We start from the raw sequence: 56,425 nt of genomic DNA, 5'->3' as shown, positions 1-56,425 counted from the left end.
GCACGATGTAGGCGCCGAGCTGGATGGTGGCGAGTGCCAGCTCTATGTACTCCCGGCCGTTGTGCACCAGGATGGCGACCATGTCTTCCTTGCCCACGCCGAGCGCTCGGAGGCCGTGGGAGATGCGGTTGACCTGGGCTCCCAGCTCACCGAAGGTGGTCTCTTCGCCCTGCGGGCCGATGAAGGCCACTCGCTGGGGGTCCTGGAGCGCCAGCGCGTAGAAACCGGGATTCTCGGACGTCGTGTCAGGGTTGGTAGCCGGCATTCGTTCCTCCAGACCTTCCGCCTTGCGGCGATCGCCCAAGGACGCACGACCCTGATTTCAGACACCAATTGTCCGAAATTGGTCAGGGGATTGGTGTGCGACTTCGTACCGTGAAATTCAGACGAAATGCGTCCGCAACACAGAAGCTAAGACCGGGCCCCGTCGGTGTCAAGGGCGGCTTCGGCGGGGCGGTAGCCGATGGAGGAGAGCACGAAATCGACGACCCGCTCGGCGTACTGGGGGGCGTCCTCCAGGAGGGCGGGCATCCTGTCGATCGGCGTGGAGAGCACGTGGTTGACGATGATGCCGTTCACCGCGTCCAGCACCAGGGCCGGCGAGGTGCCCTGGGGGATCTCGCCCCGGTCGATGGCGAGCAGCACGAGCCGCCTGGACAGGGTCCGCCACTGCTTCCCGAGGTCCTCCATGGCCTGGCCGAACAGCTCGGGATAGAACTTGGCCTCGATCTGCGCCCGCAGCCCGACCAGGCCGTCGCGGCTCTGCTGCGCCTTCAGCGTGCGGACGCACATGGCCAGGAGGTCCTCGCGTAGCGAGCCGGTGGTCTCGGCCATGACGGGCATGGTGATCGAGGCCAGGGCCTCGACGATCAGCTTCTCCTTGCTCTCCCAGCGGCGGTAGAGGGCGGCCTTGCCCACGCGTGCCCGGCGCGCGACGGCGTCCATGGTGAACCCGGCCCAGCCGACCTCCGCGTAGATCTGCAGCGTCGCGTCGAGGACTCGGGGCTCGATGCCGGGGTCGGGTGGTCGTCCGGGGCGGGAGGTGGTCGAAGCGGTTTTCATATTTTCTCAGTCTGCCAGGTCTCGGGAGGTTCGCCACCGGTTCCGCGGTATTTACAGACGAACTTTGTCCGGATTATGGTGCTGGCAGGACCCTTACGGAAGGAGTGCTCCCTTGGCGCTGAATCTGGACCTGGTGGGCAAGGAGTGGGAGGGCGGGGGCCGGCGATGGACCTCGGCCGACGCCATCCTCTACGCGCTGGGCGTCGGGGCGGGGGCCGAGGATCCGCTGACGGAGCTGCCGTTCACGACGGAGAACTCGCACGACGTCGCCCAGCAGGTGCTGCCCACCTTCGCGGTCATGATCGGCGGCATCGGAGGGTCGATGCCCCCGCTGGGTGACTTCCACCTCGCCCAGGTGCTGCACGCCGAGCAGTCGGTCACGCTGCACGGCGCGCTGCCTCCCGAGGGCTCCACCGTGACCAGGAGCCGCGTGGCCGCCTTCTACGACAAGGGGCCGAACGCCATCGCCGTCCTGGACTCCACGGTCATGGACGCGGACTCGGGCAAGGTGCTCGCGGAGTCCAGCACCGGCACCTTCATCAGGGGCGAGGGCGGTTTCGGCGGCGAGCGAGGCTCCGCCGCGCCGTGGGAACGACCGGAGAGCGCGCCCGACCACGTGGTGACCTACCGGACGCGGCCCGACCAGGCCTTGCTCTACCGGCTGAGCGGCGACCGCAACCCGCTGCACTCCGACCCGTGGCTCGCCGGGAAGGCCGGGTTCGACCGCCCGATCCTGCACGGCCTGTGCACCTTCGGGTTCACCGGAAGGGCGCTGCTGCACACCGCGTGCGGCTCGGACCCGGAGCTGTTCGGCACCATGTCGGCGCGCTTCGCCTCCCCGGTCTTCCCTGGGCAGGAACTGGCGGTGGCCCTGTGGGACGACGGCGAGACCTGGCGCTTCCAGACCACGGTGGCCGGTCGGGTCGTGCTGGATCGCGGCACGTTCAGCCGGAGGAACGGGTGATCGAGGACTTCATGCCCAAGCCGACGCCCGAGACCGCACCGTACTGGGACGCCGCGAAGGCGGGCGAGCTGCGCGTCCAGCAGTGCGGCGCGTGCGGCCGGCACTACTTCTACCCGCGGCCGTTCTGCCGCTACTGCGCCTCGCCTGACGTCGCCTGGGTGAAGGTGTCCGGCCGTGCGCGGCTCGTCTCGTACGTGATCAACAGACGGCCGATGCCCGGCTTCGAGTCCGTCTCGCCGGTGATCGCGCTGGTGGAGCTCGACGAGGGCCCGCGGCTCATGACGAACGTGGTCGGCGTCGAGCCGGCGCCCGAGAACCTGCCCCTGGACCTGCTGGGCTCGGGCGAGGCCACCGAGAGCGCGATGGTGTCCCAGATGGAGGATCCGGGGTCGTTCCAGGCGTTCCGCCGTTCCAGCGCCGAGGCGTTCCGCACGGCCGGGCTCGGGCACGGCGACGTCGGCCATCTGATGATCTACGACGCGTTCGCGCACCTGCCGCTCTACGGGCTGGAGGATCTCGGGTTCGTCGGCAGGGGAGAGTCAGGGGCGTTCATCGCGGACGGTCACACGATTCCGGGCGGCAGCCTCCCGGTGAACACCAACGGCGGCGGGCTCGCGTACACGCACACCGGCATGTACGGGATGTTCGCGATCCTGGAGTCCGTCCGGCAGTTGCGGGGCGAGGCCGCCGCGCAGGTGCCCGACGTGGAGGTCAGCTTCGTGCAGGGGGTGGGCATCTTCTTCGCGGCGTCTGGCAGCCTTGTCCTGTCCAACCGCGGATCTTGATCGAACGGAGCTCGGTGGCGATGCCTCGCACCCCCGGAAAGTCGAGCGGCGTCGTCATCGCCGCCCTGGCCTTCAGCGGCATGGTCGTGTCGATGATGTTCACCCTGGTGGTGCCTATCATCCCCGACCTGCCGAGGCTGGTGTCGGCCTCCGCGGAGGACGCGTCCTGGGTGATCACCTCCACGCTGCTGTCGTCGGCGGTGTTCACGCCCGTGAGCGGGCGGCTCGGAGACATGTACGGCAAGCGCCGGATGATCGTGATCAGCCTCTCGCTGATGATCCTCGGATCGGCGATCTGTGTCTTCACCAGCGCGCTGCCCCTCGTGGTGATCGGCCGTACGCTGCAGGGCTGCGCGGTCGGCGTGATCCCGCTCGGCATCAGCATCATGCGGGACCTGCTGCCGCCCGGCCGGCTGGGCTCGGCCATGGCGCTGATGAGCGCCACGCTGGGCGCCGGCGGCGCCATCGGGCTGCCGCTGGGCGCGGTCGTCGCCCAGTACGCCAACTGGCACGTGCTCTTCCTGGTCGCCGCCGCGATGGGGGCGGCGGGCCTGGTCCTGACCATCACGCTCGTGCCGGTCTCGCCGCTGCGGACAGGCGGGCGCTTCGACTTCCTCGGCGTGGCCGGGCTGTCGGCCGGGCTGGTCTGCTTCCTGCTGCCCATCAGCAAGGGCGGCAGCTGGGGCTGGACGAGCCCGCTGACCCTGGGCCTGTTCGCCGCGGCGGTGGTGATCTTCGCGCTCTGGGGATGGGCGGAGCTGCGGATGCGCAATCCGCTGGTCGACCTGCGGACCACCACCCGGCGTGAGGTGCTGCTCACCAACCTGGCGTCCATCGCCTTCGGGTTCGCCATGTTCGGCACCCAGCTGGTCTTCCCCCAGGTGCTGCAGGCGCCGGCCGCGTCCGGTTACGGGCTGGGGCTCACGTTGTTCGAGGCCGGGCTGTGCATGGCGGTGGGCGGCGGCATGATGATCGTGCTCTCGCCCGTCTCGGCCCGTGTCACCGGAGCCTACGGCCCCAAGGTGACGCTCATGCTCGGCGCCCTGCTCTCCATCGCGGGCTACGTCACCGCGCTGTTCCTGATGACGGAGGTCTGGCACGTCGCGCTGGCCGCGACGATCGTCTCGGCCGGGGCCGGTCTCGGGTACGCCGCCATGCCCGCCTCGATCATGGGAGCGGTGCCCACCTCGGAGACCGGCGCGGCCAACGGCTTCAACTCGCTGATGCGCTCCATCGGCACGTCGACGGCCAGCGCGGTGATCGGGGCGGTGCTGGCCTCGCAGACCGTCCAGCTGGGAGCCGTGACGTTGCCCTCGCGCGACGGCCTCCAGATCGCGCTGGTCATCTCGGCGGTCGCGGCGGCCGCCGGGATGGTCATCTCGGCTTTCCTGCCCAGGCGCGGGTCGGCCCGCAGGGGCGCCCTCCCCGAGCCGCCTCAGGGACGTCCCGGCACGCGGCTCCCCGGGAAGGCCGGGGAGCCGCTCGTCGACGACGTCGCGGGCGACGCGCGGTCGCGGAGCGCCGACTAGCCGCCGGATCTAGCGGGGGAGGACGAGCAGGGCGTCGCCGACGGCGCGCTCCCCGCCGTCGGACGGCTGGTTGACGACCTTGCCCTTCACGACCATCGCCGTCGACCCGCCGCCGTCCAGGTTGATCGCCTGGGTGGCGCCGAGCCAGCGCATGAACTGGGCCGCCTCGACGAAGTTCGCGCCCACGGTGATGCCCGGCTTGCGGCCGTCGATCGTGGCCACGATCAGGCTCCCGTTGCGGGTGGTGCCGACCAGGGTGCGCGGGTGGCGGCGGAGGATCATGTTGACCGAGTCGTGGCCGTCGCGCCTGGCGGTGATCGCGGTGCGCCCGTTGCGGACCAGGCCCACGCCGCCCGACACGACGTGCAGGTCGGGGGTGAGCTGGAGGTTCCTCTTCTTGCGCAGGTCGCGCACCTTGGTGTCGACCTTGACGGTCCAGCCTTCCCAGAGGTGCTCGTTGAGCCACATGGCCGCCTCGCCGCCGCCGTGGAGCACCCGCTTGCCCTTCGGCACCGCGGCGCCGGGGGTGCGGACCGCCTCCACCCGGCCGTCGGCGTCGATGACCACGTCGGTGCCGTCGACGGCGGGGGTCTTGGCGCCGTACTCCTCGGTGTAGAGGACGAGCTCGTCGGCGGCCGCCGCGCGGTTGACGCCGGCGATCGGGTGCTTGGCGCCGTCCTGGGAGACGGCCGTGATCGTGGTCGTCAGCTCGGTGATGCGGGCGGTACGGCCGCGCAGCACGATCGCGGAGCGGCCCGGGACCGCCTCGCTGAGCAGCCTGCCCGCGACCACGGAGGCGCCCACCGGCTCGCCGCGCAGCTGCTTGGCGGTGTGGATGTTGAAGAAGCCGCCGTTGACGGCCGCGACCGCGCCGCCCCGCTTGGCCATCGACGAGACCGTCTCGCGCTTGGCCACGCTGGTGCCGAGCGAGGCCGCGTACGAGCCGCGGAAGGTGCGGGCGTCGACCGTGAGCACCTTGACGTGCCACGGGCCGGTGGTCTTGAGTCCGTCGTCGCCCAGGTAGTCGACCTTGACCTTCAGGCCGGCCTTCTTGAGCTTCGCGGCCGCCTTGTCGGCCTTGGCCCGCTGCTTGAACGACCACAGGCCCACGCGCACCATGAAGAGCTCCTGCGCGGGGGCGTCGGCGACCTGCGGGCGCTCCAGCCGCTGGATGCCGGCGACCTCGCCGGCCGCCTCGACCGCGGCCAGCGTGGTCTCGGCGGCCTCGCGGGTGCCGGCGTCGCGGCCGTTCGGCAGGAGCACGGTCACCGTGTAGCCGTCGGTGGACGAGCCCGCCTTCACGTCGTACAGGTCGATGCCCGAGGTCACGCTGGTCATGGTCTTGGTCGGTGCGGACCGCGCGCCGAGCGGGAAGTTGGATGACGGGAACTTCACCGTCGCCTGCTCGGCTGCGGCGCCGGGCACGGTGAGGCCCGTGATCGTCGTGGCCATGGCCAGGCCGACGACGAGAGTGCGTCGAGACATGCGAACTCCAGGAGGGTGGAACGGGACCGCCCCATCCTGACGTGATCAAGCTGATCGGGTCTGGAGAACACGCCAAACGGTTGAAAGAGGTTACGCGATCGACATACGCCCGGACTGGTGAGTTCGACCTTCGCCTAGAATGGGTGCGTGAAGCGCATCGGCATGTGGTGGTGGCCGCGAGACGGCCTCTGACCTTCGCATGCGCAAGGGCCGTCCCCAGGGCGGCCCCGGGCGCAGGGCATCCCTCCGGACGGCGTCGACCGATCGAGGAGGGACCATGCGACACACCGTGCTCACCGGAGACCGCCCCACCGGGCCGCTCCATCTCGGCCACTACTTCGGCTCCCTGGCCAACCGCGTCCGCCTGCAGGACCGGTTCCCGATGTACGTGCTGGTGGCCGACTACCAGGTGATCACCGACCGGGATCTGCCGGGGGAGATCCAGCGCAACATCACCGAGTTGCTGCTCGACTACCTCGCGGTGGGGCTCGACCCGGCCAAGGTGACGATCTTCCAGCACAGCGCCGTGCCCGAGCTCAACCAGCTCATGCTGCCGTTCCTGAGCCTGGTGACGGTGTCGGAGCTGAGCCGCAACCCCACCGTCAAGGACGAGATCGCGCACAGCAGCCAGAAGGCGGTCAGCGGGCTCATGTTCACCTATCCGGTGCACCAGGCGGCCGACATCCTGTTCTGCAAGGGCACGCTGGTGCCGGTGGGCAAGGACCAGTTGCCGCATCTCGAGGTGACCCGGACGATCGCGCGGCGCTTCAACGAGCGCTACGGCCGCGTCTTCCCCGTGCCCGAGGCCATGCTCGGCGAGCGGCCGCTGCTCCAGGGGCTCGACGGCGGCAAGATGAGCAAGAGCAGGGGCAACGCGATCGCGTTGTCGGCCACCGAGGACGAGACGGCCGCGCTCATCCGCAAGGCACGCACCGACTCCGAGCGGCTGATCACCTTCGACGAGGAGAACCGCCCCCAGGTGGCCAACCTCCTCATGATCGCGTCGCTCTGCCTCGGCCGGCCGCCCGCGGAGCTCGCCGCCGAGATCGGGTACGGGGGAGCGGCCGCGCTGAAGCGGTTGACCACGGACGCGGTCAACGACTTCCTGCGGCCGATCAGGAAGCGCAGGAACGAGCACGGCGAGGCCGAGGTGCGGGAGATCCTGGCCGAGGGCAACCGGCGCGCCCGCGAGCGGGCCGTGGTCACCCTCGACGAGGTGCGCGCGGCGATGGGTTTCTAGCGCGGGTGGTAGCTGAGCGTCCTGAAGGGCCAGTGCGCGGACAGCCAGGCCGTCACGGCTTCGTACAGGGGCACGTCCAGGTCGGCCCGGTCGGCCCGGACCCAGGAGGACACGTCGGCGTCGTGGGCGTCGCCCGTGGAAGGGTAGATGTAGACGCATCCGATCACGTCGCCGTCCGTGTCCAGGACGGTGTAGGTGAAGCCGCGGCGCCTGGCGAAGTCGTCCGCGTGGCGCCGCAGGTCGGTGAGGTTGGCCTCCAGGGACATGCCGTCCAGGGGAGGCCACTTCCCGTCCGGGAAGCCCGGGGTCGCGCGGATGTGCTCGATGCTGCTGGTCCAGGCGGCGTGGTCGGCGGCGTTGTGCTGGGGGCCCAGGGGTTCCAGACGGAACCGCGGGGTGACCGGAGGCGCGGGGACGACGAAGTGGTCGGGGACGAAGGCGCGGTCGTTCATGGGGCCGAGGCTACGAGGCCGGGCTCCTGGGGCGCATCCGGATTGATCGCGGGCTAGCGCTGGCGGTCGCGGCGGAACGACTCCAGCGCCAGCAGCGCGACGTGCAGCGACAGGCAGGACTCGACGTCGTCGAGATCGGTGTCGAGGATGCGCTCCAGGCGGCGCAGCCGGTCGTAGAAGGCGGGCCTCGACAGGTGGGCCTTCTGCGCGGCGACCGCCTTGTTGCGGCCCGCGTCGAGGTAGATGCGCAGGATGCGGGCCAGGTCGCCGCCCCGCTGGGCGTCGTGCGCGAGCAGCGCGCCCAGCTCGCGCTCGGCGAACGTCTGCAGCCTGGCGTCGTCGCGCAGCAGGTGGAGCAGCCCGCGCAGGCGCAGGTCGGGCAGCCGGTAGAAGGGCCGGGCGTCGGGCTGCCGGACCGCCACGTCGGCCACCTGCTCGGCCTCCAGGAAGCTGCGCCGCACGTCGCGGATGGACTCGACCACCGAGCCGGCGGCGAGCACGAACGCGGATCCGTGCTTCCACAGCTCGCGCAGGCGCTCGGAGAGCGTCGTCAGCGCGGGCTCGGCCTGCGTGCGCGGCGGGAGCGGCAGCAGGACGCCCACCCGGTCCTGGTCGAGCGCGCCCACCAGGGCGGGCAGGCGGGCGTCGCGGCAGGCGGCGGCCGTCGCCTCGGCCAGCTCGCCCAGCTCGGCCTGCCCGTCGAGCGCCTGGTCGGCCGGGTCTGTCGGGCGGATGACCACGCTCACCAGCCTGCGGCCGGTGAGCGGCACGCCGACCGCGCGGGCGCGGGCCGCGGCCTCGTCGGGGTCGGAGTAGGCGTGGGTGAGGATGCCGGTGATGATCGTGCCGTGGGCCTGGCGCTCCAGCGACTCCTGGTGGCGCTCCAGCAGGCGGCCCAGGGCGAGCGTGGTGGCGGCGCGCTCGGCCAGCACCAGGTCGCGCGGCGACGGCTTGCGGTCGCACAGCAGGATCAGCCGTCCCCAGTCCTGCCCGCGCGCGCCGACGGTGGTGACGAGCCAGCCCGACGCGGAGTCGTACGCGGTGCGGTCGGCGGGGGCGACGGCCCTGGACCTGCTCTCCCAGCCGGCCAGCAGCGCGCCGGTGTCGCGACCGGCCGACTCGCAGGCCAGCACCTGGTGGGCGAGGTTCTCCAGCAGGACCGGGCGGCCCGACAGCCTGGCCACCTGGGCCAGCACCTCCGCGGGGGACGCGCCCTCGACCGACAGCTCGGTGAACACCTCGTGCAGCTGCTCGGAGGCGCGCAGCTCCTCCAGCTGGTTGTCGATGATGCGGGCGTGGACGGCCTCGGTGATCTGCACGAACGGGGTCTCGCGGGCGAGCACGATGACCGGCAGGCCGTGCTCCTCGGCGGACTTGATCACGGCCGGGGGCAGCTCGCGGACGAACCGGCGGCCAAGCTCGACGACCAGGCCGGAGGCGCCGACGGAGGACAGCCCGGCGATGTAGCCGGTGAGCTCGGCGGAGTCGTCGGGCAGCGCCACGCCCGTGGTGAGCACCAGCTCGCCGCCGCGCAGCAGCTGGGCGATGTCGGCGATCTCGCCGACGTGCACCCAGCGCACCTTGGTGTCGAGCCGGTCGGCGCCCGCCACGACCTGTGGGCTGCCGCGGCGGACCGTCTCCAGCTCCAGGATGTCGGCGATGGTGGGCAGCACGACGCCGAGCCTATCCGATCAGCCTGTAATCCTGGGCGGGCCATGGTTGACAGACTGCCAGGAAGATCAGCGGATCAGGTCCTCCTCGCGGAACTCCCGCGCCGGGCTCTGCTCGCGCAGCTCCACCCGGCGGATCTTGCCCGAGATCGTCTTGGGCAGCTCGGCGAACTCCAGCCTGCGCACCCGCTTGAACGGGGCCAGCTCGCGCCGGCAGTGCTCGAAGATCGACCGGGCCGTCTCCTCGTCGGGCTCGGCCCCGGGCGCGAGCGTCACGTACGCCTTGGGGACGGCCAGGCGCACCGGGTCGGGGGCGGGCACCACGGCCGCCTCCGCGACGGCGGGATGCTCCAGCAGCACGCTCTCCAGCTCGAACGGCGAGATGCGGTAGTCGGAGGCCTTGAACACGTCGTCGGTCCTGCCCACGTAGGTGATGTAGCCGTCGGAGTCCCGGGAGGCCATGTCACCCGTGTGATAGTGCCCATCGCGCATCGCTTCACTGGATCCGGCGACATATCCGGACATGAGGCCGAGGGGGCGGTTCTCCAGCGGGATGCAGATCTCCCCGTCGTCCCCCGGTTCCCCGGTCTCCGGATCGAGCAGCACGATCTCGTACCCCGGCAGCGGCCGCCCCATCGAGCCCGGCCTGACCGGCTCACCCGGGACGTTGCCGATCTGCGCGGTCGTCTCCGTCTGTCCGTAGCCGTCCCTGATCGTGAGGCCCCACGCCTTGGCCACCTGGTCGATGATCTCCGGGTTGAGCGGCTCGCCGGCGGCCACGGCGGTGCGCAGCGGCAGCCGCCACGCCGCCAGGTCCTCCTGGATCAGCATCCGCCACACGGTCGGCGGCGCGCAGAAGGTGTCGACGCCCTCGTCGCGCAGCACCCGCAGCAGCTCGGCCGCCGAGAAGCGCTGGTAGTCGTGGACGAGCACGGTCGCGCCCGCGTTCCACGGCGCGAACACGTTGCTCCAGGCGTGCTTGGCCCAGCCGGGCGAGGACACGTTGAGATGCACGTCGCCGGGCCGGATGCCGATCCAGTACATGGTCGACAGGTGGCCGGCCGGATAGGAGGCGTGGGTGTGCTCGACCAGCTTGGGCTGCGAGGTCGTGCCGGAGGTGAAGTAGAGCAGCAGGGTGTCGCCCGCGTGCGTCGGCCCGTCGGGCGTGAACCTCTCGGCCGCCTGGGAGGACTCGTGGTAGGGCAGCCAGCCGTACGCGTCGCCGACCGCGATCCTGGTGTAGGGGCCGCCGCCGAACTTGCCCGCGTCCTCGGCGTTGGCGATCACGTGGGACACCCCGCCGCGCTCGATCCGCTCGGTCACGTCCTTGCGGGTCAGCAGCGTGGTGGCCGGGATGACGACCGCGCCCAGCTTCATCGCGGCCAGCAGCGACTCCCACAGCTCGGGCTGGTTGCCGAGCATGAGCAGGATCCGGTCGCCTCGCCGCACGCCCTGCTCGTGCAGCCAGTTGGCCACCCGGCTGGAGCGCACGGACAGCTCGGCGAAGGTGTACGAGACCCTGCCGGTGATCTTGAGGGCGATCCGGTCGGGGGTCTCGGCGGCCAGCACGCCGTCGAACCAGTCGAGCGCCCAGTTGAACTCGCCCAGCTCCGGCCACCGGAACTCCCGGCGGGCGGTGGGGTAGTCGGCCTGGAGCAGGAAGTCGCGCGCGGCTCGGAAATCGCTCATGCTCCGGATCCTGCTACGCCGTCAGCCTCGCCTCAAGGCCATCGAGCACCGCCGCGAGTCCGAAGGTGAACATCATCTCGCGCGACTCCCTCAGGTCGGCCGGCTTGCTCTCGCGCATCCTCTCCAGCAGGTCGGGGTGGGCGGCGGCGGCCCGCTCGACGGCCTCGCGCATGCTGTCCTCGTCGAGGGGGTCCCTGGCCATCGCCTCGTTGTAGGCCACTTCGGGGATCGTGGTGCCGAACACGAAGGCGGTCAGGGTGGACGCGGCGTAGTCGATCTCCAGCCCCCGGAACCCGGCGTCCTTGAAGGCCCGGGTGAGCCGGCTGGTGACCTCCAGCGCGTTGGGCCCGAGTGCGGGCGTGCGCCCGATGAGCCCGGCGGACCAGGGATGGCGCAGTATCACCCGGCGCATGCTGTGGGCGAAGGCGCCGGCCGTCTGGCGCCACCACTTCGTCTCCTCCGGCGGCGGCACCGTCATCTCGCCCCAGATCTCGTCGTAGACCAGCTCCAGCAGCTCGCGCTTGTTGGCCACGTACCAGTAGAGGCTGGTCGCGCCCGCGTCGAGCTTCGCGCCGAGCTTGCGCATGCTCAGCCCGTCGAGCCCTTCGGCGTCGAGCAGCTCCACCGCGGCGCGCACGATCTCCTCGCGGCTGCGGCCCGGGCTCTTGGCGGGCCGGGGGTCGCGCGCCCACACCGAGGAGAACTGCTTGCCGGTCATGCTTCCAGATTAAATCCTCTCGCACACTGTACGGGTTTCCTCGTACAGTGTGCGAGTGGAATCGAACGCTGTGCGAGATCCCCGTCGCTGGTGGGTGCTCGCCGTCCTCTGTCTCTCGCTGATGGTGCTGTCGGTCGACGGCACGATCCTCAACCTGGCCATCCCCTCGCTGATCGAGGAGCTCGGGGCCACTCCCTCCGACATCCAGTGGATCCTGGACGTCTACGTGCTGGCGTTCGCGGGGCTCCTGCTGACGGCGGGCAGCCTGTCGGACCGGTTCGGCCGCCGCAGGTTCCTGATCATCGGGCTCGCCCTGTTCGGCGGGGCGTCGCTGGCGGCCGTCTTCGCGGCCGAGCCGTGGCAGCTCGTCGCCGCCCGCGCGCTCATGGGCGTCGGCGGGGCCATCCTGATGCCGTCGACGCTCTCCATCCTGATGACCGTCTTCGACGCCGAGGAGCGCCGCACCGCCATGGCCGTCTGGGGCGGGGTGGCCATGGTCAGCGTGATCATCGGCCCCACGCTCGGCGGCTTCCTGCTGCAGAGCTACTGGTGGGGCTCGGTCTTCCTGATGAACATCCCGATCGCCGCGCTGGCCATCGTGGCCGCGCTGGTCCTGATGCGGGAGACGCGGGGGCCGGCGCGCAAGCTCGACCCGGTCGGCGTGGTGCTGTCCAGCGTCGGGCTGACGGCCGCCGTGTACGTCATCATCGAGCGCGAGCTCGACTGGGGGATCATCGCGGTGGCGGTCGTCTCGCTGGTCGCCTTCGTGGTGTGGGAGCGGCGGCGCGAGGAGCCGATGCTGCCGCTGTTCCTGTTCGGCAACCGCAACTTCAGCGGCGCGTCGATGTCCATCCTGCTGATGTCCTTCGGGGCGGGCGCCGTGATGTTCATGCTCACCCAGTACCTGCAGTTCGTGCTCGGGTACGAGGAGGTGGTCGCGGGGCTGGCCATGCTGCCGTACGCGGTGGCGGCGGCCGTCTTCAACGGGATCGGCGCCGGGCTCGGGAAGAAGGTGAGCAACCGGGCGCTGGTGAGCGGCGGGCTCCTGATCATGGCAGGGGGGTTCGCCGTCATGGCGACCACCACCGGCTACCTGCCCCTGCTCGTCGCGCTGCTGGTCATGGGCGTGGGCGGCGGGCTGGCGGGCCCGTCCGCGTACACCTCGCTGATGAACGCGATCCCGCTGGAGCGGGCCGGGGTCGGCTCGGCCATGAACGACACCGTCCAGCAGGTCGGGCTGGCGCTGAGCATCGCCGTGCTGGGCAGCGTGCTGGCCGAGGTCTACACCGGTCAGATGCCCGTCTCCGCGCCCGAGGCGGCCAGGGAGTCCATCGGGGTGGCGATCCAGGCGCCCGCCCTGGCGGACCAGGCCGGTGCGGCCTTCACCACCGCCATGCACGTCGGGTCGTGGGTGGGCGCCGCGTTCTGCGTCGCCGCGGCGGTGGTCGCCGCCGTCCTGCTGCGCCCGCTCGCGCCCACCGAGAGCCCCGAGCCGGTGACCGTCTAGATCGCATCCCCCACAGGGCGGAACCCCGCGCCGGGCCGGCCGGCGCGGGGCTCCGTGAGTGCGCCTGACCTTACGGGCGCTGCGGGCGGTTGGTCATGTGCTCGGCGGTGCCGACATGCTGCTTCTGCTTGCGCATGCCGGCCAGGCCCAGCAGCCCCAGCAGGCCGAGCAGGCCCCACAGGCCGGCGTTGCCGCCGCCCTGGTCCTGCTGCTGAGGTGCGGGCGACGGGTTGACCTGGCTCTGCGCGACGGGAGCGGCGGGAGCCTCCGCCGTCGCGGCCGCGGCCGGGGCGAGCGTCAGAAAGAAGGCCAGCCCCAGGCCCGTGAGAGTCTTGCGCATTGGGTTCCCCCGATCCGGCGGTCCCTCGACCTTCGAAGACCGCCTGTCGCGTCTCCCGGCCTTGTTCCCGGAAGGCTTCCCCCTGATGGGGCGGATCTTCGTATTCCCTGCTAGACGTAGCCATACCATCTCGCTCCATGATGAAACCTCTGCTCCCGGCGGCCGACACCTTGTAAGAGGATTCCGGCGTACGGCGACACCTTGCATTTGGGGACCTGTGGGGATTGCGGCGATACTCAAGACATGTCCGAGCTTCTCGCGCGCCACAGGGCCGTCATCCCCACCTGGGTCGGCCTCTACTACAACGACCCCATCGAGATCGTCAGCGGCAAGGGCAACCGCGTCGTCGACGCCGACGGCAAGAGTTATCTCGACTTCTTCGCCGGAATCCTGACCAACATGATCGGGTACGACGTCCCCGAGGTGCGCGAAGCCGTCGAACGCCAGCTCGCCACCGGCGTCGTCCACACCAGCACCGTCTACCTGCTGCGCGGGCAGATCGAGCTGGCCGAGAAGATCGCCCGCCTGTCCGGCATCCCGGACGCCAAGGTCTTCTTCACCAACTCGGGCACCGAGGCCAACGAGACCGCCCTGCTGCTCGCCACGTACGCGCGCAAGAGCGACCAGGTGCTGGCCATGCGGCAGAGCTACCACGGCCGCAGCTTCGGCGCCGTCAGCGTCACCTCCAACAGGTCCTGGAAGAACAACTCCCTGTCGCCGCTCAACGTGCACTTCCTGCACGGCGCCGACCAGCATCTCGCCCAGTTCAGGGGCATGTCCGACGCCGACTACATCGCGGCGTGCGTGGACGACCTGCGGCACGTGCTGTCGACCGCCGTCTCGAACGACGTGGCCGCCCTCATCGCCGAGCCCATCCAGGGCGTCGGCGGCTTCACCATGCCCCCGGACGGGCTGTTCGCCGCCTACAAGGAGGTGCTGGACGAGCAGGGCATCCTGTTCATCTCCGACGAGGTGCAGACCGGGTGGGGCCGCACCGGCAGCGCGTTCTTCGGCATCCAGAACCACGGCGTGACCCCCGACATGATGACCTTCGCCAAGGGCCTGGGCAACGGCTTCGCCGTCGGCGGCGTCGTCGCCCGGGGCGACCTGCTGGACGCGCTGCACGCCGCCGGCGTGGCCACGTTCGGCGGCAACCCCGTCTCCATGGCGGCCGCCAACGCGACCCTCGACTACGTGCTCGACCACGACCTGCAGGCCAACGCCGCGAGGACCGGCAAGATCATCATCGACGGCCTGCGCGCCGCCGCCCAGCGGCTCCCCGTCGTCAAGGACGTGCGCGGCAAGGGCCTGATGTTCGCCGTCGAGCTCGACACCCCGGCCCAGGCCGCGAGGTTCATGGAGGAGACCAAGAAGGCCGGCCTGCTCGCCGGCAAGGGCGGCCTGCGCGGCACCGCCATCCGCATGGCCCCGCCGCTCACGATCTCGGTCGACGAGGCCACCGAGGGGCTCGGCATCATCGTCAACGCACTCGAAGTCATCAACGCGGAGGCAGCGCAGCAGTGAAGGCAGTCAAGCACTGGATCGACGGAGCTCTCACCGACGGCGACCCCCGCACGTCGGAGATCTTCAACCCCGCCACCGGCGAGGTCAGCGGCACCGTCGCGCTGGCGTCCGTGGCGGACGTGGACGCGGCCGTCGCCGCCGCCGCGGCGGCCTTCCCCGGCTGGCGCGACACCTCCCTGGTCAAGCGGGCGCAGGTGCTGTTCAAGTTCCGCGAGCTGATGTACGCGCACCGCGACGAGATGGCGGCGCTGATCTCCGCCGAGCACGGCAAGGTGCACGGCGACGCGCTCGGCGAGGTGGCCCGCGGCCTGGAGGTCGTGGAGTTCGCCTGCGGCATCCCGCACCTGCTCAAGGGCGGCTTCTCCGAGGGCGTCTCGACCCGGGTCGACTCCTACTCGATCCGCCAGCCGCTCGGCGTCGTGGCCGGCATCACGCCGTTCAACTTCCCGGCCATGGTGCCGATGTGGATGTACCCGATCGCGATCGCCTGCGGCAACGCGTTCATCCTCAAGCCGTCGGAGAAAGACCCCTCGGCCTCGCTGCTCATGGCGCGGCTCTGGAAGGAGGCCGGGCTGCCCGACGGCGTGTTCAACGTCGTGCAGGGCGACAAGGTCGCCGTGGACCGGCTGCTGGAGCACCCCGACGTGCGCGGCGTCTCCTTCGTCGGCTCCACCCCGATCGCCAGGTACGTCTACGAGACCGGGACCGCCCACGGCAAGCGGGTGCAGGCGCTCGGCGGCGCCAAGAACCACATGCTCGTGCTCCCCGACGCCGACCTCGACCTGGTGGCCGACTCGGCCGTCTCGGCGGGCTTCGGCTCGGCCGGCGAGCGCTGCATGGCCATCTCGGTCGTGCTGGCCGTCGACCCGGTCGGCGACGAGCTGGTGCAGAAGATCGTCGAGCGGGTCGAGCGGCTCACCGTGGGCCCCGGCGACGACCCCGCCTCGGAGATGGGCCCGCTGGTGACCGGGCCGCACCGCGACAAGGTCGCCTCCTACCTCGACCTGGCCGTCGAGGAGGGCGCCAAGGTGGTCGTGGACGGCCGCGAGACCGCGGTCAAGGGCGGCGGCAAGGCGTCCGAGACGCCCGGCTTCTGGCTCGGCCCGACCGTGCTCGACCAGGTGAAGCCCGGGACGCGGGTGCACACCGAGGAGATCTTCGGCCCCGTCCTGTCGATCGTCCGCGTCTCCTCGTACGAGGAAGGCCTGGAGATCATCAACGGCGGCGAGTTCGGCAACGGCACGGCCGTCTTCACCAACGACGGCGGCGCCGCCCGGCGCTTCCAGAACGAGGTGGAGGTCGGCATGATCGGCGTGAACGTGCCGATCCCCGTGCCGATGGCGTTCTACAGCTTCGGCGGCTGGAAGGCCTCGCTCTTCGGCGACACGCACGTGCACGGCACCGAGGGCGTCCACTTCTACACCCGTGGCAAGGTCATCACCTCTCGCTGGCTGGACCCGTCGCACGGCGGGGTGAACCTCGGATTCCCCACCAACAAGTAAGGCGCCGGGGCGGGCGGCGACGATCACCGCCCGCCCCCGGTAGGCTCCAGGGCGTGATCCGCAGCCGTCTGCCCGCGCTGGCCCTCGCCCTGACGGCGCTGGGCTGCACGGGCGCGGCCCAGCCCGCCCAGCTCACCCCCAGCCCGACGGCGAGCCCCACGACGAGCCCCACGACGAGCCCCACGCCCGAGGCGAGCCCCACGCAGAGCGACGGCACGCTGCAGATCCTCGCCTACCGCGGCTACGCCGAATACGGCGGCATCAGCCCGCAGGCCAACTGGACCGGCACGTTCGAGAAGGCCACCGGCTGCCGGCTGGCCCGCATCGACACCGTGCAGACTCCCGAGGAGATGTCCGCCAGGCTTCGCACACGCGCCTACGACCTGGTCGCCGCCGGGCCCGTGGTGGCGGCCGAGATGATCGAGGCCGGGCAGGTCCAGGCCATCGACACCGACCGGGTCGAGGGCTACGACGACATCCCCGAGCGGCTGCGCGACCTGCTCACCGTCGGCGACACGGTCTACGGGGTGCCGTTCCTGTGGGGCTACCACGAGTTCCTGTACGACACGCGCCGGACCACGGGCGGCGATCTGGCCGACGTGTTCGGCTCCGACCGGGTCATGCTGCGCGACAGCCCGCTCACGCTCGCCGACGCGGCGCTCGCGGGCGGCGCCGCAGATCCGTTCGAGCTCGACGCCGAGCAGTTGGAAGAGGCGGCCGGGCGCCTGGCGGCCCCGGAGGAGCGCACGCTCTGGGCCAACCAGCTCGACCTGGTCAAGGGCTTCGCCACCGGCTCCGTCGACTACGGCCAGGCCACCCCTCACCTGCGCGAGCTGCTGGTGAAGGCGCGCCTGCCGGTCAAGGCCGTGTCCGCGCGCAAGGTCACCGGCTGGGCCGACTCGTGGCTGCTCGGCGCCGGGGTCACCGCCACCGACTGCGCCTACCGCTGGCTCGGCCGGATGATCGAGCCCGGCACCCAGCGCGACGCCGCCGCGTGGAACGGACTGGCGCCCGCCAATACCAAGGCGTGCAAAGGCCGTGCCAGAAGCGTCTGCGAGGCGTACGGTGCCACCAGGTCCCATCGGCTGGACCGCGTGGTGTTCGCCACGCGCCCTCCGGGGGACTGCCTGCCGCCGAAGGGGGAGTGCACCGACTACGCCGCCTGGTCGCAGCGGTGGCGCGAGCTCATCGAGTAGCGGGGCCGGCTTCCGCCGCCCCGCGTGACCATGCCGCGGGCGCGCCCAACCCCCGCTGGGCGCGACCTGCTGAGACGCCCCGGGCCTTCCCCCCGTCCCGGGGCGTCTCGCCGTCCGCGGGCCTTCAGCGGGTGGGGAAGGCCACCACCGTGGCCAGAGGGGCGGGGACCAGCGCCTCGGCGCAGTCGGCGCACGCCATCGCCGTCGTGTCGTCGGGGAAGCGGCCCACGCGCACCCTCGGGCGCGGCCATCTCTTGTAGCAGACCACGCAGGCCTCGCCGTCGCGCTGGGCGCTCGTCATGCCCTCAGGGTCGAACGTCAGCATGTCCGGTGCCGTTCTGGTGGGACCCCAGTTCATCGCGCTCCCCGCAGAGGTCGCCCGTCCTCGTGTCGGATCCGTTATAACCCCGGTCGGATCCGTGATCGTCTAGTTCCGTGTCAAGTAAGGGTGAATTCTCTACCCAAGACGCCTGCTTTACACCACAAAATCGGGCATCCAGCTACAAGCCGGATGCCCGATTCATGGGTATATCAGAGGGCGGCGACCGCCTTTTCGAGGATCCCCAGGCCCTCCTCCAGCAGGTGCTCGGGGATGACCAGGGGCGGCAGGAACCGCAGCACGTTGCCGTGCGTGCCCGCGGTCAGCACCAGCAGGCCCTCGGCGTGGCAGCGCTTGACGATCTCCTGGACCGCCGCCGGGTTCGGCTCCTTGGTGCCCGGCACCACCAGCTCGACCGCGATCATGGCGCCGCGCCCCCGCACGTCGCCGATCACGTCGAACCGCTCCTTCATGGCGTGCAGCCGGGGCAGCATGATCTCGCCGATCCTGCGGGCCCTGGCGACCAGGTCCTCCTCGGCGATCGTCTCCAGCACCGCCAGCGCGGCCTCGCAGGCCAGCGGGTTGCCGCCGTACGTGCCGCCGAGGCCGCCCACGTGCACCTTGTCCATCAGCTCCGCCCGGCCCGTCACCGCGGCCAGCGGCAGGCCGCCCGCGATGCCCTTGGCGGTGGTGATGATGTCGGGCACGATGCCCTCGTCCTCGCAGGCGAACAGGGTGCCGGTGCGGGCGAAGCCGGTCTGCACCTCGTCGGCCACGAACACGATGCCGTTCTCGCGGCAGAACTCCGCGATCCGCGGCAGGAATCCCTTGGCCGGCTCGATGAAGCCGCCCTCGCCGGCGATCGGCTCGATCACCACGGCCGCCACGTTCTCCGCGCCGACCTGCTTGTTGATCATGTCGATCGCCTCGGCCGCGGCCTCCTCGGCGCAGTTCTCGGGCCCCGTCGGCCAGCGGAACGGGTAGGCCAGCGGCACCCGGTACACCTCAGGGGCGAACGGGCCGAACCGGTGCTTGTACGGCATGTTCTTGGCCGTGAGCGTCATCGTGAGCAGCGTGCGGCCGTGGTAGCCGTGGTCGAACACGACGACCGCCTGGCGGCCGGTCGCGTGCCTGGCGATCTTGACCGCGTTCTCCACCGCCTCGGCGCCGCTGTTCACGAGGAACGTGCGCTTGTCGTGGTCGCCCGGGGTGAGCTCGTTCAGCTTCTCGCAGACGGTCACGTACGACTCGTACGGGGTGACCATGAAACAGGTGTGGGTGAAGTCGGCGACCTGCTTGCTGACCCGCTCCACCACCTTCGGCGCGGCGTTGCCGACGTTCGTCACGGCGATGCCGGCGCCGAAGTCGATCAGCGAGTTCCCGTCGGCGTCCTGCAGCACGCCGCCGCCGGCGCGGGTGACGAAGACCGGCAGGGTGGTGCCGATGCCGGGCGGGACGGCGGCCTGCTTGCGGGCCAGCAGCTCCTGCGATTTCGGGCCGGGGATCGCGGTGACGACGCGCCGCTCCTGGGGAATGCTCATGCCTCCGACGGTACGGTGACCGCCGACCACTCCCGATACGTCGATATGTCACACTGAAGGTGCTTGTCTCGCCTGAATGGATAAAATTCGGATGGCACCATCGTTGCAGGTCGTGGCCCGTCGGACCGGGCTCCGCCTGCTCGCCGGACCGCCCGACCGCGACGTGCGCTGGGTCGCCGTCAGCGAGTTGGAGGATCCCACGCCGTTCCTGGAGGGCGGCGAGCTGGTGCTCACCACCGGGATGCGGCTGACCCACGACTTCGCCCGATATGTCGGGCGGCTGATGGCGCGCGGGGTGGCCGGGCTGGGCGTCGCGGTCGGGCTCACCCACGACGAGGTGCCGCCGGCTCTGGTCGAGGCGGCCGGCGCGGCGGGGCTGCCGCTGCTGGAGGTGCCCAGGGAGACGCCGTTCATCGCGGTCACCAAGGTGGTCAGCGAACTGCTGGCGGCCGAGCAGTACGAGGAGGTCACCCGCGCCTTCGCCGCCCAGGGCCGGCTGACCCGCGCCGCCCTCCACCCCGACGGCACCCACGCGGTCATCGACCGGCTGGCCAAGGAGCTGGGCGGGTGGGCGGCGCTGTTCGACGACGCCGGCGAGCCGCTGCACGCCACGCGGGGCGCCAAGGTCCGCACGGTGGCGGCCGAGATCAGGCGGCTGCGCGGCGGCCGGGGGCCCGCGGCGGCCCGCAAGGACGGGGAGGCGGAGCGGGCGCCCGCCACGCTGGCGCTGGCGTGGCCCGGCGAGAACGTCGTGGTGCAGCCGGTGGGCGGCGGGCCGCGGCCCCGCGGGTTCTTCGCCGTCGGGACCGCGCGGGCCTTCACCCCCGTCTCCCACACCGTCGTCAACGCCGCCGGGTCGCTGCTCACGCTGGCCCTGGAGCAGGGGCGGGCCCACCTCGAAGGCGAGCGCCGGGTCCGGGACGCGGTGCTGCGGCTGCTGCTGTCCGAGCGGCCGTCGGCCTTGCCGGAAGCCCGTACGGTCCTCGGTCCCCTCGGTCCGGCTCTCCCCGGCGAGCCCTTCGTGGTCCTGGCCGTCGGCGAGGACTCCCTGGAACCCCTGGAACCCCTCGCCTTCACCGCCCGCCTCCTCACCCCGGACGATCGGCGCGGCACCTCAAAAGGCGACGGGCCGGGCCGTGCTCCGGCGGGGGGCCTGCGGGTTCCGGATGAGGGGCAGGGTGTTGCTTCCGGGCCAGACGATCGGCGCGGCACCTCACAGGGTGAGCGGCCGGTTGTGGGGGAGAGCGGTGGACGGGATGCTGCCGCGTCCGGGCGGCGTGATGTGCCCGGGGTGCGGGCGTCCGTGGGGGAGAGGGCCGCAGGGGCCGGTCGGCACTCCGGCTCGGGTGAGGGGCGGCGTGATGTATCAGGGGCGCGTTCTCTCCCGACCGAAGAGATGCGCGACGCCTCCGTGCGGGGTGGGGGTGAAAGGGCGGCGGTCTCCGGGCGGGGGAGTGGGGGAGGTGTCGTGGTGGTGCTTGTGGACGAAGGGTCGGAGGGGGAGGTCGTCCGGGCGGCCGGTGGGGGTGTCGGGATCGGGGGGCCGTGTTCGTACCGGGAGGTGCGGGCGGGGGTGGAGCAGGCGCGGCGGGCCTACGAGCACGCCGGGGGGCAGGTGCTCAGGTTCGGCGAGCTGGCCGGGCAGGGGCTGATGGCGCTGGTCGAGCCGGAGGCGGCGGGGGCGTTCGCCGCCGCGCTGCTGGCGCCGCTCGCCGCGTACGGGTCGCGGGCCGATCTGGTGGAGTCGCTGCGCGCGTACCTGGAGAGCAACGGTCACTGGGACGCGGCCGCCCAGCGGCTGGGCGTGCACCGGCACACGCTGCGCTACCGGATGCGGCGCGTCGCCGAGCTGCTCGGGCGCGACCTGGACGACCCGGGGGTGCGGGCCGAGCTCTGGTTCGCGCTGCAGGCGGCCGGCGGCAGGTCCTCGAACGGCGCGGCGCACCCCTGAGGAGCTGTCAGTCCTTGTCGGCCGCGTAGTAGGCGATCGTCGCCTGGGTGACGGCTTCGTAGCTGGTCGCGTCGCGGAGGTGACCCGAGCGCTCCAGGCTGATCGCGCCCTGGGCGGCCGCCCACAGGGCGTCGGCGATCTTGCGTGGCTGGGTGGGGCCGAGGTAGCCGGCGGAGATGCAGTCGGAGATCACTCGGTCGAGGATGTTGAGCGCCGCCCTGGCGAGGGTCCTGGCGCGCTCGCTGGGCTCGAAGCCGGGGATCGCCCGTTCGAACATGAGGCTGTAGTAGCCGGGCTCCGCCAGGCACGCCTGGCGGTAGGCGGGGACGAGCGCGTTCAGGTACTCGAAGGGGTCGCGGCGCTGCGGCACCCGCTCCAGCAGGCGGCGGAAGCGCTCGAATCCTTCGAGGTAGAGCGCCTCGGCCAGGCCTTCACGGTTGCCGAACATCGTGTAGACGACGGTGGTCGTGCAGGCGGCCTCGGTGGCGATCCGGCGGATCGTCAGGCTGTCGGGCCCGTCGGCCACCAGGACGTTGACCGCGACGTCGAGCAGCCTGGAACGGAGCTCGTCATGGTTGGCCCGCTCGCCCTGCAAGTAGGCGCCCTGAAGCCCAAGCGGCGCCGAGGAGGTCATGGGCCCACGCCTTTCTGCCGAGGGCCCGCCGCTCTGGGAGACCCGCATCGATGACTTAGCCATGGCGGAGATCGTTCAAACCGCTTCGCATGCTAAACATCCCGAATTAGGCCTACTTCTGTTACAAGCCGGGTATACCACCAGGTTGTACATGACGGCAGAAGCCGCCCGGCGGTCTTGTGCACCCTGGTGCAATTCCCCCGCGCGGGGCTTGGCATAACGTCGGAGGCATGGACGTGCGTACCTTCTGGCTCGCAGGCCGCCCCGCCACAGGCGACGCCGAGCTCACCGTGACCAATCCCGACGACGGTCGCGAGGTCGGCCGGGTCTCCGTGCCGACAGATGCCCAGGTGGAGGAGGCCGTCGCCGCCGCCAAGGCGGTCGCGCGCGAAGCCGCCGCGCTGCCGATCCACGTGCGCGCGGAGGCGCTCGCCCACGTCTCCCGGCGACTGGCCGAAAGGTCCGACGAGATCGCCCACCTGATCACGGCCGAGAACGGCAAGCCTATTTTCTGGGCGCGCGGCGAGGTGAGCCGCGCCGTCTCCACCTTCCGCTTCGCCGCCGAGGAGACCCGGCGCTGGTCGGGCGAGGTGCAGCGGCTCGACACCGAGCCCGCCGCCGCCGGCCGGATGGCCTACGTGTCCCGCGTCCCGTACGGTCCGGTGCTGGCGATCACGCCGTTCAACTTCCCGCTCAACCTGGTCGCGCACAAGGTCGCCCCGGCCATCGCCGTCGGCGCCCCCGTGGTGGTCAAGCCCGCCCCGGCCACGCCGCTGTCGTCGCTGGTGCTGGGCGAGATCCTGGCCGAGACCGAGCTGCCCGCGGGCATGTTCTCGGTGCTGCCGGTCGCCAACGAGCGGGCCTCCGGCCTGGTGCTGGACCCGAGGCTGCCGGTGGTGTCGTTCACCGGCTCCGCCCCCGTCGGCTACGCCATCGCCGACCAGGTGCCGCGCAAGCACGTCACTCTGGAGCTGGGCGGCAACGCCGCCGCCGTGGTGCTGGCCGACGCCGACCTCGACTGGGCGGCCCGGCGCGTCGCGCTGTTCTCCAACTACCAGGCCGGTCAGAGCTGCATCGCCGTGCAGCGGGTGATCGTCGAGCGGCCGGTGTACGACGACTTCGTGGCGAGGCTGCTCCCCGCCGTCGCCGGGCTCGTCGTCGGCGACCCGGCCGACGAGAAGACCCAGGTGGGGCCGCTGGTCTCCGAGGCCGCCGCGGAGCGGGTCGAGGAGTGGGTGCGCGAGGCCGTCGAGGGCGGCGCCCGCGTGCTGGCGGGCGGCACCCGTGTGGGCGCCACGTTCGCGCCCACGGTGCTCGCCGACGTCCCCGCCGACGCCAAGGTCTGCCGCGAGGAGGTGTTCGGCCCCGTCATGGTGCTGCAGCCGGTCGACTCGGTGGACGAGGCCTTCGCCGCGGTCAACGACTCGGCGTACGGGCTGCAGGCCGGGGTGTTCACCAGGTCGCTCGACACGGCGTTCCGGGCCAACCGCGAGCTTGAGGTCGGCGGCGTGATCATCGGCGACGTGCCGTCCTACCGGGCCGACCAGATGCCGTACGGCGGGGTGAAGGACTCCGGCGTCGGGCGCGAGGGCCTGCGCGCGGCCATGGAGGATCTCACGTACGAGAAGGTCATGGTGCTGACGGGGCTCAGCCTCTGAGAGACGGGCGCGGGCCCGGCCTTCAGGCGCGCTCCGCGGTGTGGAAGAGCTTCCTGGCGGGCTCGCCCAGGATGGGGCCGTACATGGTGCGGCGGTCGTCGCTGTACTTGAAGCTGCTCACGGACGTGATCGTGCCCCTGCCGGTGGACGTGTCGAAGCGCGTCAGCCACGGGCCGCCGCTGGAGCCCGCCGTCATGTCGCAGCCGAGCCCCTGGTCGTGGGTGTCTCCGTAGGGGTCGTCACGCAGGCGGCCGGCGCAGTAGACCAGGTGCCGGCCGTCGTAGGGCGGGTCGGCCGGGTAGCCGAAGCCGATCGCGTGGCCGCCGCGCGGGGCGTTGAAGGCGATGTCCTGGACGCCTACCACGTCGGCCACGTGCCGGCCGCGTGAGGGGGCCAGCGCCACCATGCCCACGTCGTAGCTGTCGTCGGAGCCCCGCGACCAGGGCCCGGCCACGAACATGCGGCGCGCGGTCCACTGCCCGTACGGCTTGGCGCCGTTCGTGCCGTAACCGGGGACGAACGTCCAGTTCTTGGCCCAGGCGCCGGAGCCGTCCTTGACGCAGTGGCCGGCGGTGACCACGACGTCGCGGTTGCGGCTGCGCACGGTGCTGGCCGAGCAGACGAAGTCGACGCCGTTCATGGTGAGGAAGACGCGGCCGGTGGTCCTGGCCACCGCGCCCCCGACCGCCCAGCGGGAGCCGGAGGTCTGGGCCAGCGGGCGGGCCGACTGGTGGCGGGCCTCGGCCCGCGTGCCGCGCCGGGGCGGGACCAGGCGGACGTCGCCGCCGGTGACCCCGGGGGCGACGCCGAGGCCGGTGCCGCCGGTGAGGCCGCTCAGCAGGCCGCCCTCGGTGACCAGACCGGGCAGGTCGATGGGCAGGGCGTTGTCCATGCGGTCGGGGGTCCAGTAGGAGAGCACGCGCAGGTGGTCGGCCGCGCCGCGGGCCGCGATGTGCTCGACGACGTCGGCGGGCGCCGGGGCCTCGGGCAGGCGGGTGGCCGCCGCGGGCGGCGGCGGGACGACGCTCGAGTGTCGCTCGGGAGTCGCCCCGACGAGGGCGGGGCCCAGCAGGCCCGCGACGAGGGGCGCCGCCGCGAGCAAGGGGGTGCTCAGGGTCATGCCCACCGAGTGTGCACCACGAGATGTGTCCTTGCGGCTACTTTCCGTGAAATTCCTCATGGCGGGTCGCGGGTTCTGTGCGCGGGCACGTGCGGTGTCGGGGGACAATGGACGGGTGCGCGCACCGACCCTCCGCTCCGTCACCGTCCTCGGATCCACCGGCTCCGTCGGCACCCAGGCCCTCGACGTGATCGCCGCCAACCCCGACCGGTTCAGGGTCGCCGGCCTCGCCGCCGGGGGCGGCAGGGCTGACCTGCTCGCCCGCCAGGCGGCCGAGTCCGGGGCCGAGGTCGTCGCCGTCGCCGATCCCGCCGCGGTGCCCGCGCTGCGCGAGGCGCTGGCCGCGCACGGGGCGAGCCCCGAGGTGCTCGCCGGCGCCGACGGGGTCGCCGAGGTGGCTGGCCGGCCGTGCGACACCGTGCTCAACGCCATCACCGGCGCGCTCGGCCTGACCTCCACGCTGGTGGCCCTGGAGGCCGGGCGGATGCTCGCGCTGGCCAACAAGGAGTCCCTGATCGTCGGCGGGCCGCTGGTCAAGCGGCTGGCCAGGCCGGGTCAGCTCGTGCCGGTCGACTCCGAGCACTCGGCGCTGCAGCAGTGCCTGTGGGCGTCGGGGCCGCGGGGCCACGATCCCGGCGCCGTCAAGCGGCTGGTCGTCACCGCCAGCGGCGGCCCGTTCCGCGGCCGCACCCGCGCCGAGATGACCGGCGTGACGCCCGAGATGGCCCTGGCCCACCCCACCTGGTCCATGGGCCCGGTGATCACCATCAACTCGGCCACCCTGGTCAACAAGGGCCTGGAGGTGATCGAGGCCCACCTGCTGTTCGACCTCGGCTTCGACCGGATCGAGGTCGTGGTCCACCCGCAGTCGATCATCCACTCGATGGTCGAGTACATCGACGGCTCGACCATCGCCCAGGCGAGCCCGCCCGACATGCGGCTGCCCATCGCCCTGGCGCTCGGCCACCCCGAGCGCGTCCCCGCGGCCACCCCGCCGGTCGACTGGACCAGGGCCCACACCTGGACCTTCGAGCCGCTCGACGACGCCGCCTTCCCGGCGGTCGCGCTGGCCCGCCACGTCGGCTCGGCGGGCGGCACCGCCCCGGCCGTCTACAACGCGGCCAACGAGGTGTGCGTGGAGGCGTTCGTCAAGGGCGGGCTGCCGTTCCTCGGCATCGTCGACACGGTCGCCAAGGTCGTCGAAGAACATCAGGTCACCCCGGCCGGCTCCGTCGAGGAGGTGCTCGCCGCCGACGCGTGGGCCCGCGCCCGTGCGGCGGAGCTCACAGCCGGGCAGTCCCGCTAGCTCCCTAGACTGGGAAGCGTCGTCGACACACAAGGGTTGAAATGTCTCCTGTAGCACTCGGCATCCCCACGGTCCGTCCCAAGCCGCTCGCCGAACGCCGACACTCCCGCCAGATCATGGTCGGCGGCGTGCCCGTGGGCGGTGACGCGCCCGTCTCCGTGCAGTCGATGACCACCACCGTCACCGCCGACGTCAACGCCACCCTCCAGCAGATCGCCGAGCTCACCGCGTCCGGCTGCCAGATCGTCCGGGTGGCCGTGCCGTCCCAGGACGACGCGGAGGCGCTGCCGATCATCGCGAAGAAGTCGCAGATCCCGGTCATCGCCGACATCCACTTCCAGCCGAAGTACGTCTTCGCCGCCATCGAGGCGGGCTGCGCGGCGGTGCGCGTCAACCCGGGCAACATCAAGAAGTTCGACGACAAGGTGGGCGAGATCGCCAGGGCCGCCGCCGAGCACGGCGTGCCGATCCGCATCGGGGTCAACGCCGGGTCGCTCGATCCGCGGCTGCTGCAGAAGTACGGCAAGGCCACGCCCGAGGCGCTGGTCGAGTCGGCGCTGTGGGAGTGCTCGCTCTTCGAGGAGCACGGGTTCCGCGACATCAAGATCTCGGTCAAGCACAACGACCCGGTCGTCATGATCAATGCCTACCGGCTGCTCGCGGCCCAGTGCGACTACCCGCTCCACCTCGGCGTCACCGAGGCGGGCCCGGCCTTCCAGGGCACCGTCAAGTCGGCGGTGGCGTTCGGCGCGCTGCTGGCCGAGGGGATCGGCGACACCATCCGGGTGTCGCTGTCGGCGCCTCCGGTGGAGGAGGTCAAGGTCGGCACCGCCATCCTGGAGTCGCTCGGGCTGCGCGAGCGGGGGCTGGAGATCGTGTCCTGCCCGTCGTGCGGGCGCGCCCAGGTCGACGTCTACACGCTGGCCGACCAGGTCCAGGCCGGGCTCGAAGGGCTCAAGGTGCCGCTGCGGGTGGCCGTGATGGGCTGCGTCGTCAACGGCCCAGGCGAGGCGCGTGAGGCCGACCTGGGTGTGGCCTCGGGCAACGGCAAGGGCCAGATCTTCGTCAAGGGCGAGGTCATCAAGACCGTGCCGGAGTCGCAGATCGTCGAGACCCTCATCGAGGAGGCCCTCCGCCTGGCCGAGGAGATGGGCGTGGCGGTCGACCTCGACGACGACGCTTCCGGGCCCGAGGTCGTCGTGCGCTGACCCCGTGCCTTCCGCGACTCTCAGGGGTCCGGGAGGAGCTTGGTGAGGAGGACGCGGAGCTCGTGCTCGGCCTCGGGGCCCAGGAGAGACAGGATCTCCGCCTGCAGGTGTTCGGCGGCTTCGCGGACGGTGGTGAGGCGCTGCCTGCCGAGGGGGGTCAGTTCCAGCGCGTAGCGGCGGCGGTCGGCGGGGTCCTGACCGCGGGCGACCAGGCCGAGCCGCACCAGCTCGTCGACGATCTGCGCGGCGGCCGGCTCGGTGATGTCCAGGCGGCGGGCGAGCTGCTGCTGGGCGCACGGGGTCAGGGTCTCCAGGGCGGCCAGGCTGCCGAAGTGGCGGGTGCGCAGGCCGGAGCCGGCCAGGAGCGCGTCGCCCATGCGGCGCAGCCGGTAGTGCGCCTGCGCCACCAGGTAGGCGGTGGTCCGGAGCGGCTCGGGCTCGGGCAGCAGCAGGCTGAGCAGCTCGTTGAGCCGCTCGCGTTCGCCGGGGGTCAGTGACGCGGTGACGCGGGCGTCCCGTTCGGCGACCGCCTCGCGCATGGCGTCGCGTGCCTTGCGGCCCTCCTCGGTGATCGACAGCACGTAGGAGCGCCGGTTGGCGGGGTTGCGGGTACGGGTGACGTACCCGGCCTGCTGGAGCCTGTCGACCAGCCGTACCATGATCGTCCGGTTGATGCCGAGCCGCTCGGCCAGTTCGAGCTGGGAGTCGGCGTCCTGGTCGGCGAGGGTGTCGAGGACCACGAAGTCACGCGAGCGCGGGTCGTCGCTCAGCGCCTCCGCGGTGAAGCGGGCGTAGACCCGGCGCAGCAGCCTACCTGGAGACCTGCTCAGGGTTTCCGCGAGCGTCCTGTCCTGCATGCGGCACACCTCCGGCAAGGCAGCTTACCCATGGAGCTGATGGTTAAGCGCGAAAATAGTTGGCATGTTGACGATTGGCCATAGTGACGGTTAGCGTGGTTGACATCTGAACGAGGAGGCAGCCATGACCTACCGGCTGGACATGTCGATGATGCTCGCGATGCACGACGCGCTCCGGCGCGAGCTGGAGCGCGTCGCCCGCGTCGCCGCCAAAACCGGCGACGACCCGCGGCGGATCCTGCGGGCCGCCGTCGGATGGGAGCTGTTCAAGAAGTTCCTGCGGGTGCACCACACGTCCGAGGACGTCGCGCTCTGGCCCGCGATGCGCGACGCCGTGAGCGCCGACGGACTGGCGCTGCTCGACGCGATGGAGGACGAGCACGCCGCCATCGACCCGCTGCTGGACGGCGTGGACGCCGCTCTCGCCGACCGTGAGAACGGCGCCGAGCGGCTCGGCGGCCTGGTCGACGCCCTGGTCACCGGTCTGGGCGGGCATCTGCGGCACGAGGAGTCCGAAGGGCTCGCGCTCATCGACGCCACGCTCGGCGAGGAGCAGTGGAGCCGGTTCGGTCAGACCCACCGCGAGCGCATCGGGGGCGACGCCCCGACCTATCTGCCCTGGCTGCTCGACGACAAGGACCCCCGGGTGGTGGCGGCCATCCTCGACGGCATGCCCGCCGCCCTCCGGGAGGCGTACCGCGACGAGTGGCGCCCCGCCTACGACCGCCTGAACCTCTACTGACGAGGACCCCGCGCCGGAGACCAGGGCGGCATCACGGAATGGCAAGCAATTCTCCATACCGTCCGTCACCGAGTCGCTACGTACGGCAGTATTCCTCGCCTATGGAATGGGGGAGGAGCCGGATGAAGCGGTTCGTGACACTGGTGGGCGGCATGGTGGGCGGCGTGGCCATGCTGGGCGTGTGCGTGGCGCCGGCGAGCGTGGGCGCCGAGGCGAAGCCGGAGACCCCGCCGGCGCGGGTCACGTGGGGCGCCTGCCCGAAGAAGGGCGAGAAGAAGCTCACCACGTTGGCGGAGAGCCTCGGCACCCAGTGCGGCACCGTACGGGTGCCGCTCGACTACCGGGAGCCGTTGGGGCACGCCATCAGGTTGTCCGTCAACCGGATCAAGGCCAAGGAGCCCCGTGACGGCAACCATCTCGGCACCCTGGTGGTCAACCCGGGCGGCCCCGGCGCGTCCGGCCGCGACCTGGCCGTGTACGTGGCCGCGGCGCTGCCGCGCGAGCTGCGCGACCGCTACGACGTCGTCGGCTTCGACCCCCGCGGGGTGGGCGCCAGCCAGCCGGCGATGCGGTGCGTCGACCCCGAGGTCTACCACCGGCCGCCCCGTCCCGACTCGGTGCCGGTCGATCGCGCCGACGAGAACACCTTGCTCAGCCGGGCCGCCGACTACGCCAACCGGTGCGGCAGCGCCTGGTCGTGGCTGCTGCCGCACATGAACACGGAGAACGTCGCCAGGGACCTCGACCGGATCCGCGCCGCGCTCGGCGAGCAGCGCATCAGCTACCTCGGCTACTCCTACGGCACCTACATCGGCGCCGTCTACGCCACCCTGTTCCCGCAGCGGGTCAAGCGGCTGGTGCTGGACAGCGTGGTGGAGCCCGACGGCGAGTGGTACCGGAGCAACCTGACGCAGAACCGCGCCTTCGAGAAGCGTCACCGCGCGCTCATGGCGTGGACGGCCCGCCACAACCGGACCTACCAGCTCGGTCGCACCGCCAGGCAGACCAGGTTCGCCTGGTACGCGATGCGCTCCCGGCTGGCGGAGCAGCCGGCGGGCGGCGTGGTCGGCCCGAGCGAGCTGGACGACACCTTCACCATCGCCGGCTACAGCGAGAGGGTCTGGCCCGAGCTGATCGCCGCCTGGTCCGCGTACGTCCGCGAGGGCGACCCGAAGCCGCTCGTCGCCGCCTGGGAGAAGCACGGCAAGAACGACGCGGACGACGAGAACGGCTACGCCGTCTACCTCGCCGTCCAGTGCCGCGACTCGCGATGGCCGCGCGACTGGAACACCTGGCGCCGCGACATGACCAGGCTGCACCAGGAGGCGCCGTTCCTCACCTGGCCGAACGCCTGGTTCAACGCCCCGTGCGCGTTCTGGCCGGTGCGCGGCGGGGAGCCGGTCAAGGTGCGCGGCTCGTGGCGGCTCCCGCCGATCCTCATGCTCCAGTCGCGCGACGACGCCGCCACCCCGTACGCGGGAGCGGTCAGGATGCGCGGCAGGTTCCCGACCGCGCGCATGGTGGTCGAGACGGGCGGCGACCACGGCATCTCGTTCGCCGGCAACCGGTGCGTGGATCGCCACCTGGTGGCCTACCTGCAGGACGGCACCGTACCCGCCCAGGGGGCGCGGTGCGCGGCCAAGCCGGAGCCGCGCCCGAAGGCCCGCATGAAGTCCCGCTCCTCTCTAGGTCACGAAAGGCTCACCGACGTGCTAGCCAGATGAGCTATTCCGTGGTCGTTCGCGTAGTCTGACCATGTGATGCTGCGTACATCGGCGTCGCGCGTCCTCGACGACAGCGACCGGGACGAGGTGCTCGCTCTGCTCGACACCGACCCGGTCGCGAACGTCTTCGTCGCGTCCCGGGTGCGGAGCGTGGGGCTCAACCCGGCCCGGCTCGGCGGGCAGATGTGGGGCTTCGGGCCGCGCGGCGCGCTCGTCTCCCTCTGCTACGCGGGCGCCAACCTGGTGCCGATCAACGCGGGCCCCGAAGCGGTGCACGCCTTCGCCGACCGCGCGCGCAAGCAGGGCCGCCGCTGCTCCTCGATCGTGGGTCCCGCCGACGCGGTGGGGCAGCTGTGGGAGCGGCTGGAGCCGCACTGGGGCCGGGCCCGCGCGATCCGCTGGGCGCAGCCGGTCATGGCGACCTCACGCAGGCCGCCGGTGCCCGCCGACCCGCTGGTGCGGCGGGTGCGGCCGGAGGAGTTCGAGATCCTGCTGCCGGCCTGCGTGGCGATGTTCACCGAGGAGGTGGGCGTCTCGCCCAACCTCGGCGACGGCGGCGCGCTCTACCGCACGCGGGTGTCCGAGCTGATCCGCATCGGCCGGTCTTACGCGCGGATCGAGGGCGGCCGGGTGGTGTTCAAGGCCGAGATCGGCGCGGTGACCCCGCACGCCTGCCAGATCCAGGGCGTGTGGGTCCATCCCGACCTGCGCGGGCGGGGTTACGCGGTGTCGGGCATGGCCGCGATCGTGGAGGCCGCGCTCGACTGCTTCGCGCCCGTGGTGACGCTGTACGTGAACGACTTCAACCACTCGGCCAGGGCGGTCTATCGCCGGGTGGGCTTCCACGAGGTCGACACGTTCATGTCCGTGCTCTTCTGACCCGGTCGGCGGTCTCCTCGGCGAGCTGGGCGAGGATCGACAGCTCGCCCGGCCGCTCGTCGAGCAGCTCGTCCAGGCTGATCCGCCACGTGATGATCTCCAGGGGCGTCGCTCCCGGCTCCTCCGCCAGCCGCAGGCGGGTCTCGGCCAGCTTGAGCTCGTACATGACGCCGAGGTAGTGGCCGACCGCCTCGCTGAGCCACCAGTAGACTTCCGTGGCGGCCGCGGGCACGAAGATCCGGGCAGCCTCCCAGGCGACCCGCCGGGGTTGCCGCACCGCCATGACCGGATTTTACGTCATTTACGTACGTTCGTCCCCTGCGGGAAGGGCCGGGCGGGGGTCAGATCCGGACGAGCTTGTCGAACAGGCGCGTCAGCTCGGCTTCCGGGTCGGCGGTGAGCCCGGCGTGGACCGGGCCGGTCTGCACGATCGTGCTGCGGGGCGCGGTCAGCCAGCGGAACCTGCCGCCCAGCGACTCGGCCGACAGCGGGCCCGCCTCGTCGCCGCAGGCCAGCGCGTAAGCGCCCAGCGCCTCCTCGACCCGTGCCACGTCGGCCTCGGGGTCGAGGGCGCGCAGGCGGGACGCGTCCAGCTCGACCCGTGCGCACAGGTAGGCGCGCGGCTGGCAGTAGAGCAGCACGCCCGCGTTGATCAGCTCGCCGCGCTCCACCCGCGGCACCACCCTGATCGCGGCGTACTCGTAGACGTCCCTGCTCACCCGCGCCCACCTCGCCAGAACTCGCCCACCGACCCCGGGCCCGGCCGCTGCGCCTTCGGCGCCGCGCTGGTCAGCCACCCGCCGGGACCGTGCGCGCGCCGCAGCAGGTGATCGACGTACGCCTCGCGCACGGCTCCTGGTGAGGCGAAGCCCGGCTCGCCGTCGAGCCACTCGTCGGGCACCAGCGTCGTCACCTCCTGGAGCAGCTCGCGGGTGATCGGCGCGGACAGGGCGGCGGCCGCCTCCTCGACGCTCTCGGCGCCCTCGACGAACGGGGCCAGCACGTGGTCGCCGGCGTCGAACGGGCGCTGCGGGTCGGCCGTCTTCCAGTTGTGGTGGAACCAGAGCGCCGCGCCGTGGTCGATCAGCCAGCTGTCGCCGTGCCAGAGCAGCAGGTTGGGGTTGCGCCAGGTGCGGTCGAGGTTGTGGATCAGGCCGTCGAACCAGACCAGCCGGGCCGCGAAGGCAGGGTCGGGGGCCCAGGCGAGCGGCTCGAAGCCGAGCGCGCCCGGCAGGAAGTCGACCGCCAGGTTGCGGCCCGCGCTCGCTTTGAGCAGGTCTTGCACCTCCTCGTCGGGCTCGCGGGCGCCGAGCTGCGGGTCGACGTCGATGACCTTGAGCTCGGGGGTGCGGAAGCCGAGGCGGCGGGCCAGCTCGCCGGCGATGATCTCGGCGACCAAGACCCGGCGGCCCTGGCCGGCCTCCCGGAACTTGACCACGTAGGTGCCGAGGTCGTCGCCCTCGACCACGCCGGGCAACGACCCGCCCTCGCGCAGCGGCGTCACGTAACGCGTCGCCACAACCTGTTCCAGCACCCGCAAAACCTATCGCGCCGAGCAGCGCGGGCAAAATAACTGTTGCGACAGTAACTGTTCGAACAGCTATCATCGGCGCATGACCGAAGCCTCGATCGCTCTCGTGCTGGGTGGCGGCTCCCTGCTGGCCCTCGTCGGGCGGGAGCTCAACACCGAGACCGAACGCCTGCTCGCGCCGTACGGCCTGACCGTGCAGCAGGCCGCCCTGCTGGGGAACGCCGCCGCCGGCAACGCCACCCCCAGTGAGCTCAAGCACCACCTGGGCACCGACACCGCGGGCATGACCAGGCTGCTGGACCGGCTGCAGGCCAAAGGGCTGGTGCGGCGGGCCCCGCACCCCGGCGACCGCAGGTCCGTCGTCATCGAGCTCACCCCCGAGGGCCAGGCGCTGGTGCCGGAGCTGACGCCGATATTCGGCGCGATCAGCCGGCGGGTGTTCGCCGGGTTCTCGGGGGAGGAGATGGCTCAGATGGCCGGCCTGCTCCGGCGGATGCTGGACAACCTCAAGACCGCAGAGCCCGGGAGCGCACCGCCGAGAGGATGAGGCGGCGGATGAGCCCGCTGCCCGGCCGGATGACGATCCAGTACGGGCGGAAGGCGCGCAGCGCGTCGGGGCTGGTGGCGACCACCCGCGTCTCCGTCGTCAGCCGGATGCGGCCGCCTTCCTCCGCCAAGGAGAAGGCGAACGTGCCCTTGGCGAACCCGGGCCGGTCGAACGCCTCGAATGTCTCAAGCGAGCCGACCGGCACGTCCTGCGACCTGCCCAGCCGCCACCACTGGCCGATCAGGCCGAGCACCACCTCCCGGCCCGGGTCCACGACCAGCGGGGTGAAGCCGGGGCCTGGCTCCGGCGTGCGGCCGTGGACCAGGCGGGAGACCAGCGACCGGGCGGCGAAGAGGGGCTTGGCCAGGGGGACGTCGTCCGCGCTCATGCCGGTGAGCGCCTCCCACACGCGCTCCCGGGAGGCGTCGATCAGGATCGCGTGCCGTTCGGACACGTCGGGCCGGGGGATGAGCCGGGCGGCGCTGGTGACCACTGGAGCCTCCGTACGGTTGCGTATGGTTCGGACTATACGCCACCGTATGGAAGGCTGGCCGGGTGGGACGACTGAGTGCGGACGACTGGGCGGAGGCGGCCCTGGCCGCGCTGGCGGAAGGCGGCGTCGCCGCCGTCGCCGTGGAGCCGGTGGCCGCCCGGCTGGGCGTGTCCAAGGGCAGCTTCTACTGGCACTTCGCCAACCGGCGGGCGCTGCTGGAAGCCGCGCTGCGGCGCTGGGAGGCGCAGACCGAGCGGGTCATCGCCCGGCTGGAGGACGTCGCCGACCCGCTGGAGCGCATGCGCGTGCTGCTGGAGCGGGCGTTCGGCGAGGGACGGGACGCCGCGATCGCGTTCCGGCTGATCAGCGAGGCCGACGACCCGCTGGTCGGTGAGGTGGCGCGCCGGGTGAGCGAGCGGCGCCTCGCCTACATGGAGGGCGTGCTGCGCGAGCTCGGGCTGCCCCGGCAGGAGGCGCGCCGGCGGGTGCTCGCCGCCTACGGCGGTTACCTCGGCGTCGCCGCCCTCGTGCGCATCGGGACGATCCGGGAGATGCCCGACGACCTGGCCGGTCTCGCCATGGCGGAGCTCGGGCTGACCGGGAACGACCCGTCCGGGCCTCCATGATCCTGCAATAATGACGCCTTATGTCCGAGCTCCGAGCCGATGACCCGCGCCTGCTGGGCGCGTACCGGCTCTCGGCGCGGCTCGGCCAGGGCGGGCAGGGCGTCGTCTACCTCGGCCACACCGGCCAGGGCGCGCAGGTCGCGGTCAAGCTGCTGCACGCCAGCCTGTCGGCCGACCCGGCGGTGCGGCGGCGGTTCCTGGCCGAGGTCGAGGCGGTGCGCAGGGTGGCGCCCTTCTGCACCGCCCAGCTCCTCGACGCCGACCTCGAAGGCGACCGGCCCTACCTGGTGAGCGAGTACGTCGACGGCGTCTCGCTCCGCGAGCACATCGCCGAGCAGGGGCCGCGCACCGGAGGCTCGCTCCACCGGCTGGCCATCGGCACCGCCACCGCCCTGGGCGCCATCCACCGGGCCGGGGTCGTGCACCGCGACTTCAAGCCCGGCAACGTGCTGCTCAGCCTCGACGGGCCGCGGGTGATCGACTTCGGCGTCTCCCGGCTGATGGACGGCACCGCGACCACCGGCAAGATCCCCGTCGGCACGCCCTCGTACCTCGCCCCCGAGCGCATCAAGGGCGAGCCCGCGGGGCCGCCCGCCGACCTCTACGCGTGGGCGCTGACCGTCGCCTTCACCGCCACGGGCCGCCACGCGTTCACGGCGGCGACGGTCCAGGAGGTCATGGCGCGCATCCTGTACGGGAAGCCGGCCCTGGGCACGCTGTCCGGGCCGCTCAGGGCGATCGTCGACGCCTGCCTGGCGCCCGAGCCCGGCGACCGGCCGGACGCGGAGGAGGTGCTGCGGCGCCTGCTCGGCCAGGACGCCACCGGCGACGTGCTGACCTCGGGCGCCATGGCCGCGCTCGGGTCCGCCTCCGGTCCCGTGCCGCCCGGTGGCACGCGGCCCGCCCCATCCGCTGACGCGAGCACCGACGGGCCGGCCACCGTGGCGTGGCGGGTGCCTCTGACCGGCCGGCCCGAGCTCACCGGGAGCCGGGCGCTCGCGCGGCTCGTCGACACCGCCGCGCCCGTATGGCAGGCTCCGCCGGTCAAGCGGCGATTAGCGAAGTGGCCCGTCGTCGCCGCGGCCCTGCTGGCGGCGTGCGCGGTGGCCGCGTTCGTGCTCTGGCCGCAGGGTGAGGGCCGGGCGGGGCGCTGGACCGGTTCGGCGACGCATCCCAGCGCCGGGCGGGTGTTCCCCGTCGACATCCGGCTCGATGACGGCGGGGAGTCCAGCATGCGGTGGGGCGCCGATCTGCACTGCTCCGGCATCCTGCGGCCCGTGGGCGACCTCGTGTACGAACTGCTGCACGTCGCCGGCACCGCGTGCCATCCGGGAACGCTCCGGATGCGGCCGATCGGCGACAGTGGCCAGATGGTCATCACGGTCACCCGCCAGGGTGAGGAAGAAGTGACGTATTCGGGCAAGGTCGCCCGGTCGTCCTGACCTCGAACGGTCACGGTCAGGTGGCGATGGCCCGGCCGCCGTTGACTCTCCGCCACCGGCTGCTTCAGTGGGAAGGGTAGGTGGGGTGGCGGCGAGGGGAGGCGCCCCGTGCCAACGGCGCAGCCGCTCAGGACGGGGGATCCACGGACACTCGGGCCCTACGAGCTGTCCGGGCGTCTGGGCGAGGGCGGCCAGGGTGTGGTGTTCCTCGGCACCCTCGCCGGAGAGAGCTACGCGGTCAAGCTGCTCCACGGGCCGGTGGGCGACGGGCGCGGGGCGTTCCTGCGGGAGGTGGAGCTGGCCAAGCACGTGGCCAGGTTCTGCACCGCCCAGGTGGTGGACGCCGGGTTCGACGAGGGCAGGCCGTACATCGTCAGCGAGTACGTCGACGGGCCCTCGCTGGCCCGCGAGGTCATGCTCACCGGGCCGCGGCGCGGCGGCGGGCTGGAGCGGCTCGCCGTCGGCACCGTCACGGCCATCGCGGCGATCCACCGCGCGGGCATCGTGCACCGCGACTTCAAGCCGCAGAACGTGCTCCTCGGGCCCGACGGGCCGCGGGTCATCGACTTCGGCCTGGCCAGGGCGCTCGACGCGGCCGCCACGCTGTCCAACAGGAGCGTCGGCACTCCCGCGTACATGGCTCCCGAGCAGATCACCGCGAGCGCGGTCACCGGGGCGGTGGACGTGTTCTCGTGGGGCGCCACCATCTGCTTCGCCGCCAACGGGACGGCGCCGTTCGGGCAGGACTCGGTGGCGCCGGTGCTGCACCGCATCCTCACCGCGCCGCCCGACCTGGGGAGCCTGGAAGGGCCGCTCAGGGCACTGGTGGAGGCGTGCCTCGACAAGGACGCCAGAAACCGGCCGACCAGCCGGGACTTGTTGCTGGAACTGCTGGGTACGTCGGAAGGCGTGCCGGCGGAGGTGCTGCGCTCGCCTCCGCCGCACATCCTCCGTGCCGTCCCCCCGCCCCGCCCGCCGGTCGCCGACTCCCGCCCGGTCCCTCTCGCGGAACCGGAGACCACGGGCACCCCGGACGACTACCACCTGCCGGAACCACCCGCTCCCTCGTCCAGCCGACCAGGTGACGGCGGGTCGGAGGAGGACCGCAGCGATCACGGCGGGCCTTCGTCCGGAGGGGACCGAGACGACGCATCGCCTCCGGCGGCAGGCGGCACCGGGCAGTCTGGGGCAGGTGACTCTGCGCGGGAGGCGAGGCCGAGGCTGGGCGGCGCAGCCTATCGCGGGTCACCCGCCGGGTATCCCGTCGAGCGAGTGCCACGCGAGCCCGCCCCGCCCGAGCGGGAAGGGACGGCTCCGCCTGGCCTCCCCTACTCGGCCGACTCGTCGGGGCGCGAGGCTGCGCCGCGCGTGGGGACGGGCGGGCCTTACACGGCCGGGCCGCCGGGGCGTGAGGGTGGTTCGCGGGTGGGGACGGGCGGGCCCGGGTCGCCGCGGCGGGCGCTGGGGAAGGCGGGGCTGGCGGTGGTCGGGGCGCTGCTGGTGACCGCGGCTGTGCTGGTGAGCCTGTTCGTGCCGCTGTTCAGGGAGGACGGCATGCGGGTACGGGCCGGTACGCCGACCTCCGGACCCACCGCCGAGCCGTCCGGACAGGCGGCCGACGACCAGCCCGTCAAGGAGCGGCCGCCGACGGAGGAACGTTCGCAGGACGACCGGACCCCGGCGTCGAAGGAGCCGCCCGTCCGGAAACCGGTGGAGATCGCCGTGCCCGCCCTGGCCGGGCTCTCCCGGGCCGCCGCCGTCAGGGCGCTCGAACGCGCCGGGCTCGCCGCCGGCGACATCACCAAGGCCGACTCACCGCGGAAGATCGGCCAGGTGCTCGCCTCCCGACCGGCCGCCGGCACGCACGTCGCCAAGGGCTCGGCCGTCGCGCTGGAGGTGTCGGCGGGGGTGAAGGTGCCCGCGGTCACCGGCGAGCGGCGCGAGGCGGCCGAGGCGGCGGTCACCGGCGCCGGCCTGAAGGTGGGCAAGGTCACCACCTCCTGCGCGGCGAAGCCGGACGGCCAGGTCCTGTCCACGGCCCCGGAGGCGGGCGCCAGGGTCTCGGGCGGCACCCCGGTCGCGCTGGTCGTGGCCCGCCGCGGCGCCCCCGTGCCCCCGGTGGCCGGTCAGCCGCGCGACGGCGCGCTCGCGGCCCTCCGCGCCGCCGGCCTCGTCCCGGTGGTACGCACGCAGGTGGTCGAGGACGAGTCCCAGTGGAACGTCGCCATCGCCCAGGACCCCGCCCCTGGCACCTGCGCCGAACCCGGCGCCCGCGTCTCGATCACGGTCGGCGCCCGGCCTCCCGACGGCCCCGACCCCACCGAGCCCACTCCCACCCCCACCCCGGAACCTTCGACCGAGCCCTGACAGGGCCTCTCCTCACCGGGGCCGGGTCAGCGGGGGTCGGCGAGCATGGCGTCGACCATGGCCAGCAGTTTGTCGCGGTTGCCGTCGCCGAGACTGCCTCCCACCATCGCCACCGCCTCCGCCAGCGGGTCCCGCCGGGGAAGCGCCGCCATGGCCTCGCCGAGTTCGGCGACCGTCCAGGGCGCGCCGTCCTTGGTCACGCTCTCGCCGGCGCTCCACCCGTTCAGGACTGTCACGGACGTCCCCCGTACCGCCAGCACCTGCCCGTTGACCGGGCACCCCGGCGTGGCCAGGTAGGCCGCGACGTGAGCTGTCAGCGCGGGGTCGAGCGGGTCGAACGCGCCGGCCGGCGGGCCGGACATTTCGGGGCCGTCCGGCGGGCCGGACATCCCGGGGACGCCCTCGGTGAGCCGGGTACGGGCCATGGACGGGGACACGGCGTTGACCCGCACCCCGTACCGGGCGAGCTCCACGGCGTGGGCGGTGGTCAGCGCCGCGATACCGGCCTTGGCCGCGGCGTAGTTGCCCTGCGTGATGCCGGGCAGCAGCAGCCCCGACGCGGACACGGTGTTGACCACCGCGCGGTCGCGGGTGTCCCCCTGGTCGCGCCAGTGACGGGCGGCCCACCTGGTGACCGCGAACGTCCCCTTGAGGTGCACCGCCAGCACGGCGTCGAACTCGTCCTCCGTCATGTTCACGAGCGCCCGCCTGCGGTGGATGGCGGCGTTGTTGACCACCACGTCCAGATCGCCGAACGTCTCCACCGCGGTCTGGACCATCCGCCTGGCCCCGTCCCAGTCGGTGACGTCGTCGGTGCTGGCCACGGCCTGGCCTCCGGCGGCCCTGATCTCGTCGGCCACGGCCCCGGCCACGCCCGCGTCGCCGCCGGTGCCCTCCGGCGTGACGCCCGGGTCGTTGACCACGACCTTCGCTCCCTCGGAGGCGAAGAAGAGCGCCTCCTGCCTGCCGATCCCGCGTCCCGCGCCGGTGATGAGCGCGACCCGTCCGTCCAGGGTGCCCATGACAGCTCCTTCCGCTGCACTCGTGCATTAATACACTCAATGTAGCAATACATGCGATGTAGTAAAGTCGCGGGCATGGGGCTGCGTGAGGCGAAGAAGGAACGAACCCGGGAGGCGCTGGTCGAGGCCGCCGTCCGGTTGTTCGAGGAGAAGGGGTACGAGCGGACGACGGTCGCGCAGATCGCCGCCGCGGCCCAGCTCTCGACGCGCACGTTCTTCCTGCACTTCGCGGCCAAGGAGGACGTGCTGCTGGCCAACAGCGTCCCCAGGGTCGATCTGGGCGTCGCGGCGCTCGGCGACCGGCGGCCCGGCGAGACTCCGGGTGACGCGCTGGTCCGGGCGATCGGCGCGATGGTCGCCGACGCCTCCGCGAAGGACCTCCCGACCGGCCTGGCCGCCGCCCGCGCCCGGCTCGTGGCGACCGAGCCGGCGGTCCAGGCGCGGCTGCTGCAGCGCATGGCCACCGCCCAGACCGCCCTGGCCGACGCGCTCCACCACGCCTACCCGGACGAGCTGGACCCCGTGGCGGCGGCGGCCGTCGCCGGCGCGGCGATCGGCGCGGTCAGCGCCGCCGCGGTCGTCGCCCTGCGCCACGGCCTTTCACCGACGCAGGTCCGCGAGGCCATGCTGAAAGCCCCGGCCACCGCCGCCACCCACCTGCCGAAGTGACGTCGGCTCGCGTGACTCCCGGGGGTGCCGCCTCGTTCAACCCATAGTAATCGACTGGTAACGTAGAGCGCATGCCATCGGCGCCGCACGAGGCCCTCCACCGCATCTTCCAGGAGGAACCCTCGCTCTTCTCCCGCACCCTCAAGGCGCTGGACATCCCGTTCCCCGAAGTCAGCTCGTTGTCGGTGGTCAACACCGACCTCACGGAGATCCTGCCGATCGAGCGACGCGTCGACACGTTGCTCCAGGTGAAGTCCGAGCTCGGCGAACACCTGGTCATCATCGAGTCACAGGGGAAGCGGGACCACGAGAAGCCTCCCGCCTGGGCCTACTACATCAGCTACCTGCATGCGAAGTTCCGGCGCGAGGTCGTGCTGATCGTCATCTGTCAGCACGCGTCCACCGCGCGTTGGGCCCGGGGCCCGAAGTCGATCGGCCTTCCCGGCATGCCGACCATGACCATGTGGCCGATCGCCCTGGGCCCCGACAACGTCCCCGCCGTCGTCGATCCCGCCGTGGCGGCGGAGGACGTGGTCCTCGCCGTGTTCTCCGCGCTCGCGCACGCCCTCTCACGTAGCGTGAATGCCATACTGGAGGCGCTGGCACCAGCGCTGGACACCCTCGACGTCGATGATGCGGGTTTCCTCGCCGAGTTCATCGAAGTCGGCCTCGGCGACACCACAGCCCGGCAGCTCTGGAGGAAGATGATGTCCACCGGGACGTACCGTTACCAGTCCGAGTTCGCCCAGCAGTTGCGGGAGGAAGGGCGGGCGAAAGGGCGGGAGGAAGGGCAGGTCCGCGGGGAGACGAGGTCGATTCTGCTGTTGCTGGAGCGCAGGGGGGTGGCCGTGGACGAGGCGGCGCGGGCGCGGATCGAGGGGTGCGCCGAGGTGGCGCGGCTCGACACGTGGCTCGTCCGCGCGATGAGCGTCGCCACCGTCGACGAGCTCTTCGACTGACTAGAGGTCTTCGATGGCGAGGGCGGCCCGCAGGAGGGTGGCGTGGACCTGGTCCTGGGGGAGGTCCATGGTGTGCACGACGGCCGACTGCAGGGCGCCGAGGACGGCCCAGCCGCGCACCGTCGCGGCGTCGTCCGGACGGGGGCCGACGAGCTTGAGGTAGATCTCGTCGCGGAAGGTCCTGACCGCCTCGCCCGTCGAGCCCGGAGGGGCGGCGTCGGCGGTGCCGAGGTCCTCCATGAAGAGCCGCATCACCGCCCGGTGCCGCACCATGAAGCCGGCCAGCGCCGTCACGAAAGCGCGGCGGTCGCCCGCGAAGTCGGCGCCCAGCAGGGCGATCATGTCCTCCGCCGCCGGGGCGATGAGCTCGGCGGCGAGCCTGTCCTTGGGGTGGAAGTGGTACGCGATCGCGGTCTTGGTCAGGCCCACGGCGGCGGCGATGTCGGCCAGGGAAGTGTTGGCGTAGCCGCGCTCGGCGAAGAGCTCACGGGCGGCGGCCAGGATGCGGCTGCGGGTGTCGTCGGCTGTGGTCATCATCTCATTTCCGGGTTCGCGCAACCTTCCCCCTTTTATCGCCCTTTATCGTAGTGCTGTACGACCGTACAGGACGGGCGTTCGAGGCTGGGGGTCGCGATGGCGCGCTTTCTGGGCTGGCTCGGTGGCTGGTGCGCCCGGCACGGGAGGGCCGTTCTGGCCTTATGGGTGACGCTGGCCGTGGCCGCGATGGGCGGCAGCCTGGTGCTGGGCAGTCCCGTCAGCACCGAGGTGAGCATCCCCGGCACGGACGCCCAGCGCGCTCATGACCTGATGCGTGACGGTTTCGGGCCGGGGTTCCAGGCCGGCGGCACCGTACAGCTCATCGTCTACTCCCAGGACGGGCCGCTCATCGAGGAGCCGCGCAAGGGGGCCGTCGAGGACGCGGTCGCGAACATCCGCGAGCAGGAGCACGTCAAGGAGGCCGACTCGCCCTTCCGGCAGGGCGGCATCGCCTCGAACCTGCAGATCGGCGTCATCACCGTGCGGCTGGAGGGTCACGACAGCAGCAAGGTGGCCGAGAACACGCAGCGGATCTCCGCGGCCGCCGAGCCGGCCCGCGACGCGGGGCTGGAGGTCGTCGCGAACGACAGCTCGACGCCCGCCGACAAGGAGATCAAGACCGGGCCGAGTGAGATCATCGGCGTGATCTGCGCCCTGCTGGTGCTGATCTTCGCGTTCGGCACGCTCACGGCCGCGCTCGTGCCGATCTTCACCGCGCTGGTCAGCGTGGCCACGGGACTGGGCGTGATCGGGCTGCTCGGGCATGTCATGGACGTGCCGAAGCAGGCCGGGATCATGGCCACGATGATCGGCCTCGGCGTGGGCATCGACTACGCGCTGTTCCTGCTGTCGCGCTACCGCCGGCTGCTCGCCTCCGGCCTGCCCGTCCAGCAGGCGGTGCGCGGGGCGGTGTCCAGCTCGGGCGGGGCGGTGGTGTTCGCGGGCGGCACGGTCGTCATCGCGCTCACCGCGCTCATGTTCGCCGGGTTCCCGTTGCTGGCCACGCTCGGCTGGATCACCGGCATCTCCGTCGTGATGGCCGTGCTCACCGCGATCACGCTCGTGCCGGCCCAGCTCGGCCTGCTGGGCCACAGGGTGAACGCGCTGAAGGTGCCGTTCCTCGGCCGCCGGCCGGAGTCGTCGGGGTGGACCGCGCTCGGCATGTGGGTGGCGCGGCGGCCGTGGCGGGTGCTCGTCGGCAGCGTGCTCGTGCTGGCCGCGCTCGCCGCGCCCGCTCTCTCGCTCAAGCTCGGGACGCTCGACGACGGGTACGGCGCGCACGGGTCGGAGCCGCGGCGGGCGTACGAGCTGATGTCGGTCGGGTTCGGGCCCGGCAGCACCGGGCCGCTGACCGTGGTGGCGAGCGGGCGGGGCGAGGTCACCGAGGCCGCCGCCGAACGGCTCGCCGACCGGATCGGGGACCTCGGCGGCGTCGCCCACGTGGCCGAGCCCAAGCTGAACGACGCCGGGCGGGCGGCCATGATCCAGATCATCCCCGACTACCCGCCCAGCGACCCGCGCGCCGCCGACCTCGTACGCGAGATCAGGACGTTCGACGGCGACGGGCTGGAGGTGCACGTGGGAGGCGAGGTCGCCGCGCTCACCGACGCCGCCGACCGGCTGACCGAGCGCACCCCGCTCGTCATCGGCGTCGTCGTGCTGCTCAGCGCCCTGCTGTTGCTGCTGGCGTTCCGGGCGCCGGTGGTGGCGATCAAGGCGGCGCTGATGAACCTCATCTCGCTCGGGGCCGCGTTCGGCGCGCTGGCTGCGGTGTTCTCCTTCGGCGTGGGCAGCGGGCTGGTGGGCATGGACCCGCCCGTGAACGCGTCGTACGTGCAGGCGCTGTTCTTCTCGGTGCCGATCGAGAGTTACGTGCCGCTGATGCTGTTCGCGGTGCTGTTCGGGCTGTCGATGGACTACGAGGTCTTCCTGCTGACGGCGGTCCGGCAGGCGTACCTGAAGCACGGCGACAACGCCAGGGCGGTGGCCGAGGGGCTGGGGTCGACCGGGCGGGTCATCACCTCGGCGGCGCTGATCATGGTGGCGGTGTTCACCGCGTTCATCGCGTACCCCGACTCGATGGTGAAGACGTTCGGCGTCGGCCTCGCGGTGGCGATCGCCGTGGACGCCACGCTGATCAGAGGATTCCTGGTGCCGGCGACCATGGTGCTGCTGGGGCGGGCCAACTGGTGGTGCCCGCGCTGGCTGGACCGGCTGCTGCCGAACCTGTCGGTGGAGGGGCATGAGGAGGAGCCCGCGCCGCCGGTGCGGGCCGACCGGCCCAGGGTAGGCGCGGGGGCCTGACCTGGATTCTTACCGGTCGTGCCGGGTAGTCGCAGGTCACTGCGGGGGGCGCGTACGACTCACAGGAGGCTTCCTCGTAAGGTGAGGACGCGTATCGCACATAAGCTGGGAGAGTCCGTGTTGCACGAGAAACTGTCGTCGATCTATGACAACGTCCTGCGCCGTAACCCGGGGGAGATCGAGTTCCACCAGGCGGTGCGGGAGGTGCTGGAGAGCGTCGGCCCGGTTCTCGGCAAGCACCCCGAGTACGCCGAGTCGAAGATCATCGAGCGCATCTGCGAGCCCGAGCGGCAGATCATCTTCCGCGTGCCGTGGGAGGACGACCGCGGCGAGGTCCACATCAACCGCGGCTTCCGGGTCGAGTTCAACAGCGCGCTCGGCCCGTACAAGGGTGGTCTGCGTTTCCACCCGTCGGTCTACCTCGGCATCGTGAAGTTCCTCGGGTTCGAGCAGATCTTCAAGAACAGCCTCACCGGCCTGCCCATCGGCGGCGGCAAGGGCGGCTCCGACTTCGACCCGAAGGGGCGCTCGGACCGTGAGGTGATGCGGTTCTGCCAGAGCTTCATGACCGAGCTCTACCGGCACATCGGCGAGTACACCGACGTGCCCGCGGGCGACATCGGCGTCGGCGGACGCGAGATCGGCTTCCTGTTCGGCCAGTACAAGCGCATCACCAACCGCTACGAGTCCGGTGTGATCACGGGCAAGGGCCTGGTATACGGGGGAGCGCAGGTACGCACCGAGGCCACCGGCTACGGGTGCGCGTTCTTCGTGGAGGAGATGCTCAAGTCGCGCGGCACGTCCTTCGACGGCAAGCGGGTCGTGGTGTCCGGCGCCGGCAACGTCGCCGTCTACACGATCGAGAAGGTCGAGCAGCTCGGCGGCGTGGTGGTGGCCTGCTCCGACTCCTCCGGTTACGTCGTGGACGAGAAGGGCATCGACCTCGACCTGCTCAAGCAGGTCAAGCAGGTGGAGCGCGGCCGGCTGGAGGCGTACGCGGCGCGCCGCGGCGACCACGTGACGTTCGTGCCGGGCGGCAGCGTGTGGGACGTGCCGTGCGAGGTGGCGATGCCGTCCGCGACCCAGAACGAGATCACCGGCCGTGACGCCGCCGTCATGGTCGAGAACGGCTGCGTCGCGGTGGGCGAGGGCGCCAACATGCCGACGACGCCCGAGGGCATCAAGGTGTTCCTGGAGGCGGGCGTCGCCTTCGGGCCGGGCAAGGCCGCCAACGCCGGCGGCGTCGCCACCAGCGCCCTGGAGATGCAGCAGAACGCCAGCCGCGACTCGTGGAGCTTCGAGTCCACCGAGCACCGGCTGCAGGAGATCATGAGCGACATCCACGACCGCTGCCTCGAGACCGCCGACGAGTACGGGATGCCCGGCAACTACGTGGCCGGCGCCAACATCGACGGGTTCCGCCGGGTGGCGGACGCGATGCTCGCGCTGGGGCTGATCTGAGGGTCTAGGTCGCGGGCAGGGCGGTGGCCAGCAGGATCACGCCGACGGACCCGACCAGCGACGTCACCGCCATGGCGCGGGCGAAGCCGCGCCGTCCGGCGCCGGTGGCCCAGCCGTGCAGGGCCGCGGCCGCCATGACCGCGGCGAACAACGCCAGCTTGGCGGCCAGGATCCGGCCGTAGCCGGGCTCGGCGAGCGACTCCCAGGTGACGCCCTTGTGCCAGGCGATGGCCACGCCGGTGCCGATCTGCAGGGGCAGGAACACCGTGCCGGTGAACATGCCGAACCGCCGCCCGACCGCGTTCATCACCTGGCCGCGCCGCTCCTCGTCCAGGATGCGGCGGGCCAGCGGCAGCACCACCAGCGAGACCGTGAGCTGCCCGCCGACCCACAGCGCGGCCGACAGCACGTGCAGGAAGCGCACCACCGCCCACCAGGTCACTCCGCCACCACCTCCGCCGCCTCACGGTACTGTCCACCGGCGGCAAAGGGGACGGGCCCAAAGGCCGTGGCGGGCAGGACTAAAGTCCCCGCACGGCCCGTCCCGACCGCCGCCACGCGGTGAGCCCGCCCTCCAGCGGCCGGGCCCGGAAGCCGTGCCCGCGCAGCAGCTCGACCGCGCGCGGGGACACCACGCAGTAGGGGCCGCCGCAGTAGGCGATGATCTCCTTGCCGCCGGGCAGCTCGCCCAGGCGCTCCTCCAGCTCGCGCAGCGGCACCGACACCGCGCCCGGCACGTGTCCGGCGGCGAAGGCGCCGGGCGAGCGCACGTCGAGCACGAGAGTCGCCGGGTCCGCCAGCCTGGCGGCCAGCTCGTCCGCCGTCACCGTCTCGTACGAGCCCAGCAGGTCGGCCACCGCGTCCCGCAGGTCGGCCAGGCGGTCCTGGGCGAACCCCTGGAACGCGCCCAGGAACCGCGACACCCGCTCGTCGGCCAGCCGGTAGTAGACCCGGGTGCCCGCCTTCCTGGCGGTCACCAGCTGGGCGGCGCGCAACTGCTGGAGCTGGGCGGAGGTGTTCTTCAGCGGGACGCCCGCCTCCCGCGCCAGCTCCTCGACGGTGCGCTCCTGCTGGTCCAGCACGTCGAGCAGGCGCAGCCGCACCGGGCTGGCCAGCGCCTTGCCGATGCGGGCGAGCTGCTGGTAAACGGGCTCCTCGGGGAACATCAGACCATGTACTGGTCGTGGCGGCGGTACAGCTCGGTCCACTCCTCGGGGCTGAGCTGCCGCTCCTCGGCGGCGATGGCGGCCAGCGCCTCGAAGTACGCCTCGCGCGGGGCGCCGGGGGTGAAGAGGATCAGCATCGACGCGGGCTCGCCCGACTCGTTCCTGAAGCCGTGGATGCCGCCCTCGGGGACGAACAGGAAGTCGCCGGCGTTTCCGTCGGCCCATTCCTTGCCGTTGTAGAGCCGCACCGATCCGGACAGGACGTAGAACGACTCGGTGATGCTGCGGTGGAAGTGCGGCTGCGCGCCGCCGGGGCGCGGGCCCATCTCCCACCGGTACAGGCCGAACGCGCCGTTGGTGGACTCGCCGGTGCCCAGGTAGTGCACCTGCGTTCCGGGGTCCTTGCCGATCACCAGGTCCGGGCCCTGGGTGGTGCGTCGCAGCCGTCCGCTGGCCTCGCCGTTCTCGTCGAGGTAGCGCGCGTCTGGGTAGGACATGGGGGGCTCCTCTCGTTTTCTAACGTTCTTTAGATTAACGGCTGACGGGTCGGTACGGAAGGGGGAAAATGATCGACGGCCGGGCGGCCGTGGCCCGCGGAAGGCGCGTCCGGACGAGGGCGCCGGGGGGTCAGGCGCGGTGGCGGCCTCTGCGGGGTCCTCTGCGGCCCTCGGCGTTGCCGCGGATGTCCCGGGCGGCGGGCGCGCGGTCGGCTGAGCGTGGGGTGCCGGTCAGGGCGGGCTCGTACGTCCGTGTGGAGATCGGGCCTGCGGGCTCGTACGGGGCATTCTGGGACGCTGCGTGGGTGCGGGGGTGCTGGGTGCCGTGAGCCGGGTCGTGCGGGCGGTGGCGGCGGCCGCGGAGCGGGGCGTCCGGGACGAACGGCTCCAGGCGCTGGATGTCGACGGACTGCCGGTGGCGGCGGCCGCGCAGGGGCGTGTCCGCCGTGGGACGCTCCTCCGGGCGGATGCGGGACGGTGCGGCCGGGTGGTCGCGGCGGCGGCGGCCGGGGTGGGCGTCGGCGGAGGCGAGCGGGAGGACCGGCTCCCCGCGGTCGGGGGCAGCGAGGGGGAGGACCGGCTCCCCGCGGTCGGCGGAGGCGAGAGGGAGGACCGGCTCCTCGCGGATCGGGAACGGTCCGGACGCGCCGCCCAGGAGGTGGAAGGCGCTGTAGGGGTCGGGCAGCTCGTACAGCCCCGGCTCGCGCGGGATCTCGATCGGCCCCGTGTCGGTGATGAGCCGGCGGGTCGAGCCGTCGTCCTCCCAGACGAGCGTGATCGGCTGCTCGGGCGCCGGGGCGGGCCGGCGCGGGCGGGAGAAGGCGTCGAACTCGCTGGTCGCCTCCGGGATGACGATCGGCTCGTGGGGGAACAGCGCCCGCAGTGACCTGAGCGCGGTGACCGGCTCCGCGACGTCGACCAGCGGCCGTGGCGCCTCCAGCTCCATCGGCTCCTGCAGCGGGCGTGAGGACGCGGTACGGGCCTGCTTGCGTGACTTGCGGCGGCGGTGGGAGCGGGACGCGGAGTCCTGCGCGACCGCCGCTCCGGCCGTGGCGGGCCGCAGCCGCAGCGTCTTGGCCTTGGCCACCGCCAGCACGGCGAGGGCGGCCACCAGCGCGGAGGTGAGCAGCGCGGGGGAGTCGACCGTGACGGACGGGGAGGTGGCGGAGGCGTCCGTGATGACGGGCAGCGGGCCGGTCGTGACGGCGCTGGTGTCGGCCGTGGTGGGCTTGGCGTGCTTGCCGGACTTCGGCGCGGGAGAGTCGGCGGCGCCGGGGACGGCCTTGGGGGCGGGCTCGGCCTTCTTCCCGGTGTCGGACTTCCCGGCCTTCGGCGGGGTCGCGTCCTTCTTCTTCTGTTCCTTCTCGGGGCGGGCGGCCGACGGGACCTTCTGCTGGCCGTCCAGCTCGACGTGCGGGACCACGATGGCGAGCCCGCTGCCGTCCTGCGTGCCGACCCCGGCCTTGGCCTCCATGGCCGCGGCCTCGTCCGCCGCCTTCTGGGCCGCCTCGGCGTCCAGCCGCTCCTTGATCTTCCACGGGTACCCGTAGCCGACGACCTTGCCGGTGTCACGCACCTTGCGCTTGGCGACCCCGCCGTCGATGTTGCCCTCGATGGTGTGGATGCGGCCGCCCGCGACCTTGGTCACCACGCCGACGTGGTCGATCCGGGCGATGCTGTCGGAGCCGCCCCAGTCGAAGAAGACGAACGCGCCCGGCTCCGGCTCGGTGCCCCAGGCGTCCTGCTTCCTGAACCACTTTGCGTGCGCCACGGTCCAGGCGAACTGGCCCATCCACTCCTCGTACCCGAGCTTGGTCGCAGCCCAGCCCAGGAACATGTCGCACCACGGGGCGGAGCTGTAGTCGGCGTCGAACTCGATGTTCTCGCCGTACCAGTTGCCGAACTTGGTGTACGCACCGGACTTCTCCGAGTAGCCGAGCTGGCTCTCGAGAAGGTCGATGAACTTCCGCATCTCTGGGGTCATGGAAGTGCGGGGGCCAATCCTTCCAGGAGACCGGTTACGTCCGAGCGACCAGGGGTACAGCGGGGAACCCCGGGACACTTGTGTCGAAACCGGATACCAGTAGTCATCCGTGATGAAGGAGGCTACCGTCACGGATGGCCAGGTCAAGCCTGCGTCAAGAAATCGTCACGAGATCCTCTGCTTCAACCGGCAGGTCAGCAGTCTTCCGGATGGAACGCCCCAAAGAGGATTCAATCCCAAAAGATCTATGTGACTACTTCGTTACGCCGTCGTGACCGTGCGGAGCGTGACGGATCTCATGGACCGTTCCCCAGCTCTAGAATGAAATTCTGTAGAATTCGTTCTAGGATGATGTCCCATGTCGATCGACGTGACGTCCGAAGCCACCCACGCGGCGCTCCTCGCCTTGGCCGCACAGACCCGTGAGTTGATGGACGCCGTGCTCGCGACCGGTGCCGACGACGACGAACTCGCCGCCGTCACCGAGGAACTGCGCGCCATCACCGCCCGCCTCGACGCCGCCCGGCGGCCCCCGGTGGAGTTCGGCGAGCCCCGGTGGCTCCTGGGCAACGCCGCCGTCGGAGCCGCCAACCCGTTCGCGCCCCCGATCGAGGTCGAGTACCCGCCCGGCGGCGGGGTCCGCGCCGAGCAGGTCTTCCGGCCGCTGCACGAGGGCCCGCCGGGGCTGGTGCACGGCGGGGTCAGCGCGATGGTCCTCGACCACCTGCTGGGCACGGCGGTCGGCGTGGCCGGGCGCGTCGGACTGACCGCCTCGCTCACCATGAGCTACCGCGCTCCCGTCCCGCTGGGGGTCCTCGTCGTGGCGACGGCGGAGTACACCCGTTCGGAGGGCCGCAAGTCCTGGGCGGAGGGCCGCATCGCCCTCCCCGACGGAACGGTCCTGGTGGAGGCCACCGGTCTCTTCATCACCCCGGGCTGGCTCCCGCAGGAGGCCTGACGGGGCGCAGGGCCGCCTGGCCGTCCGGTGTGGGAGTGGGCTGGGAGGACGAGGCGCAGGCGGGGCCGTCCACGGCCACCTCGCTGATCTGCGGCCCGTTCGCCGCCGCGGGTTCCGTCATCGCCACCAGGGTCAGGTGGGCGCGGTGGCCGCACGCCACCTGGCCGAGGTCGCGGCGGGCCCGGCTGGTGTAGTCGGTGCCGCCGGACAGGGTGCGGCTCTCGCCGGCGACCTCGCGCGACACGCCGCCGTCGTCGCGTCGCAGGTACGACAGCCGCAGGCGGACGGTGCCCGGACCGTCGGCGGTGACCCGGACCGAGCCCGTGGAGCCGTCCCAGGACAGGATGCCGATCCCTGTCACGGCGGTGTTCCCGCGGGGCGGCGGGGAGGCGGGGGCTCTGGAGGTCGTGGGGGCGACGCTGGGCCGCGTGGTCGGATCGGGGCGCGGCCGGACGGGGGTGTCCGAGGAGGGAGGGCCGGTGGGGCGCTGGTCGGAGGCGCTCCGATCCGGGCCGGAGGCGGACGGGCCGGGGGACACCGTGCCGGAGGGGTCCGCCGACGGCGGGCCGGGGGACGTCGTGCCGGAGGGGTCCGGCGGCGGGTCCGTGGCGGGCGGGGGAACGTCCGCGGTGGTCTCCGGGGGCATCAGCGCCGTGGCCGGCCCCGGGGGTAACGTCCCGCCGGACGCCAGCAGCGAGATCGCCACCGCCACCACGGTCGCCACCGCCAGCCACAGATAGGGCGGCAGCGCGGGCAGCGGACGCGGGACGGCGGCCCTGGGGGCGGGCTCGCGCTCGGTCCTGGCCAGCGGGAAGCGCAGCGCGAGCGCGGTCGCCGGCTCGGCCAGATGGCGGCGGCCCCGCTGCTCCCACTCCCTCCCGTAGCCGGCGACCGCGTCGCGCTCCAGCTCGGCGAGGAACTCCACGGCGGACGCGTACCGGAGAGCGGGGGCCTTGGCCAGCCCGTGCCGCAGCAGCCCGCGCAGCGCGTCCGGCACCACCTCCAGCGGCGGCGGCTCCACCAGGTGCTTGTCGCGCAGGGCCGCCAGGTCCTCGCCGCGGTACGGCGCGCGACCCCTGACGGCCTCGAACAGCACGCACGCCGCCGCGTACAGGTCGGCGAGCGGGCCCGCCTCGCCCCGCGTCCACAGCTCGGGAGCCATGTACGGCGGGCTGCCGGCGGGCACGCCGGGCTCCTCGGCGTGCGTCACGATGCCGAAGCCGGAGAGCTTGGCCGTCCCGTCGGCCTGCACGAGCAGGTTCTCCGGCCGCACGTCGCGGTGGGCCACGCCGCGCCCGTGCGCGGCCGCCAGCGCCTCCAGCGTGCTCTTGACCACGACGAGCGCCGCCTCCGGGCTGACCCGGACGTTCTCCCTGAGGATCTCCCGCAGCGACACCCCGTCGACGAGCTCCATCACGACCGCGGCCCGCCTGGGCGTCTCGACGTACTCGTACACCCTGACCACGTGCGGGTGGTCGATCTCCACCAGCTCGGCCGCGTCCTGCCGGTAGCGGGTCATGAAGTCGTCGTCCCTGCGCAGGGTCGCGTTGAGGTACTTGATCGCGACGTACGCGCCGGTCTCCTGGTACGTGGCCAGGAAGACCCGGCCGGTGCGCCCGCTGTCAAGCTGGCGTACATCGCGGTAACCAGGGACCACGTCCAACCCCTCCGAAACGGCAGCCGATCTGTTTCCGACCGTCTCACCGGAGGTCGCGATTGTCACGTGCGTGGACGGGTGGGGGGCCATCCCTCAATATCACAATATGTGCTGATAGAGTCACAGATTGTGACTAGACGAGTAGAAATCGGCTGGCCCACGCTGGGCACCGCCGTGATCGCCGAACTGGACGAACGGAACGCCGTCCTGGCCCAGAGCGTGTGGGACGCGTTGCCGTACCGGAGCCTGCAGGGGCATGCCCTGGTGGCAGGCCATCACCTCTACCACGTCGCCCCGGTCCACGGCCTGCTGCACGTGCAGGGCACGCACAAGGTGGACCGTCGCGAGGCGCCCGACGGCACGCTGTTCGCCTCCCGGCTGCAGCACCTCGGCATCAAGTACGGCGAGCTGACCGAGCCGATGCCCGCCGTGCCCATCGGCCAGGTGCTCCCGGAGCACCTCGACACGCTGGTCGAGTCGGGGCACGAGATCTGGGAGTCGGTCTATCGGACCAAGAAGGTCGTCATCGCCGAGGTCCGGCGGGCCGGCGAGCCGGGCGGCCACCGCCTGACCCGGCTGAGCGTCACCGACCCGCAGATCGACGCCCTGATCGGCGACGTGCACGCCGAGACCGAGCGCATCTGGCTGAGCCCGCCCGACGACCTGGCCGACATGCACGAGGGCCGCATCCCGTCGTGCGCGGGCAGCTTCGAGACGGTGCTCACCACGCTGGTGTTCGTCAACGGCGAGACCCGGCCGCTCGGCTACTCCTGCTTCACCGGGCTGGTCCGGGCCGCGTACGAGGAGATGCCCCTGGAGTCGCTGCGCCACATGGCGCAGCTGCTGGCCGCCACCCCCGCCGAGTTCCTCGGCTACTGCGGGCTCGGCAAGCTCCACGACTTCACCACGAGGGCGCTCGCCGGGCTGGACCGGATCGACAACCGCGACGACTTCGCCGCGCTCATGGCGCACCTGGCCCTGTACGTCAACTGCCTGGGCAGCTGGAACCTGCAGCTGTTCCCGTGGCAGCTCGGCGACCACCTGCGCCGCAAGGGGTCGCTCGAATGAGCGGCCGGGTCGTGGTCGTCGGCGGCGGCGTGATCGGCCTGTCCGTCGCCTACCACCTGGCCGAGGCCGGCGTCGGCACCGTGCTGCTGGAGCGCGGCACGCTCGGCTCCGGCGCGTCACGCGCCACGGCCGACGTGCTGCGGGCCTACTTCGCCGGCGACCCGGTCAGCTCCGCGCTGGCCGTGCGGAGCCTGGACGCCTACCGCGACTTCGCCACGCGGCCCGGCGCCCGGCTGCCGATGCGCCAGGTCGGCTACCTCGTGCTGTTCACCGACGCGGACCAGGTGGCGGCGTTCGAGGCCGACCTGCCCGCGCAGCGGGCCGTCGGGGTGGACGTCGAGCTGATCGACGCCCGCCGGGCCAGGCGGCTCAACCCGCTGATCGGCGGCGACCTGCCGCTGCTGGCCGCCGCCTGGTCGCCGCAGGCGTACGTGTCCGACACCGCGGCCATCGTCGACGGCTACGCGCAGGGCGCCAGGATGGCCGGGGTGCGCATCCGCACCGGCTGCCCGGCGCTCGCGGTCCACGACGGCCGGGTCGAGACGCCCGGCGGCACGATCACGGCCGACGCCGTGGTGTGCGCCGCCGGCGCCTGGTCGGCGCCGCTGGCCAGGTCGGCCGGGGTCGATCTGCCGCTGCCCGAGCCGGTCACCCAGGAGCTGCTGGTCACCGACCCGCTGGAAGCGCTGCCCGAGCTCCCGATCACCCTGGACGCCGCCAGCCGGCTGCTGGTGCGGCTGCGCGGCGACCGGCTGCTGATCGGCATGGGCTACCCGGACAACGACAGGGCCGCCTGGCGCGCCGGGGTCGCCGCCCAGCTCGCGGTCACGTACCCGAGCCTGAGCGGGGTCCGGCTGCACACGGCGGTCACCGGCGCGCGCGACGCCAGCCCGGACAGGACCGCGTTCATCGGCCACCGGCCGGGGCCGCCCGCGTTCCTGTACGCGGCCGGGTTCTCCGGGCACGGGCTGTGCAACGCGCCCGCCGCCGGCGAGCTGGTCCGCGACCTCTACCTGGGGCGCGAGCCGTGGCTCGACACGGCCACGCTCGCCGTCACGCGGGAAGGGGTGGGCTGAGCCATGGACGCCACGACGGACGCCACGACGGACGCCGATACGGGCGCCGATACGGGCGCGGGGGTCGAGTTCGTGCTCGACCCGGCCACCCTCGACGTGCACGCGGACTGCGAGCGGCTGCGGGAGCTGGGGCCGCTGGTCCGGGTGGAGATGGAGGGCGTGCGCGCCTGGGCCGCCACCCGGCACGCGACCCTGGCCGCGGTCCTCGCCCACCCGGACCTGTCCAGGGACATCGCCTACTGGGACCCGGCAGGCCGGGCCGCCGTCCGCGACGGCACCGCGGTGCGCCGGATCACCTTCGACACGTCCATGCTGAACGCCGAGGGGGAGGAGCACCGGCGGTTGCGCGGCCCGATGGCCCGCGTCTTCAACGCCCGCCGGGTCGAGGAACTGCGGCCGTGGGTGGCCAGGCTGGCCGCGGAGAGGGTGGACCACCTGGCCACGCTGCCGCCGGGGCCGGTGGACCTGCGCGAGCAGTTCGCCTACCCGATACCCAGGGACGTCATCACCGAGCTGATGGGCATCCCGCCGGCCATGCGGGCCCGGGTGCACGAGCTGACCGACGTGGCCGCCGGCGTCGGCGACACGCCGGTGGACGTCACCGAGGCGAGGAAGGTCCTGTACGGGATGGTCGCCGAGATCATCGAGGGCCTGCGCCGCACGCCGGGGCCCGGCCTGATCAGCGCGCTCGTCCAGGAGGGCGAGCTGACCGGGAAGGAGCTGCTGGACACGGTCGAGCTGGTGTTCATCGCCGGGCACGTGACGACCGTCAACCTGCTCACCAACGGCGCCCGCGCCCTGCTGCGCGAGCCCGCCCAGCTCGCCCTCGCGCTCGGGGGCGAGCTGGCGTGGAGCGCCGTGGTGGAGGAGACCATGCGGTGGGACTCGCCGATCGCGCACTTCCCGATGCGGTACGCGGTCCGCGACCTGGAGATCGAGGGGGTACGGGTGCGCAAGGGGGAGGCGGTGGTCGCCTGCTTCGCCTCGGCCGGCCGCGACCCGGAGCGGTACGGGGCGCGGGCCTGCCGGTTCGACGCGGTGGCGGAGCAGCCCGGTCACCTGTCGTTCGGGCACGGCCGGCACTTCTGCCTGGGGGCGCCGCTGGCCAGGCTGGAGGGCGAGGTGGCGCTGGCCGCCCTGTTCGAGGCCTTCCCGGACATGCGGCTCGCCTGGCCCGACGCGGGCACCCGCCCGCTCGGATCCGTGCTCGGCAACAGCACGCGCAGCCTGCCGGTCCTGCTCGGCGAGCGCCGCACCTGAGGAGAGCGGCCCGCTCAGCCCGCAACCGAGGACCGCCACCGGAAGAAGGGCGCCCGCTCCGCCACGGCGGAGCGGGCCGCCTCAGGCCAGGGCGGTGAGGAGTCCGATCGTCAGGGCGGTGCGTTCCGGGATGTGGCCGACGAGGACGTGCTCGTGCCGGGCGTGCGCGCCGTCGCCGACCGCGCCGATGCCGTCGAGCACCGGCCGGCCCAGCCCGGAGACGAAGTTGCCGTCGCTGGCGCCGCCCACCGCGGCCTCCTCCAGCGTCCAGCCCTGCCCGGCGGCCACCGCCTGGGCCTCCTTGAACAGGCGCTGCGACGGCGGGTTCGGCGTCATCGGCGGCCGGTTCCAGCCGCCGGTCACCGACACCGTCACCCGCGGGTCCGCGGCGTCGAGGCCGGCGAACAGCTCGTCGATCCTGGCCATCTCCGCGAAGTCGCTCACCCGTACGTCCACCCCGCACGTCGCCAGGCCGGCGGCCACGTTGCGGCCGGAGCCGCCGCTGATCAGGCCGACGTTCACGGTCGTGCCACGCTCAGGCGCGGCCCCGGCGGCGATGCGGGTGACCAGCTCGGCCAGCGCGTGGATGGCGCTCGCGCCCGCCGCCGGGTCGAGCCCGGCGTGCGCCTCCACGCCGGTCACCGTCACGTCGAACAGGCCCACCCCCTTGCGCGACGTCTTCAGCGCGCCCCGCAGCGACGCCTCGAACACGAGGGTGGCCAGCATCCCCTCGCTCGCGGCCTCGATGCGCGGCCGTGACGCCAGGCTGCCGATCTCCTCGTCACCGTTGAACAGGAACCGCACGCCCGGATGCGGCAGCCCCAGCGCACGCAGCCCGCGCACCGCCCAGATCGCCTGCACCAGCCCCGTCTTCATGTCGAACACGCCGGGCCCGGTCATCCGCCCGTCCTCGATCGCGAACGGCCAGGCCGCCAGCGTGCCCGCGGGCCACACCGTGTCGTAGTGGCCGAGCAGCAGCACCTCACCCGGCGCGGTGCCCGCGTACCGCAGCTCCAGCACGTCCCCGTACTGTCCGCCGTCGTGCAGGGTCTCGCCCGCGGGCGGGCCGAGCCGCTCGGCGGTCAGCTCGCGGACGGCGCGCAGCCCGCGGACGAGCGCGGGCTTGTCGTGGCTGGGGGTCTCCAGCTCGACCAGCGCCCTGATGTCGTCCAGCATCGCGGGCAGCGCCTGCCGGGACC

The 56,425-nt window shown here is 72.3% G+C and carries 52 protein-coding genes (2 of these 52 only partly in view); 27 read left to right on the top strand and 25 right to left on the bottom strand.

The genetic code is table 11. From position 1 onward, the window contains the following. On the bottom strand, positions 1–265 hold the start of the coding sequence (locus FR742_RS28055; protein ID WP_148033720.1) for an AMP-binding protein. Its footprint begins 1,289 nt before the window's first position; only the first 265 of its 1,554 coding nucleotides appear in the window; the start codon lies at positions 263–265; the stop codon falls past the left edge of the window. 146 nt (positions 266–411) lie between these two features. After that, a complete protein-coding gene (locus FR742_RS28050; RefSeq protein ID WP_148033719.1) occupies positions 412–1,062 on the bottom strand; it encodes a TetR/AcrR family transcriptional regulator in 651 nt (216 codons plus the stop codon). Between the two features lie 112 nt (positions 1,063–1,174). On the opposite strand from FR742_RS28050, the gene FR742_RS28045 reads away from it, so the two are divergent. Genes FR742_RS28045 through FR742_RS28035 form a run of 3 tightly spaced genes read left to right on the top strand, consistent with a single transcriptional unit; the run spans position 1,175 to position 4,340 of the window. After that, on the top strand, positions 1,175–2,026 hold the full coding sequence (locus FR742_RS28045) for a MaoC/PaaZ C-terminal domain-containing protein (protein WP_222709067.1): 852 nt from the start codon (positions 1,175–1,177) through the stop codon (positions 2,024–2,026). After that, positions 2,023–2,811, top strand: a complete 789-nt coding sequence (locus FR742_RS28040) for a thiolase C-terminal domain-containing protein (RefSeq protein ID WP_261808781.1) — start codon at positions 2,023–2,025, stop codon at positions 2,809–2,811. The genes FR742_RS28045 and FR742_RS28040 overlap by 4 nt, the downstream gene beginning before the upstream one ends. Before the next feature lie 20 nt (positions 2,812–2,831). Further along, positions 2,832–4,340: an MFS transporter gene (locus FR742_RS28035; protein WP_148033717.1), complete on the top strand. Its 1,509-nt coding sequence runs from the start codon at positions 2,832–2,834 to the stop codon at positions 4,338–4,340. Between the two features lie 9 nt (positions 4,341–4,349). On the opposite strand, the gene FR742_RS28030 is transcribed toward FR742_RS28035, so the two are convergent. Next, on the bottom strand, positions 4,350–5,825 hold the full coding sequence (locus FR742_RS28030; RefSeq protein WP_148033716.1) for a phosphodiester glycosidase family protein: 1,476 nt from the start codon (positions 5,823–5,825) through the stop codon (positions 4,350–4,352). Positions 5,826–6,102: 277 nt separating this feature from the next. Here FR742_RS28030 and trpS point away from each other — a divergent pair, with 277 nt between their 5' ends. Then, positions 6,103–7,065, top strand: a complete 963-nt coding sequence (gene trpS, locus FR742_RS28025; RefSeq protein WP_148033715.1) for a tryptophan--tRNA ligase — start codon at positions 6,103–6,105, stop codon at positions 7,063–7,065. Here the strand turns inward: trpS and FR742_RS28020 are convergent. The 4 genes from FR742_RS28020 to FR742_RS28005 all read right to left on the bottom strand — a co-directional run bounded on the left by FR742_RS28020 (position 7,062) and on the right by FR742_RS28005 (position 11,594). Then, positions 7,062–7,517, bottom strand: a complete 456-nt coding sequence (locus FR742_RS28020) for a GNAT family N-acetyltransferase (RefSeq protein WP_148033714.1) — start codon at positions 7,515–7,517, stop codon at positions 7,062–7,064. The two genes, trpS and FR742_RS28020, sit on opposite strands and share 4 nt — an antisense overlap. 53 nt (positions 7,518–7,570) lie before the next feature. Further along, a complete protein-coding gene (locus FR742_RS28015; RefSeq protein WP_148033713.1) occupies positions 7,571–9,190 on the bottom strand; it encodes a PucR family transcriptional regulator ligand-binding domain-containing protein in 1,620 nt (539 codons plus the stop codon). 66 nt (positions 9,191–9,256) lie between these two features. Continuing rightward, positions 9,257–10,876 carry an AMP-binding protein gene (locus FR742_RS28010; protein WP_148033712.1) on the bottom strand — a complete coding sequence of 540 codons (1,620 nt, stop codon included), beginning with the start codon at positions 10,874–10,876 and terminating at the stop codon, positions 9,257–9,259. A 13-nt stretch (positions 10,877–10,889) separates the two neighbouring features. Beyond that, complete coding sequence (locus tag FR742_RS28005; RefSeq protein ID WP_148033711.1) at positions 10,890–11,594, bottom strand: TetR/AcrR family transcriptional regulator C-terminal domain-containing protein; 705 nt, start codon at positions 11,592–11,594, stop codon at positions 10,890–10,892. Positions 11,595–11,664: 70 nt separating this feature from the next. Between FR742_RS28005 and FR742_RS28000 the strand changes: the two genes are divergently transcribed. Continuing rightward, positions 11,665–13,101 (top strand): MFS transporter, encoded by a 1,437-nt coding sequence (locus tag FR742_RS28000; RefSeq protein WP_261808780.1) that lies wholly within the window; start codon positions 11,665–11,667, stop codon positions 13,099–13,101. A 70-nt stretch (positions 13,102–13,171) separates the two neighbouring features. Here FR742_RS28000 and FR742_RS27995 read toward each other — a convergent pair whose 3' ends face one another. Beyond that, on the bottom strand, positions 13,172–13,441 hold the full coding sequence (locus FR742_RS27995; RefSeq protein ID WP_148033709.1) for a WGxxGxxG family protein: 270 nt from the start codon (positions 13,439–13,441) through the stop codon (positions 13,172–13,174). Between the two features lie 243 nt (positions 13,442–13,684). Here FR742_RS27995 and FR742_RS27990 point away from each other — a divergent pair, with 243 nt between their 5' ends. Genes FR742_RS27990 through FR742_RS27980 form a run of 3 tightly spaced genes read left to right on the top strand, consistent with a single transcriptional unit; the run spans position 13,685 to position 17,663 of the window. Then, positions 13,685–14,965 (top strand): aspartate aminotransferase family protein, encoded by a 1,281-nt coding sequence (locus FR742_RS27990; RefSeq protein WP_148033708.1) that lies wholly within the window; start codon positions 13,685–13,687, stop codon positions 14,963–14,965. After that, positions 14,962–16,467 carry a CoA-acylating methylmalonate-semialdehyde dehydrogenase gene (locus tag FR742_RS27985; RefSeq protein WP_148033707.1) on the top strand — a complete coding sequence of 502 codons (1,506 nt, stop codon included), beginning with the start codon at positions 14,962–14,964 and terminating at the stop codon, positions 16,465–16,467. Before FR742_RS27990 ends, FR742_RS27985 begins: the two co-directional genes overlap by 4 nt. Before the next feature lie 53 nt (positions 16,468–16,520). Then, positions 16,521–17,663, top strand: a complete 1,143-nt coding sequence (locus tag FR742_RS27980; protein WP_148033706.1) for an extracellular solute-binding protein — start codon at positions 16,521–16,523, stop codon at positions 17,661–17,663. Between the two features lie 124 nt (positions 17,664–17,787). On the opposite strand, the gene FR742_RS27975 is transcribed toward FR742_RS27980, so the two are convergent. After that, the gene (locus FR742_RS27975; protein WP_261808779.1) at positions 17,788–18,021 is read right to left on the bottom strand and encodes a hypothetical protein; all 234 of its coding nucleotides are present in this window, start codon (positions 18,019–18,021) and stop codon (positions 17,788–17,790) included. A 173-nt stretch (positions 18,022–18,194) separates the two neighbouring features. After that, positions 18,195–19,523, bottom strand: coding sequence for a 4-aminobutyrate--2-oxoglutarate transaminase (gene gabT / locus FR742_RS27970; protein WP_148033705.1), 1,329 nt, complete (start codon positions 19,521–19,523; stop codon positions 18,195–18,197). A gap of 91 nt (positions 19,524–19,614) precedes the next feature. Here gabT and FR742_RS46035 point away from each other — a divergent pair, with 91 nt between their 5' ends. Then, the gene (locus FR742_RS46035; protein ID WP_261808778.1) at positions 19,615–21,474 is read left to right on the top strand and encodes a PucR family transcriptional regulator; all 1,860 of its coding nucleotides are present in this window, start codon (positions 19,615–19,617) and stop codon (positions 21,472–21,474) included. A 7-nt stretch (positions 21,475–21,481) separates the two neighbouring features. On the opposite strand, the gene FR742_RS27955 is transcribed toward FR742_RS46035, so the two are convergent. Beyond that, positions 21,482–22,108 carry a TetR/AcrR family transcriptional regulator gene (locus FR742_RS27955; protein ID WP_148033704.1) on the bottom strand — a complete coding sequence of 209 codons (627 nt, stop codon included), beginning with the start codon at positions 22,106–22,108 and terminating at the stop codon, positions 21,482–21,484. Between the two features lie 230 nt (positions 22,109–22,338). On the opposite strand from FR742_RS27955, the gene FR742_RS27950 reads away from it, so the two are divergent. Next, positions 22,339–23,766, top strand: coding sequence for an aldehyde dehydrogenase family protein (locus tag FR742_RS27950; RefSeq protein ID WP_148033703.1), 1,428 nt, complete (start codon positions 22,339–22,341; stop codon positions 23,764–23,766). Positions 23,767–23,788: 22 nt separating this feature from the next. Here FR742_RS27950 and FR742_RS27945 read toward each other — a convergent pair whose 3' ends face one another. Then, positions 23,789–24,886 carry a serine protease gene (locus tag FR742_RS27945; RefSeq protein WP_148033702.1) on the bottom strand — a complete coding sequence of 366 codons (1,098 nt, stop codon included), beginning with the start codon at positions 24,884–24,886 and terminating at the stop codon, positions 23,789–23,791. Between the two features lie 115 nt (positions 24,887–25,001). Here FR742_RS27945 and dxr point away from each other — a divergent pair, with 115 nt between their 5' ends. Beyond that, on the top strand, positions 25,002–26,192 hold the full coding sequence (gene dxr / locus FR742_RS27940) for a 1-deoxy-D-xylulose-5-phosphate reductoisomerase (RefSeq protein WP_261808777.1): 1,191 nt from the start codon (positions 25,002–25,004) through the stop codon (positions 26,190–26,192). Positions 26,193–26,233: 41 nt separating this feature from the next. Next, positions 26,234–27,400 (top strand): flavodoxin-dependent (E)-4-hydroxy-3-methylbut-2-enyl-diphosphate synthase, encoded by a 1,167-nt coding sequence (ispG, locus tag FR742_RS27935; RefSeq protein WP_148033700.1) that lies wholly within the window; start codon positions 26,234–26,236, stop codon positions 27,398–27,400. Between the two features lie 20 nt (positions 27,401–27,420). Here ispG and FR742_RS27930 read toward each other — a convergent pair whose 3' ends face one another. Further along, on the bottom strand, positions 27,421–28,257 hold the full coding sequence (locus tag FR742_RS27930) for a MarR family winged helix-turn-helix transcriptional regulator (RefSeq protein ID WP_148033699.1): 837 nt from the start codon (positions 28,255–28,257) through the stop codon (positions 27,421–27,423). Positions 28,258–28,381: 124 nt separating this feature from the next. Here FR742_RS27930 and FR742_RS27925 point away from each other — a divergent pair, with 124 nt between their 5' ends. The 3 genes from FR742_RS27925 (at position 28,382) to FR742_RS27915 (ending at position 31,602) form a co-directional block, all read left to right on the top strand. Beyond that, the gene (locus FR742_RS27925; protein WP_148033698.1) at positions 28,382–28,999 is read left to right on the top strand and encodes a hemerythrin domain-containing protein; all 618 of its coding nucleotides are present in this window, start codon (positions 28,382–28,384) and stop codon (positions 28,997–28,999) included. Positions 29,000–29,121: 122 nt separating this feature from the next. Continuing rightward, positions 29,122–30,723, top strand: coding sequence for an alpha/beta hydrolase (locus FR742_RS27920; protein ID WP_261808776.1), 1,602 nt, complete (start codon positions 29,122–29,124; stop codon positions 30,721–30,723). Between the two features lie 36 nt (positions 30,724–30,759). Beyond that, complete coding sequence (locus FR742_RS27915) at positions 30,760–31,602, top strand: GNAT family N-acetyltransferase (protein WP_148034860.1); 843 nt, start codon at positions 30,760–30,762, stop codon at positions 31,600–31,602. On the opposite strand, the gene FR742_RS27910 is transcribed toward FR742_RS27915, so the two are convergent. The 3 genes from FR742_RS27910 to FR742_RS27900 are packed head-to-tail and all read right to left on the bottom strand — an operon-like array spanning position 31,583 to position 33,136. Continuing rightward, complete coding sequence (locus FR742_RS27910; protein ID WP_148033697.1) at positions 31,583–31,885, bottom strand: hypothetical protein; 303 nt, start codon at positions 31,883–31,885, stop codon at positions 31,583–31,585. The genes FR742_RS27915 and FR742_RS27910 overlap by 20 nt on opposite strands. A 58-nt stretch (positions 31,886–31,943) precedes the next feature. Next, the gene (locus FR742_RS27905; RefSeq protein ID WP_148033696.1) at positions 31,944–32,321 is read right to left on the bottom strand and encodes a DUF3037 domain-containing protein; all 378 of its coding nucleotides are present in this window, start codon (positions 32,319–32,321) and stop codon (positions 31,944–31,946) included. Continuing rightward, entirely contained in the window at positions 32,318–33,136 is an 819-nt protein-coding gene (locus FR742_RS27900) for a HipA family kinase (RefSeq protein WP_148033695.1), read from the bottom strand. Before FR742_RS27900 ends, FR742_RS27905 begins: the two co-directional genes overlap by 4 nt. 79 nt (positions 33,137–33,215) lie before the next feature. On the opposite strand from FR742_RS27900, the gene FR742_RS27895 reads away from it, so the two are divergent. Next, a complete protein-coding gene (locus tag FR742_RS27895) occupies positions 33,216–33,680 on the top strand; it encodes a MarR family winged helix-turn-helix transcriptional regulator (RefSeq protein WP_148033694.1) in 465 nt (154 codons plus the stop codon). On the opposite strand, the gene FR742_RS27890 is transcribed toward FR742_RS27895, so the two are convergent. Next, entirely contained in the window at positions 33,640–34,173 is a 534-nt protein-coding gene (locus tag FR742_RS27890; protein ID WP_148033693.1) for a hypothetical protein, read from the bottom strand. The two genes, FR742_RS27895 and FR742_RS27890, sit on opposite strands and share 41 nt — an antisense overlap. 62 nt (positions 34,174–34,235) lie before the next feature. Here FR742_RS27890 and FR742_RS27885 point away from each other — a divergent pair, with 62 nt between their 5' ends. The 3 genes from FR742_RS27885 to FR742_RS27875 all read left to right on the top strand — a co-directional run bounded on the left by FR742_RS27885 (position 34,236) and on the right by FR742_RS27875 (position 38,608). Next, positions 34,236–34,799: a TetR/AcrR family transcriptional regulator gene (locus tag FR742_RS27885; protein ID WP_148033692.1), complete on the top strand. Its 564-nt coding sequence runs from the start codon at positions 34,236–34,238 to the stop codon at positions 34,797–34,799. Positions 34,800–34,819: 20 nt separating this feature from the next. After that, the gene (locus FR742_RS27880; RefSeq protein ID WP_148033691.1) at positions 34,820–36,241 is read left to right on the top strand and encodes a serine/threonine-protein kinase; all 1,422 of its coding nucleotides are present in this window, start codon (positions 34,820–34,822) and stop codon (positions 36,239–36,241) included. A gap of 108 nt (positions 36,242–36,349) precedes the next feature. Beyond that, entirely contained in the window at positions 36,350–38,608 is a 2,259-nt protein-coding gene (locus tag FR742_RS27875) for a serine/threonine-protein kinase (RefSeq protein WP_148033690.1), read from the top strand. Between the two features lie 26 nt (positions 38,609–38,634). On the opposite strand, the gene FR742_RS27870 is transcribed toward FR742_RS27875, so the two are convergent. Continuing rightward, positions 38,635–39,630 carry an SDR family NAD(P)-dependent oxidoreductase gene (locus tag FR742_RS27870; RefSeq protein WP_148033689.1) on the bottom strand — a complete coding sequence of 332 codons (996 nt, stop codon included), beginning with the start codon at positions 39,628–39,630 and terminating at the stop codon, positions 38,635–38,637. Positions 39,631–39,705: 75 nt separating this feature from the next. Between FR742_RS27870 and FR742_RS27865 the strand changes: the two genes are divergently transcribed. Beyond that, positions 39,706–40,299 (top strand): TetR/AcrR family transcriptional regulator, encoded by a 594-nt coding sequence (locus FR742_RS27865; protein ID WP_148033688.1) that lies wholly within the window; start codon positions 39,706–39,708, stop codon positions 40,297–40,299. Positions 40,300–40,370: 71 nt separating this feature from the next. Continuing rightward, positions 40,371–41,258, top strand: coding sequence for a hypothetical protein (locus FR742_RS27860; protein WP_148033687.1), 888 nt, complete (start codon positions 40,371–40,373; stop codon positions 41,256–41,258). Here FR742_RS27860 and FR742_RS27855 read toward each other — a convergent pair whose 3' ends face one another. Beyond that, positions 41,259–41,795, bottom strand: a complete 537-nt coding sequence (locus tag FR742_RS27855; RefSeq protein ID WP_261808775.1) for a TetR/AcrR family transcriptional regulator — start codon at positions 41,793–41,795, stop codon at positions 41,259–41,261. A gap of 96 nt (positions 41,796–41,891) precedes the next feature. On the opposite strand from FR742_RS27855, the gene FR742_RS27850 reads away from it, so the two are divergent. Both FR742_RS27850 and gdhA read left to right on the top strand, forming a co-directional pair. Further along, positions 41,892–44,099: an MMPL family transporter gene (locus FR742_RS27850; protein WP_148033686.1), complete on the top strand. Its 2,208-nt coding sequence runs from the start codon at positions 41,892–41,894 to the stop codon at positions 44,097–44,099. Positions 44,100–44,216: 117 nt separating this feature from the next. Further along, a complete protein-coding gene (gene gdhA, locus FR742_RS27845; protein ID WP_148033685.1) occupies positions 44,217–45,560 on the top strand; it encodes an NADP-specific glutamate dehydrogenase in 1,344 nt (447 codons plus the stop codon). A gap of 4 nt (positions 45,561–45,564) precedes the next feature. On the opposite strand, the gene FR742_RS27840 is transcribed toward gdhA, so the two are convergent. The 4 genes from FR742_RS27840 to FR742_RS27825 all read right to left on the bottom strand — a co-directional run bounded on the left by FR742_RS27840 (position 45,565) and on the right by FR742_RS27825 (position 49,195). Next, positions 45,565–46,002 (bottom strand): hypothetical protein, encoded by a 438-nt coding sequence (locus tag FR742_RS27840; protein WP_148033684.1) that lies wholly within the window; start codon positions 46,000–46,002, stop codon positions 45,565–45,567. A gap of 79 nt (positions 46,003–46,081) precedes the next feature. Then, complete coding sequence (locus FR742_RS27835; protein WP_148033683.1) at positions 46,082–46,726, bottom strand: metalloregulator ArsR/SmtB family transcription factor; 645 nt, start codon at positions 46,724–46,726, stop codon at positions 46,082–46,084. Next, entirely contained in the window at positions 46,726–47,223 is a 498-nt protein-coding gene (locus FR742_RS27830; protein WP_148033682.1) for a cupin domain-containing protein, read from the bottom strand. The genes FR742_RS27835 and FR742_RS27830 overlap by 1 nt, the downstream gene beginning before the upstream one ends. Before the next feature lie 130 nt (positions 47,224–47,353). Further along, a complete protein-coding gene (locus tag FR742_RS27825) occupies positions 47,354–49,195 on the bottom strand; it encodes a CHAP domain-containing protein (protein WP_187281336.1) in 1,842 nt (613 codons plus the stop codon). 370 nt (positions 49,196–49,565) lie between these two features. Between FR742_RS27825 and FR742_RS27820 the strand changes: the two genes are divergently transcribed. After that, complete coding sequence (locus FR742_RS27820) at positions 49,566–50,165, top strand: PaaI family thioesterase (protein WP_148033680.1); 600 nt, start codon at positions 49,566–49,568, stop codon at positions 50,163–50,165. On the opposite strand, the gene FR742_RS27815 is transcribed toward FR742_RS27820, so the two are convergent. Then, positions 50,134–51,822, bottom strand: a complete 1,689-nt coding sequence (locus tag FR742_RS27815; protein ID WP_187281335.1) for a serine/threonine-protein kinase — start codon at positions 51,820–51,822, stop codon at positions 50,134–50,136. The genes FR742_RS27820 and FR742_RS27815 overlap by 32 nt on opposite strands. Before the next feature lie 129 nt (positions 51,823–51,951). Here FR742_RS27815 and FR742_RS27810 point away from each other — a divergent pair, with 129 nt between their 5' ends. The 3 genes from FR742_RS27810 to FR742_RS27800 are packed head-to-tail and all read left to right on the top strand — an operon-like array spanning position 51,952 to position 55,226. Then, a complete protein-coding gene (locus FR742_RS27810; RefSeq protein ID WP_261808774.1) occupies positions 51,952–52,890 on the top strand; it encodes a hypothetical protein in 939 nt (312 codons plus the stop codon). Continuing rightward, positions 52,887–53,966: an FAD-binding oxidoreductase gene (locus FR742_RS27805; RefSeq protein WP_148033678.1), complete on the top strand. Its 1,080-nt coding sequence runs from the start codon at positions 52,887–52,889 to the stop codon at positions 53,964–53,966. The genes FR742_RS27810 and FR742_RS27805 overlap by 4 nt, the downstream gene beginning before the upstream one ends. A gap of 3 nt (positions 53,967–53,969) precedes the next feature. Then, a complete protein-coding gene (locus FR742_RS27800) occupies positions 53,970–55,226 on the top strand; it encodes a cytochrome P450 (RefSeq protein WP_148033677.1) in 1,257 nt (418 codons plus the stop codon). A gap of 81 nt (positions 55,227–55,307) precedes the next feature. Here the strand turns inward: FR742_RS27800 and FR742_RS27795 are convergent, their stop codons facing one another. Then, positions 55,308–56,425 carry the 3' portion of a M20 family metallopeptidase gene (locus tag FR742_RS27795; RefSeq protein ID WP_148033676.1) on the bottom strand. 16 nt of this gene lie beyond the right edge of the window, so 1,118 of the gene's 1,134 nt are visible here — the last part of the coding sequence; the start codon falls outside the window, past its right edge; it ends in the stop codon at positions 55,308–55,310.

The sequence above is a fragment of the Nonomuraea sp. C10 genome (assembly GCF_008017515.1).
Taxonomy (GTDB): domain Bacteria; phylum Actinomycetota; class Actinomycetes; order Streptosporangiales; family Streptosporangiaceae; genus Nonomuraea; species Nonomuraea ferruginea.
This window is presented reverse-complemented; position numbering and strand designations above follow the sequence as displayed.

Coding starts and splice junctions, on each gene's coding strand:
- FR742_RS27930 (WP_148033699.1), bottom strand. CDS start 28,257: ATGCAGGACAGGACGCTCGCGGAAACCCTGAGCAGGTCTCCAGGTAGG.
- FR742_RS27870 (WP_148033689.1), bottom strand. CDS start 39,630: ATGGGCACCCTGGACGGACGGGTCGCGCTCATCACCGGCGCGGGACGC.
- FR742_RS27975 (WP_261808779.1), bottom strand. CDS start 18,021: ATGAACTGGGGTCCCACCAGAACGGCACCGGACATGCTGACGTTCGAC.
- FR742_RS27820 (WP_148033680.1), top strand. CDS start 49,566: ATGTCGATCGACGTGACGTCCGAAGCCACCCACGCGGCGCTCCTCGCC.
- FR742_RS27880 (WP_148033691.1), top strand. CDS start 34,820: ATGTCCGAGCTCCGAGCCGATGACCCGCGCCTGCTGGGCGCGTACCGG.
- FR742_RS27955 (WP_148033704.1), bottom strand. CDS start 22,108: ATGACCTCCTCGGCGCCGCTTGGGCTTCAGGGCGCCTACTTGCAGGGC.
- FR742_RS27925 (WP_148033698.1), top strand. CDS start 28,382: ATGACCTACCGGCTGGACATGTCGATGATGCTCGCGATGCACGACGCG.
- FR742_RS27800 (WP_148033677.1), top strand. CDS start 53,970: ATGGACGCCACGACGGACGCCACGACGGACGCCGATACGGGCGCCGAT.
- FR742_RS27835 (WP_148033683.1), bottom strand. CDS start 46,726: ATGTTCCCCGAGGAGCCCGTTTACCAGCAGCTCGCCCGCATCGGCAAG.
- ispG (WP_148033700.1), top strand. CDS start 26,234: ATGTCTCCTGTAGCACTCGGCATCCCCACGGTCCGTCCCAAGCCGCTC.
- gabT (WP_148033705.1), bottom strand. CDS start 19,523: ATGAGCATTCCCCAGGAGCGGCGCGTCGTCACCGCGATCCCCGGCCCG.
- FR742_RS27865 (WP_148033688.1), top strand. CDS start 39,706: ATGGGGCTGCGTGAGGCGAAGAAGGAACGAACCCGGGAGGCGCTGGTC.
- FR742_RS28050 (WP_148033719.1), bottom strand. CDS start 1,062: ATGAAAACCGCTTCGACCACCTCCCGCCCCGGACGACCACCCGACCCC.
- FR742_RS27915 (WP_148034860.1), top strand. CDS start 30,760: ATGCTGCGTACATCGGCGTCGCGCGTCCTCGACGACAGCGACCGGGAC.
- FR742_RS27995 (WP_148033709.1), bottom strand. CDS start 13,441: ATGCGCAAGACTCTCACGGGCCTGGGGCTGGCCTTCTTTCTGACGCTC.
- FR742_RS28010 (WP_148033712.1), bottom strand. CDS start 10,876: ATGAGCGATTTCCGAGCCGCGCGCGACTTCCTGCTCCAGGCCGACTAC.
- FR742_RS27805 (WP_148033678.1), top strand. CDS start 52,887: ATGAGCGGCCGGGTCGTGGTCGTCGGCGGCGGCGTGATCGGCCTGTCC.
- FR742_RS27855 (WP_261808775.1), bottom strand. CDS start 41,795: ATGATGACCACAGCCGACGACACCCGCAGCCGCATCCTGGCCGCCGCC.
- FR742_RS27830 (WP_148033682.1), bottom strand. CDS start 47,223: ATGTCCTACCCAGACGCGCGCTACCTCGACGAGAACGGCGAGGCCAGC.
- FR742_RS46035 (WP_261808778.1), top strand. CDS start 19,615: ATGGCACCATCGTTGCAGGTCGTGGCCCGTCGGACCGGGCTCCGCCTG.
- FR742_RS27895 (WP_148033694.1), top strand. CDS start 33,216: ATGACCGAAGCCTCGATCGCTCTCGTGCTGGGTGGCGGCTCCCTGCTG.
- FR742_RS28035 (WP_148033717.1), top strand. CDS start 2,832: ATGCCTCGCACCCCCGGAAAGTCGAGCGGCGTCGTCATCGCCGCCCTG.
- FR742_RS27860 (WP_148033687.1), top strand. CDS start 40,371: ATGCCATCGGCGCCGCACGAGGCCCTCCACCGCATCTTCCAGGAGGAA.
- FR742_RS27850 (WP_148033686.1), top strand. CDS start 41,892: ATGGCGCGCTTTCTGGGCTGGCTCGGTGGCTGGTGCGCCCGGCACGGG.
- FR742_RS28005 (WP_148033711.1), bottom strand. CDS start 11,594: ATGACCGGCAAGCAGTTCTCCTCGGTGTGGGCGCGCGACCCCCGGCCC.
- FR742_RS28020 (WP_148033714.1), bottom strand. CDS start 7,517: ATGAACGACCGCGCCTTCGTCCCCGACCACTTCGTCGTCCCCGCGCCT.
- FR742_RS27825 (WP_187281336.1), bottom strand. CDS start 49,195: ATGCGGAAGTTCATCGACCTTCTCGAGAGCCAGCTCGGCTACTCGGAG.
- FR742_RS27920 (WP_261808776.1), top strand. CDS start 29,122: ATGAAGCGGTTCGTGACACTGGTGGGCGGCATGGTGGGCGGCGTGGCC.
- FR742_RS27950 (WP_148033703.1), top strand. CDS start 22,339: ATGGACGTGCGTACCTTCTGGCTCGCAGGCCGCCCCGCCACAGGCGAC.
- FR742_RS27945 (WP_148033702.1), bottom strand. CDS start 24,886: ATGACCCTGAGCACCCCCTTGCTCGCGGCGGCGCCCCTCGTCGCGGGC.
- FR742_RS28030 (WP_148033716.1), bottom strand. CDS start 5,825: ATGTCTCGACGCACTCTCGTCGTCGGCCTGGCCATGGCCACGACGATC.
- FR742_RS27990 (WP_148033708.1), top strand. CDS start 13,685: ATGTCCGAGCTTCTCGCGCGCCACAGGGCCGTCATCCCCACCTGGGTC.
- trpS (WP_148033715.1), top strand. CDS start 6,103: ATGCGACACACCGTGCTCACCGGAGACCGCCCCACCGGGCCGCTCCAT.
- FR742_RS27910 (WP_148033697.1), bottom strand. CDS start 31,885: ATGGCGGTGCGGCAACCCCGGCGGGTCGCCTGGGAGGCTGCCCGGATC.